Origin of the sequence: Mycolicibacterium stellerae (genome assembly GCF_003719305.1) — a bacterium.
In the GTDB taxonomy this organism is placed as follows: Bacteria; Actinomycetota; Actinomycetes; order Mycobacteriales; family Mycobacteriaceae; genus Mycobacterium; species Mycobacterium stellerae.
Window position 1 is genome coordinate 1 of the sequence record NZ_RARC01000028.1, and the last position, 56,867, is coordinate 56,867.

The 56,867-nt window shown below is 66.3% G+C and carries 50 protein-coding genes, 2 pseudogenes and 1 riboswitch (1 of these 53 running past the window's edge); of the genes and pseudogenes, 26 read left to right on the top strand and 26 right to left on the bottom strand.

Annotation, left to right across the window (positions count from 1 at the left end):
* Positions 1-619: 619 nt before the first annotated feature.
* Both D6M19_RS25915 and D6M19_RS25920 read right to left on the bottom strand, forming a co-directional pair.
* On the bottom strand, positions 620-1,657 hold the full coding sequence (locus tag D6M19_RS25915) for a nucleoside hydrolase (RefSeq protein WP_123028151.1): 1,038 nt from the start codon (positions 1,655-1,657) through the stop codon (positions 620-622).
* A 27-nt stretch (positions 1,658-1,684) separates the two neighbouring features.
* Positions 1,685-3,700, bottom strand: a complete 2,016-nt coding sequence (locus D6M19_RS25920) for an SDR family oxidoreductase (RefSeq protein WP_206428640.1) — start codon at positions 3,698-3,700, stop codon at positions 1,685-1,687.
* Between the two features lie 98 nt (positions 3,701-3,798).
* On the opposite strand from D6M19_RS25920, the gene D6M19_RS25925 reads away from it, so the two are divergent.
* From D6M19_RS25925 to D6M19_RS25945, 5 genes are all read left to right on the top strand, one after another.
* Entirely contained in the window at positions 3,799-4,668 is an 870-nt protein-coding gene (locus tag D6M19_RS25925) for a MaoC/PaaZ C-terminal domain-containing protein (protein WP_123028153.1), read from the top strand.
* Between the two features lie 29 nt (positions 4,669-4,697).
* Positions 4,698-5,579, top strand: coding sequence for a universal stress protein (locus tag D6M19_RS25930; protein ID WP_123028223.1), 882 nt, complete (start codon positions 4,698-4,700; stop codon positions 5,577-5,579).
* Between the two features lie 78 nt (positions 5,580-5,657).
* Complete coding sequence (locus D6M19_RS25935) at positions 5,658-6,551, top strand: universal stress protein (protein WP_123028154.1); 894 nt, start codon at positions 5,658-5,660, stop codon at positions 6,549-6,551.
* A gap of 97 nt (positions 6,552-6,648) precedes the next feature.
* On the top strand, positions 6,649-7,713 hold the full coding sequence (locus D6M19_RS25940) for an NAD(P)-dependent alcohol dehydrogenase (protein ID WP_234835050.1): 1,065 nt from the start codon (positions 6,649-6,651) through the stop codon (positions 7,711-7,713).
* A gap of 33 nt (positions 7,714-7,746) precedes the next feature.
* Positions 7,747-11,040 (top strand): error-prone DNA polymerase, encoded by a 3,294-nt coding sequence (locus tag D6M19_RS25945; RefSeq protein ID WP_123028156.1) that lies wholly within the window; start codon positions 7,747-7,749, stop codon positions 11,038-11,040.
* Here D6M19_RS25945 and D6M19_RS25950 read toward each other — a convergent pair.
* Together D6M19_RS25950 and D6M19_RS25955 are read right to left on the bottom strand one after the other, a co-directional pair.
* Positions 11,033-11,647 carry a class I SAM-dependent methyltransferase gene (locus tag D6M19_RS25950; protein ID WP_123028157.1) on the bottom strand — a complete coding sequence of 205 codons (615 nt, stop codon included), beginning with the start codon at positions 11,645-11,647 and terminating at the stop codon, positions 11,033-11,035. The genes D6M19_RS25945 and D6M19_RS25950 overlap by 8 nt on opposite strands.
* Position 11,648: 1 nt before the next feature.
* Complete coding sequence (locus D6M19_RS25955) at positions 11,649-12,062, bottom strand: TIGR03667 family PPOX class F420-dependent oxidoreductase (RefSeq protein ID WP_123028158.1); 414 nt, start codon at positions 12,060-12,062, stop codon at positions 11,649-11,651.
* 33 nt (positions 12,063-12,095) lie between these two features.
* Between D6M19_RS25955 and D6M19_RS25960 the strand changes: the two genes are divergently transcribed.
* Complete coding sequence (locus D6M19_RS25960) at positions 12,096-12,734, top strand: nitroreductase family protein (protein WP_123028159.1); 639 nt, start codon at positions 12,096-12,098, stop codon at positions 12,732-12,734.
* Here D6M19_RS25960 and D6M19_RS25965 read toward each other — a convergent pair whose 3' ends face one another.
* Both D6M19_RS25965 and D6M19_RS25970 read right to left on the bottom strand, forming a co-directional pair.
* Entirely contained in the window at positions 12,735-13,199 is a 465-nt protein-coding gene (locus D6M19_RS25965) for a tRNA (cytidine(34)-2'-O)-methyltransferase (RefSeq protein WP_123028224.1), read from the bottom strand.
* A 62-nt stretch (positions 13,200-13,261) separates the two neighbouring features.
* Positions 13,262-13,465 carry a CsbD family protein gene (locus D6M19_RS25970; protein WP_234835053.1) on the bottom strand — a complete coding sequence of 68 codons (204 nt, stop codon included), beginning with the start codon at positions 13,463-13,465 and terminating at the stop codon, positions 13,262-13,264.
* 240 nt (positions 13,466-13,705) lie between these two features.
* Between D6M19_RS25970 and D6M19_RS25975 the strand changes: the two genes are divergently transcribed.
* The 5 genes from D6M19_RS25975 to D6M19_RS25995 are packed head-to-tail and all read left to right on the top strand — an operon-like array spanning position 13,706 to position 18,543.
* Positions 13,706-16,606 (top strand): HAMP domain-containing sensor histidine kinase, encoded by a 2,901-nt coding sequence (locus D6M19_RS25975; RefSeq protein ID WP_123028161.1) that lies wholly within the window; start codon positions 13,706-13,708, stop codon positions 16,604-16,606.
* Positions 16,603-17,031: a roadblock/LC7 domain-containing protein gene (locus D6M19_RS25980; protein WP_123028162.1), complete on the top strand. Its 429-nt coding sequence runs from the start codon at positions 16,603-16,605 to the stop codon at positions 17,029-17,031. Before D6M19_RS25975 ends, D6M19_RS25980 begins: the two co-directional genes overlap by 4 nt.
* Before the next feature lie 7 nt (positions 17,032-17,038).
* The gene (locus tag D6M19_RS25985; RefSeq protein WP_123028163.1) at positions 17,039-17,413 is read left to right on the top strand and encodes a DUF742 domain-containing protein; all 375 of its coding nucleotides are present in this window, start codon (positions 17,039-17,041) and stop codon (positions 17,411-17,413) included.
* Positions 17,394-17,975 carry a GTP-binding protein gene (locus D6M19_RS25990; RefSeq protein ID WP_123028164.1) on the top strand — a complete coding sequence of 194 codons (582 nt, stop codon included), beginning with the start codon at positions 17,394-17,396 and terminating at the stop codon, positions 17,973-17,975. Before D6M19_RS25985 ends, D6M19_RS25990 begins: the two co-directional genes overlap by 20 nt.
* Before the next feature lie 4 nt (positions 17,976-17,979).
* Positions 17,980-18,543: a pentapeptide repeat-containing protein gene (locus D6M19_RS25995; protein WP_123028165.1), complete on the top strand. Its 564-nt coding sequence runs from the start codon at positions 17,980-17,982 to the stop codon at positions 18,541-18,543.
* A 14-nt stretch (positions 18,544-18,557) separates the two neighbouring features.
* Here the strand turns inward: D6M19_RS25995 and D6M19_RS26000 are convergent, their stop codons facing one another.
* The 3 genes from D6M19_RS26000 to D6M19_RS26010 all read right to left on the bottom strand — a co-directional run bounded on the left by D6M19_RS26000 (position 18,558) and on the right by D6M19_RS26010 (position 22,933).
* Positions 18,558-18,887 (bottom strand): DUF732 domain-containing protein, encoded by a 330-nt coding sequence (locus D6M19_RS26000; protein WP_123028166.1) that lies wholly within the window; start codon positions 18,885-18,887, stop codon positions 18,558-18,560.
* Positions 18,888-19,047: 160 nt separating this feature from the next.
* On the bottom strand, positions 19,048-21,678 hold the full coding sequence (locus D6M19_RS26005; RefSeq protein ID WP_123028167.1) for an FHA domain-containing protein: 2,631 nt from the start codon (positions 21,676-21,678) through the stop codon (positions 19,048-19,050).
* A 31-nt stretch (positions 21,679-21,709) separates the two neighbouring features.
* Positions 21,710-22,933 (bottom strand): NADH:flavin oxidoreductase, encoded by a 1,224-nt coding sequence (locus D6M19_RS26010; protein ID WP_123028168.1) that lies wholly within the window; start codon positions 22,931-22,933, stop codon positions 21,710-21,712.
* 40 nt (positions 22,934-22,973) lie between these two features.
* Between D6M19_RS26010 and D6M19_RS26015 the strand changes: the two genes are divergently transcribed.
* Genes D6M19_RS26015 through D6M19_RS26030 form a run of 4 tightly spaced genes read left to right on the top strand, consistent with a single transcriptional unit; the run spans position 22,974 to position 26,299 of the window.
* Complete coding sequence (locus tag D6M19_RS26015; protein ID WP_206428641.1) at positions 22,974-23,825, top strand: bifunctional methylenetetrahydrofolate dehydrogenase/methenyltetrahydrofolate cyclohydrolase; 852 nt, start codon at positions 22,974-22,976, stop codon at positions 23,823-23,825.
* Positions 23,822-24,094: a DUF3017 domain-containing protein gene (locus D6M19_RS26020; protein WP_123028170.1), complete on the top strand. Its 273-nt coding sequence runs from the start codon at positions 23,822-23,824 to the stop codon at positions 24,092-24,094. The genes D6M19_RS26015 and D6M19_RS26020 overlap by 4 nt, the downstream gene beginning before the upstream one ends.
* A 55-nt stretch (positions 24,095-24,149) precedes the next feature.
* On the top strand, positions 24,150-24,782 hold the full coding sequence (locus D6M19_RS26025) for a TetR/AcrR family transcriptional regulator (RefSeq protein WP_123028171.1): 633 nt from the start codon (positions 24,150-24,152) through the stop codon (positions 24,780-24,782).
* Positions 24,779-26,299 (top strand): FAD-dependent monooxygenase, encoded by a 1,521-nt coding sequence (locus D6M19_RS26030; RefSeq protein ID WP_123028172.1) that lies wholly within the window; start codon positions 24,779-24,781, stop codon positions 26,297-26,299. Before D6M19_RS26025 ends, D6M19_RS26030 begins: the two co-directional genes overlap by 4 nt.
* A 19-nt stretch (positions 26,300-26,318) precedes the next feature.
* Here D6M19_RS26030 and D6M19_RS26035 read toward each other — a convergent pair whose 3' ends face one another.
* Genes D6M19_RS26035 through D6M19_RS26045 form a run of 3 tightly spaced genes read right to left on the bottom strand, consistent with a single transcriptional unit; the run spans position 26,319 to position 29,571 of the window.
* Positions 26,319-27,074 carry a class I SAM-dependent methyltransferase gene (locus D6M19_RS26035; protein ID WP_123028173.1) on the bottom strand — a complete coding sequence of 252 codons (756 nt, stop codon included), beginning with the start codon at positions 27,072-27,074 and terminating at the stop codon, positions 26,319-26,321.
* Between the two features lie 5 nt (positions 27,075-27,079).
* On the bottom strand, positions 27,080-28,201 hold the full coding sequence (gene metX / locus D6M19_RS26040) for a homoserine O-acetyltransferase MetX (RefSeq protein ID WP_123028174.1): 1,122 nt from the start codon (positions 28,199-28,201) through the stop codon (positions 27,080-27,082).
* Between the two features lie 23 nt (positions 28,202-28,224).
* Positions 28,225-29,571, bottom strand: coding sequence for a bifunctional o-acetylhomoserine/o-acetylserine sulfhydrylase (locus tag D6M19_RS26045; RefSeq protein ID WP_123028175.1), 1,347 nt, complete (start codon positions 29,569-29,571; stop codon positions 28,225-28,227).
* A 43-nt stretch (positions 29,572-29,614) separates the two neighbouring features.
* A riboswitch (SAM riboswitch) is annotated at positions 29,615-29,750 on the bottom strand.
* Positions 29,751-29,919: 169 nt separating this feature from the next.
* On the opposite strand from D6M19_RS26045, the gene D6M19_RS26050 reads away from it, so the two are divergent.
* Complete coding sequence (locus D6M19_RS26050; protein WP_123028176.1) at positions 29,920-32,157, top strand: NADP-dependent isocitrate dehydrogenase; 2,238 nt, start codon at positions 29,920-29,922, stop codon at positions 32,155-32,157.
* A 21-nt stretch (positions 32,158-32,178) separates the two neighbouring features.
* Here the strand turns inward: D6M19_RS26050 and D6M19_RS26055 are convergent, their stop codons facing one another.
* Positions 32,179-33,006, bottom strand: coding sequence for an epoxide hydrolase EphH (locus D6M19_RS26055; RefSeq protein WP_123028177.1), 828 nt, complete (start codon positions 33,004-33,006; stop codon positions 32,179-32,181).
* 78 nt (positions 33,007-33,084) lie between these two features.
* Positions 33,085-33,702 (bottom strand): TIGR03086 family metal-binding protein, encoded by a 618-nt coding sequence (locus tag D6M19_RS26060; RefSeq protein ID WP_123028178.1) that lies wholly within the window; start codon positions 33,700-33,702, stop codon positions 33,085-33,087.
* Between the two features lie 96 nt (positions 33,703-33,798).
* Between D6M19_RS26060 and D6M19_RS26065 the strand changes: the two genes are divergently transcribed.
* From D6M19_RS26065 to yhjD, 3 genes are read left to right on the top strand one after another with little or no spacing between them, the layout of a single operon-like run.
* Positions 33,799-34,194, top strand: coding sequence for a MarR family winged helix-turn-helix transcriptional regulator (locus tag D6M19_RS26065; protein WP_123028225.1), 396 nt, complete (start codon positions 33,799-33,801; stop codon positions 34,192-34,194).
* Positions 34,195-34,219: 25 nt separating this feature from the next.
* Entirely contained in the window at positions 34,220-35,236 is a 1,017-nt protein-coding gene (gene trpS, locus D6M19_RS26070; protein ID WP_123028179.1) for a tryptophan--tRNA ligase, read from the top strand.
* A 19-nt stretch (positions 35,237-35,255) separates the two neighbouring features.
* Positions 35,256-36,281 (top strand): inner membrane protein YhjD, encoded by a 1,026-nt coding sequence (yhjD, locus tag D6M19_RS26075; protein ID WP_123028180.1) that lies wholly within the window; start codon positions 35,256-35,258, stop codon positions 36,279-36,281.
* A gap of 3 nt (positions 36,282-36,284) precedes the next feature.
* Here yhjD and D6M19_RS26080 read toward each other — a convergent pair whose 3' ends face one another.
* The 3 genes from D6M19_RS26080 to D6M19_RS26090 all read right to left on the bottom strand — a co-directional run bounded on the left by D6M19_RS26080 (position 36,285) and on the right by D6M19_RS26090 (position 39,573).
* On the bottom strand, positions 36,285-37,496 hold the full coding sequence (locus tag D6M19_RS26080) for a D-alanyl-D-alanine carboxypeptidase family protein (protein ID WP_123028181.1): 1,212 nt from the start codon (positions 37,494-37,496) through the stop codon (positions 36,285-36,287).
* A gap of 179 nt (positions 37,497-37,675) precedes the next feature.
* Positions 37,676-39,061 carry an aspartate aminotransferase family protein gene (locus D6M19_RS26085; protein ID WP_123028182.1) on the bottom strand — a complete coding sequence of 462 codons (1,386 nt, stop codon included), beginning with the start codon at positions 39,059-39,061 and terminating at the stop codon, positions 37,676-37,678.
* Complete coding sequence (locus D6M19_RS26090; protein ID WP_123028183.1) at positions 39,058-39,573, bottom strand: Lrp/AsnC family transcriptional regulator; 516 nt, start codon at positions 39,571-39,573, stop codon at positions 39,058-39,060. Before D6M19_RS26090 ends, D6M19_RS26085 begins: the two co-directional genes overlap by 4 nt.
* A 122-nt stretch (positions 39,574-39,695) precedes the next feature.
* On the opposite strand from D6M19_RS26090, the gene D6M19_RS26095 reads away from it, so the two are divergent.
* Both D6M19_RS26095 and D6M19_RS26100 read left to right on the top strand, forming a co-directional pair.
* Complete coding sequence (locus tag D6M19_RS26095; RefSeq protein WP_123028184.1) at positions 39,696-41,189, top strand: gamma-aminobutyraldehyde dehydrogenase; 1,494 nt, start codon at positions 39,696-39,698, stop codon at positions 41,187-41,189.
* A gap of 160 nt (positions 41,190-41,349) precedes the next feature.
* Positions 41,350-42,696, top strand: a pseudogene (locus D6M19_RS26100) (amino acid permease); the annotation flags it as partial.
* A gap of 64 nt (positions 42,697-42,760) precedes the next feature.
* Here D6M19_RS26100 and D6M19_RS26105 read toward each other — a convergent pair.
* The 3 genes from D6M19_RS26105 to D6M19_RS26115 form a co-directional block, all read right to left on the bottom strand.
* Complete coding sequence (locus D6M19_RS26105) at positions 42,761-44,110, bottom strand: NAD-dependent succinate-semialdehyde dehydrogenase (protein WP_123028226.1); 1,350 nt, start codon at positions 44,108-44,110, stop codon at positions 42,761-42,763.
* A 153-nt stretch (positions 44,111-44,263) separates the two neighbouring features.
* On the bottom strand, positions 44,264-45,127 hold the full coding sequence (locus D6M19_RS26110; RefSeq protein WP_123028186.1) for a universal stress protein: 864 nt from the start codon (positions 45,125-45,127) through the stop codon (positions 44,264-44,266).
* A gap of 30 nt (positions 45,128-45,157) precedes the next feature.
* Positions 45,158-46,663 (bottom strand): APC family permease, encoded by a 1,506-nt coding sequence (locus D6M19_RS26115; RefSeq protein ID WP_123028187.1) that lies wholly within the window; start codon positions 46,661-46,663, stop codon positions 45,158-45,160.
* Positions 46,664-46,918: 255 nt separating this feature from the next.
* Between D6M19_RS26115 and D6M19_RS26120 the strand changes: the two genes are divergently transcribed.
* A complete protein-coding gene (locus tag D6M19_RS26120; RefSeq protein WP_123028227.1) occupies positions 46,919-47,824 on the top strand; it encodes a sigma-70 family RNA polymerase sigma factor in 906 nt (301 codons plus the stop codon).
* Here the strand turns inward: D6M19_RS26120 and D6M19_RS26125 are convergent.
* Positions 47,793-48,428: pseudogene (locus D6M19_RS26125) on the bottom strand (carboxymuconolactone decarboxylase family protein); the annotation flags it as partial. The gene D6M19_RS26120 and the pseudogene D6M19_RS26125 sit on opposite strands and share 32 nt — an antisense overlap.
* A gap of 130 nt (positions 48,429-48,558) precedes the next feature.
* Between D6M19_RS26125 and D6M19_RS34585 the strand changes: the two are divergent.
* Positions 48,559-48,966: a hypothetical protein gene (locus tag D6M19_RS34585; protein WP_206428642.1), complete on the top strand. Its 408-nt coding sequence runs from the start codon at positions 48,559-48,561 to the stop codon at positions 48,964-48,966.
* 146 nt (positions 48,967-49,112) lie between these two features.
* Here the strand turns inward: D6M19_RS34585 and D6M19_RS26135 are convergent, their stop codons facing one another.
* Genes D6M19_RS26135 through sdhC form a run of 4 tightly spaced genes read right to left on the bottom strand, consistent with a single transcriptional unit; the run spans position 49,113 to position 52,589 of the window.
* Positions 49,113-49,892 (bottom strand): succinate dehydrogenase iron-sulfur subunit, encoded by a 780-nt coding sequence (locus tag D6M19_RS26135; protein WP_123028189.1) that lies wholly within the window; start codon positions 49,890-49,892, stop codon positions 49,113-49,115.
* 34 nt (positions 49,893-49,926) lie between these two features.
* On the bottom strand, positions 49,927-51,681 hold the full coding sequence (gene sdhA, locus D6M19_RS26140) for a succinate dehydrogenase flavoprotein subunit (RefSeq protein ID WP_123028190.1): 1,755 nt from the start codon (positions 51,679-51,681) through the stop codon (positions 49,927-49,929).
* 24 nt (positions 51,682-51,705) lie between these two features.
* Positions 51,706-52,176 (bottom strand): succinate dehydrogenase hydrophobic membrane anchor subunit, encoded by a 471-nt coding sequence (locus tag D6M19_RS26145; protein WP_123028191.1) that lies wholly within the window; start codon positions 52,174-52,176, stop codon positions 51,706-51,708.
* A complete protein-coding gene (gene sdhC / locus D6M19_RS26150) occupies positions 52,173-52,589 on the bottom strand; it encodes a succinate dehydrogenase, cytochrome b556 subunit (RefSeq protein WP_123028192.1) in 417 nt (138 codons plus the stop codon). The genes D6M19_RS26145 and sdhC overlap by 4 nt, the downstream gene beginning before the upstream one ends.
* Positions 52,590-52,768: 179 nt before the next feature.
* On the opposite strand from sdhC, the gene D6M19_RS26155 reads away from it, so the two are divergent.
* From D6M19_RS26155 to D6M19_RS26165, 3 genes are read left to right on the top strand one after another with little or no spacing between them, the layout of a single operon-like run.
* Positions 52,769-53,182 carry a cytidine deaminase gene (locus D6M19_RS26155; protein WP_123028193.1) on the top strand — a complete coding sequence of 138 codons (414 nt, stop codon included), beginning with the start codon at positions 52,769-52,771 and terminating at the stop codon, positions 53,180-53,182.
* Between the two features lie 29 nt (positions 53,183-53,211).
* Entirely contained in the window at positions 53,212-54,510 is a 1,299-nt protein-coding gene (locus tag D6M19_RS26160) for a thymidine phosphorylase (protein WP_123028228.1), read from the top strand.
* Positions 54,507-55,595 (top strand): adenosine deaminase, encoded by a 1,089-nt coding sequence (locus D6M19_RS26165; RefSeq protein WP_123028194.1) that lies wholly within the window; start codon positions 54,507-54,509, stop codon positions 55,593-55,595. The genes D6M19_RS26160 and D6M19_RS26165 overlap by 4 nt, the downstream gene beginning before the upstream one ends.
* 128 nt (positions 55,596-55,723) lie before the next feature.
* On the opposite strand, the gene D6M19_RS26170 is transcribed toward D6M19_RS26165, so the two are convergent.
* A protein-coding gene (locus tag D6M19_RS26170) for a CotH kinase family protein (protein ID WP_123028195.1) crosses the window boundary here: on the bottom strand, positions 55,724-56,867 show its 3' portion. 545 nt of this gene lie beyond the right edge of the window; only the last 1,144 of its 1,689 coding nucleotides appear in the window; the start codon falls outside the window, past its right edge; the stop codon is at positions 55,724-55,726.

Genomic DNA, 56,867 nt, shown 5'->3' on the forward strand with positions numbered 1-56,867 from the left:
CCGTCAGATGTGTATAATCGCCAGCCACCCAACGACCCCACCCTGATGATGCCCCGCCGAAAACGCACCCGCGCAGCCGATCTCGCCGCGGCCATCCAAGCCGAGCGCGACCTAAACAATCGCGACATCCCACCGTTCTGACATGGGTGCTGGTTTGTCAAGGGGCAGGATGAATCGGCGGCCGTGACGGTTGCCGGGGCCGCCGCTTCGTTGACCAGATCGGACTGGTTTGGCGTCGTGTCGACGCTGGGTCAGTCTGAGATGCGCGGGTTGACTACCGCAGGACGGGACTTTGGGCGTGAGCGGGTCGCTTGTCTAGAGTCGAGGGTTAACGCGTTGCAGGACAACGGGTATCCTGATAGAACGGACGCGGATCGCTCGGTCTGACGCTTGCCTTCACCGGTGGTTCCATCTGGATGTTTGTGTCGGTACTCAACCTCTAAAGGCCACAAGGAAGCGATGCGATGCCTCAAACGACGGCTATCCGACGTTGGAGGCGGGCCCGGGAGGACCCGCACACTGACAATTCGGCCAAGTCACTTCCCGGACCCATCAAAAGCCACCCTGCAACTCGCGAACAGCGGCCTCTTGACACAGAGAGGCGCCGTCTAGGGGAGCATCACGCCAGCCCCCGGGCGAATTGGCCGACGCGCGCGATGAACCGGTCGAAGAACGCCGTGGGATCGACGTCAACACCGATGAGCGCATTGGGTTCTCGCCGCCAACGACCAGACCAGTCGGCGATCGTCATGCCGCGGGTCAGTGTGCCGGCCAGCTCGACGTCGACGGTGGCGGGCCGTGTTGTCACGAGCTCCGGATCGAGCGCGACGCCCGCGGCCAACGGATCGTGAAGATGCGCGAGATATCCCTCGCCCTGGTCGTAATGGAACTCGAAGTAGAACCGCATGGCATCCTCGAGCACCCGGATCAACGGATTGGCGGCCGTCGATCGGGTGCCGCGGTCGTCGAGGACGCTCATCGGCGCGGTCCGCGCGTTCGCCTCCGTCGCAAGCCGACCCAGCAGCGCAGGCGTCATCGCGATGTTCTCGGTCAGGTTCAGCCCCAGCACGATCGGCAGATGTCGCGGCGGGTCCAATCCCCATGCGGCAGACCAGACGGCGAAGACCTCCTGCGCGGCCTCGGGATCCACGCTGATGTTCCACTCGGCGACCGGTGTGGTGTTCCCGCGGTACTCGAAGGCGCCGCCCATGATGACCAATCGTCGAAGCAGGGTGGGCAACGCCGGTTCCTGCCGCAGCGCCAGCGCAAGGTTGGTCAGCGGCCCGGTAGCCAACCCGATCAGCTCACCGGGATGTGCGTGCGCGGCCGTGATCCACGCCTGCGCGGCGTCGTGCGCGGTGAGCTGACGATCCGTCGGCGGCAGGGTGGCGTAGCCCAAGCCCTGCGGTCCGTGCGTGTCCTCGGCCGTGCGCAGCGGTGAGCTGACCGGCGTTTCGGATCCCTTGGATACCGGAATGTCCCCGATCCTGCACAGCTCGAGCAGGCCCAGGTTGTTCTGGCAAACCTGTTGCACTCCAACGTTTCCCGCCGTGGACGCGATGCCGACGAGCTCGACGTCGGGGCTGCCGAACAGATAGGCAAGCGCCATCGCGTCGTCGACACCCGTGTCGACGTCTGCGAAGACGGGCTGCGTCACGGCGTCAACCCTACTTCGGCTGGTCGGCTACCAGTGCACGCCGGGCACCAGCCGAACCGCGCGCTTCACCTGGCGCGGCATCCGCACCTTCGCCACCGCCCTTGCCGGCCGCTTCGGCCGTCGCGACGGGCGCTTCGATGCCGGTGCGACGTCCAGCCCGCGGGCCGCCGCCGAATCCGGATACCCCAAATACAGCTGGTGCAGCACGCGGCGGGACAGCTTCGGTGTGAAGTACATGCCGATGTCGGCGAGCGTGCCGATCGGGGTGTCGATCCTCGCGGGCTTCTCCACCAGGCCGCGCACCACCATCGCCGCTGCGTGCTCGGCGGTGATGGGAGGCATTGGGTTGAGCCTGCGTGACGGCGCGATCATCGGCGTCTTCACCAGCGGCATGTGGATGGTGGTGAACGTGATGTGGTCGGAAAGCGTCTCGGTGCCGACCACCTCGGCGAACGCGTCGAGCGCGGCCTTGCTGGGGATATAGGCGCTGTACTTGGGGCTGTTGGCCTGCACCCCGGCACTGGACACGTTCACCACGTGGCCGAAACGGCGCTCGCGCCAATGCGGCAGCAGGGCCAGCACCATGCGAACCGAGCCGAAGTAGTTGACCGCCATGACGCGTTCGTAGTCGTGCAGCCGCTCGGTCGAGGCCGAGATCGACCTTCGGATCGAGCGGCCCGCATTGTTGACGAGGTAGTCGACGTGGTCGAACCGGCCGAGGATGTCCTTCACGGTGTGCTCCACCGACGTGCCGTCGGTGACATCGCACGTGAATGCGTGTGCCTCGCCGCCGGCAGCGCGGATCTCGGCGATCAGGTCGTCGAGCGCTTCGGCGTTGCGGGCAAGTGCGAAAACTGTCGCGCCCCGTTCGGCCACCGCGATCGACGAAGCCCGGCCGATGCCGCTCGACGCCCCGGTGATGATCACGTGCTTGCCGACCAGCGGGCCTGCCGGGTCATCGCGCCTTGCCCGGTCCGGATCGAGATGCTCGGCCCAGTACTGCCACAGCCGCGGCGCATACGACGAAAAGTCGGGGACCGTTATCCCGCTGTCCTGCAACGCTTGTCGGGTGTTATCGGCGGTGAAGGTCGGCATCAGGTCGACGACGTCGAGAATTTCGGCGGGTATCCCCAGCTGCGTCGCCGCCATATTGCGCAGCACCTTGGCGCGACCGGTCGCTCGAAGGAACGGTGTCGCCGCGCCCCGTGGCAGCGAGCCGCGCAGCCGTGGCAGCCCCGCCGCTTTCGAGATGCCGCGATAGATGCCGCGCAGGCCGATGCTGTCGGGGGCGGTGAGATGGAACGTCTGGCCGTCGCGGTCGGGCACATGGATCAGCTCGGCAATGGCGTCGACGACGTAGTCCACGGGAACGATGTTGGAGCGGCCGGTGTCGGGCAACAGCACCGGGGTGAACGACGGCAGCTTGGCCACCTTCGCCAGGATGGGAAAGAAGTAGTACGGGCCGTCGACCTTGTCCATTTCGCCGGTGCGCGAATCACCGACCACCACCGCCGGGCGGTAGATGCGGTAGCGCAGGCCGGGCTCCGAACGCACCAGTAACTCGGCCTCGAACTTGGTCTGGTGGTACGGCGTCGGCAGATCCTGCGCGACGTCGAAATCCTCTTCGATGTACTCGCCGCGATGGGTCCCGGCCACCGCGATCGACGACACGTGGTGCAACGTGGCGCCCAGCCGACGCGCGAGCGCGATCACCGCCCGCGTGCCCTCCACGTTCGCGGCGCGCTGTGCGTCCTCGGCCGCGGTGACGTCGTAGATCGCGGCGCAATGCACCACGTGATCGACGAAGCCCAGCTCGCCGATGGTGTCGTCAGACAGCCCGAGATCATCCGCGGTCAGGTCACCGACCAGCGCCTTGGCCCGATCGCCCCACGCGTGCTCACCTCGGCTGGCGAGCCGCTCGAACCTGGCCAGCGACTCCCGCCGGACAAGGATCCACACCTCGGCTTCGGGGGACCGGTGCAGAATTCGCGACACGACCCGGCGACCAATAAACCCGGTACCGCCGGTAACGACATAGCGCATGCGGGTCATGGTCGTCCGTTGCCCGGCAAACGTCAACGCAGTGTGACGCGGTCGGTTGGGGGCCGATATCGTCTCCAGGCAACCTGAAGGGAGCGTCAATGCCGATCGACCCGAACGCAATAGGTGCGAAAACCGACCCGCAGATCTTCGAATGGACCGACCGAGACACCCTGCTCTACGCGCTCGGCGTCGGTGCGGGCACCGATGACCTCGCGTTCACCACTGAGAACAGCCACGACATCCCGCAGCAGGTGCTGCCGACGTATGCCGTCATCGCCTGCACCGGTTTCGCGGCGGCGGGCAGGATCGGCTCCTTCAACTTTGCGATGCTGCTGCACGGATCCCAGCAGATCCGGCTGTTCGAGCCGCTGCCGGCGGCCGGAAAGCTCAGCGTCGTCGGCGAGGTGGCCGACATCCAGGACAAGGGCGAGGGCCGCAACGCCGTGGTCATGCTCAAAGCGACGGGGACCAACCCCGACACCGGCAAGGTCGTCGCCGAGACGATGGCGACCGCCGTCATCCGCGGCGAGGGCGGCTTCGGCGGGCAACCCGGACAGCGGCCGGTGGCGCCCGAGATTCCCGACCGCGAGCCCGATTCGCGGATCGCACTGCCGACCCGCGAGGATCAGGCCCTGATCTACCGGCTGTCGGGTGACCGCAACCCGCTGCACAGCGATCCGTGGTTCGCGCGCGAGCTGGCCGGCTTCCCCAAGCCGATCCTGCATGGGCTGTGCACCTACGGGGTCGCAGGCCGCGCGCTCGTCGGTGAGCTCGGTGGCGGCGACGCAACGAAGGTCACCGCGATCGCGTCGCGCTTCACCTCACCGGTCTTCCCCGGCGAGACACTCACCACTTCGATCTGGCGCACAGAACCCGGGCACGCGGTGTTCCGCACGGAGGCGGCGAACCCGGACGGCTCCAACGCGCGGCTTGTGCTCGACGACGGCGTCGTCGAATACGCCGACTGAGCCGCAATCGGTGGTACAGGATGTCCACCATGAAGCTGGTCGTTGGATACCTTGCCACTCCCGGAGGCGCAGACGCGGTGGCGCTCGGTGCCCGGCTGGCCCGGACGCTGGGCGCACAGCTGGAGCTGTGCATCGTGCTGCTGCCCGACCGGGCAGCTACGGCGCGCCTGTCGGTCGGTGACTTCAACGACTTGCTCGCCGACCAAGCACAGGAGTGGCTGAGCGATGCGGCGGTGCCAGCCGACGTCGTCGCGCACAGTCATGTCGTCTTCGCCGACTCGTTCGCCGAGGGGCTGCTCCAGGAGGTCGCCCGCCTGGAGGCCGACGCCCTCGTCGTCGGCGGCTCCGGCGGCGGCCTTGCCGGACCCTATTCGTTGGGCTCGGTGGTCAACGAGCTGCTGTACTCGTCGCCGGTTCCGGTTGTCGTGGCGCCCCGAGGGGCGCGGCACTCCGACATCGAGCGGATTCGCGAGGTGACGTGCGCGCTCGGCGAGCGCGCAGGCGCGGACCTGTTGCTGAGCACCGCCGTTCGGTTCAGCAAGGCGGCGGGCACGCCGTTGCGTCTGGCGTCGCTTGTCGCCCTCGATCCGGCGTACGGTCACCTTCGCGGCGATGCGGACGCCGTAAGGGAGAGGGCGCTCGAACATGCCCGACACACACTGCAGACCGCGAAAGATAGCCTGCCCGAAGCCATTCCGGTGACATCGACCATTGTCGACGGGGCCACGGTCGAGGATGCGGTCAGCAAGCTCGACTGGCGCGACGGTGACATGATCATGGTCGGATCGAGCAGGCTCAGCGCACCCAAGCGGCTGTTCCTCGGCTCGACGGCGGCGAAGATGCTTCGGGTTCTCGACGTGCCGATGATGGTCGTTCCGCGAGACCAGCTCGACAGCGACGCCATGCCGTGACTGCAGAGGCGTTTGGTCCGTGCGATAAGTGACCAAAGGCCACTGCCGTCTGGCACCGTGCGGTCATAGCGTGACGTCATGACTGAAGCCATGATCCATCGCGGCATCGTGATTGGTGTCGACGGCTCCGCGGCGTCGAAAGCCGCAATTTCCTGGGCCACGAGCACTGCGGCGATACACAACATGCCACTCACACTTGTGCACGTTGTGGTGCCGGTGGTGCCCACCTCCACGACGTCACCCGAATTCGCCGTCGGGGCTGACTTTTTCAAGTGGCAGGAAGATCAAGCCGTACGCGTTCTCGACGAAGCGCGGGAGACCGTTGCGGCCTCCTCCCATGACGCGTCGCCCCCCATGGTGCACAGCGTCGTCCTGCACGGCGGGGCGGTCGCGACTCTGGTGGACCTGTCCAAGGATGCCGACATGATCGTCGTCGGCTCACGGGGACTGGGTGCGTTCAGCCGGGCCCTCCTCGGGTCGGTCAGTACCGGCCTGGTACATCACGCGCACTGCCCGGTCGCAGTCATCCACGAAGATCCGCCCGCGGTGGCTCCGGATGCGCCCGTGCTGGTTGGGATCGACGGCTCGCCCGCGTCGCTTTCGGCGACCGAGATCGCGTTTGACGAGGCGTCTCGGCGAGGAGTGGACGTAGTGGCGCTGCACGCGTGGCGCGACATCACCACCTCCTACGAGATTCCCGGACTGGACACCGAACAACTCGAGACGGAAGCGCAGCTGGCGCTGTCCGAGCGGCTGGCCGGCTTCGAGGAACGGTATCCCGACGTCAAGGTGCATCGGTTGGTGGTGTGCGATCAGCCGTCTCGCGAGCTGGTCGAGCACGCGAAAAATGCCCAGCTCGTTGTGGTGGGAAGCAAAGGAAGGGGCGGGTTCGCCGGGATGCTGCTTGGCTCGGTCAGCACCGCGATCATCCATGCGGTGAAATCGCCTGCGATCGTCGCACGCCGGCGCTAGCCCGAGCCGAGGGATTACGCGGCAGGAACGGGCGCAAGTCAGGCAGGAATGCGATACCGCAACGGCGCCCAGGTCGGGTTGACTTCAAAAGATGCACATGCGCGCAGCTCGGATGCACGAATACAACGCGCCCTTGCGGCTCGAGGAGATCGAAGTACCCGACATCGGCCGCGACGATGTCCTTATCAAGGTGGCGGCGACAGGCATGTGTCGCAGCGACTGTCAGCTCATCGAGGGCTACTTCACCCAGGGCGCACCGCTGACGGATCCCATCACGCCGGGTCACGAGGTGGCCGGGCGGATCGCCGCCGTCGGCGCCGACGTGCCGCGCACTGCCGGGCTGTCGGAGGGTGATCTCGTGGTGGTCAACCCGAACTGGGGTGACGGAACGTGTCGGCAGTGTCGTGAGGGCAATGAACAGATATGCGGCAACGGGCAGATGGCGGGGTTCGGACCCCCAGGAGGTTTTGCCGAGTACATGCCCGTCCCGTATCGCCACGTCATCGCTGTCCCGGACGGACTCGACCCGAAACCCGAGACGCTTGCACCCCTCACCGATGCAGGGCTCACCCCGTATCGCGGGATGAAGAAGCTGCAGCAGGCGGGAAAGCTCGGCGCGGGCCGAACCGTGGTCGTCAACGGGATTGGTGGCCTCGGCAGCTATGGGGTCCAGTACGCCCGGTTACTGGGTGGCGGTGCGACCGTGGTGGCCTTCGCGCGCAGCGACGAAAAGCTTTCCCTGGCAAAGGAGAACGGCGCACACCACACCGTCAACACGCGCGGCAAGTCCGCCGAAGAGGTGCAGGATGCCCTCGAGGACCTGACGGGTCGGCGTGACGTCGACGCGGTCCTCGACTGCGCAGGAGCCGAGGAGTCGTTGGCGCTCGGGGCCGAGGTTCTGGCCAGAGAGGGCGCGCTCACCTCCGTCGGCCTGATGGGGCAACAAGTGGTCCTACCTCTGCTGCCGTTCACGAATGGAGAAAAGTCCTATTTCGGCTCGTTCTGGGGTAACTACGACGACCTCGCCGAGGTGCTCGCGCTCGCGACCGAGGGACTCATCAAGCACACCATCACGCCGGTCAGCCTGGACGACGTCAACGACAACCTGGACGCGCTTGCCCGCGGGGACATCGTGGGTCGCGCCGTCATCACCTTCGACTAGCGCATCGAACACGTGTTCGACTAGCCTGTTCGGATGGGCTGGCATACCGGGCCGCCGAGCTGGACCGAGATGGAGCGGGTGCTCACGGGCAAACCGCGTCGTGCCGGCTGGCCCATCGACCAGCAGATCGGCGACGGCGGCGACAGCCCGGCCTGGTCCCGCAAGCGTGGAAGCTATCAGCCGCCAGAGTCGCACCGGCGTTCCTCGTCGATCCCCTATGCCGAGTTGCACGCGCATTCGGCGTACAGCTTCCTCGACGGCGCCAGCACGCCGGAGGAACTCGTCGAAGAGGCCGCAAGGCTCGACCTGCGCGCCATCGCCCTGACCGATCACGACGGGCTCTACGGGGTGGTCCGCTTCGCCGAAGCGGCCAGGGAACTCGACGTGCAGACGGTGTTCGGTGCCGAACTGTCCCTCGGCGGCGGCGATCGCACCGAGGAGCCAGACCCCCGCGGGCCGCACCTGCTTGTGCTTGCCCGGGGTCCCGAAGGGTATCGACGGCTGTCGCGCCAGTTGGCGTCGGCGCATCTTGCCGGCGGCGAAAAGGGTGTCCTGCGCTACGACTACGACGCATTGACAGAGGCGGCGGGCGGACGTTGGCAGATTCTGACCGGCTGCCGCAAAGGCCATGTTCGCCAGGCACTTTCCAGCGGAGGACCGGTAGCGGCAGAGAAGGCGCTCGCCGATCTGGTGGACCGGTTCGGCAGCGACCGGGTCAGCATCGAGCTCACCCACCACGGGCATCCTCTCGACGACGAGCGCAACGGCGCACTCGCGGAATTGGCACCCCGGTTCGGTCTCGGCGTCGTCGCCACCACCGCCGCCCATTTCGCCGAGCCGTCCCGAGGGCGGCTGGCGATGGCCATGGGGGCGATCCGGGCCCGCAACTCGATCGACGAAGCGGCGGGCTACCTTGCCCCGCTTGGTGGTTCACACTTGCGCTCGGGGGAGGAGATGGCGCGGGTCTTCGCGCAATTCCCCTTGGCTGTGACCGCCGCTGCGAACCTCGGTGAGCAGTGCGCCTTCGAGCTGGCGCTGATCGCCCCGAAGTTGCCGCCGTTCGATGTGCCCGACGGGCACACCGAGGACAGCTGGCTGCGGCACCTGGTCATGACCGGCGCCGGAAACCGATACGGGCCGCCCGAGCGGGCGCGGCGCGCATACGAACAGATCGAGCACGAGCTGAAAATCATCGAGCAGCTGACCTTCCCCGGTTATTTCCTTGTGGTGCACGACATCACCCGGTTCTGCAGGGAGAACGGCATCCTCGCCCAGGGCAGGGGATCGGCGGCCAACTCGGCGGTCTGCTACGCCCTCGGTGTCACCAACGTCGATCCGGTCGCCAACGAACTGCTGTTCGAGCGGTTTCTGTCCCCGGCAAGAGACGGCCCACCCGATATCGACATCGACATCGAATCGGACCTGCGGGAGAAGGCCATTCAGTACGTCTACGACCGCTACGGCCGCGACTATGCCGCCCAGGTCGCCAACGTCATCACCTACCGCGGCCGCAGCGCGGTGCGCGACATGGCCCGCGCGCTGGGATTCTCGCAAGGCCAGCAGGACGCGTGGAGCAAGCAGATCGGCCAGTGGGGCAACCTCACCGAATCTACCCATGTCGAGGATGTCCCCGAACCGGTCATCGACCTGGCTGTGCAGATCTCGAACCTGCCGCGGCACATGGGCATCCACTCCGGCGGCATGGTGATCTGCGACCGGCCGATTGCCGACGTCTGCCCGGTGGAGTGGGCGCGGATGGAGAACCGCAGCGTGCTGCAGTGGGACAAGGACGACTGCGCGGCAATCGGTTTGGTGAAGTTCGACCTTCTCGGCCTTGGCATGCTCTCTGCCCTGCACTACTGCATCGATCTGGTCGCCGAGCACAAGGGCATCGACGTCGACCTGGCCAAGCTCGACCTCTCCGAACAGGCGGTGTACGAGATGCTGCAGCGCGCCGATTCCGTCGGCGTTTTCCAGGTGGAGTCACGCGCACAGATGGCTACGCTGCCCCGGCTGAAGCCGCGGGTGTTCTATGACCTGGTCGTCGAGGTGGCGCTGATCCGGCCGGGGCCGATCCAAGGCGGATCAGTGCATCCCTACATCAAGCGCAGAAATGGCGAGGAGCGCGTTACCTACGACCACCCGTCGATGGAGGCTGCGCTGCGAAAAACATTGGGTGTTCCGCTGTTTCAGGAGCAGCTCATGCAGCTCGCGGTCGACTGCGCCGGCTTCTCCGCCGCCGAGGCCGACCAGTTGCGCCGTGCGATGGGGTCAAAGCGGTCGACCGAGCGGATGCAAAGGCTGCGTGGCCGATTCTATGACGGTATGCGCGAACGGCACGGCATCACCGGCGACGTGGCCGACCGGATCTACGAGAAGCTGGAGGCATTCGCCAACTTCGGCTTCCCGGAAAGCCATTCGCTGTCCTTTGCCTCGCTGGTGTTCTACTCGTCGTGGTTCAAGCTGCACCACCCCGCCGCGTTCTGCGCCGCGCTGCTGCGGGCGCAGCCGATGGGCTTCTACTCGCCGCAGACGTTGGTGGCCGACGCGCGTCGCCACGGTGTCACCGTGCACGGTCCGGATGTCAACGCCAGCCTCGCGCACGCGACGCTGGAAAAGGTGGGCACCGAGGTGCGGCTGGGTATCGGCAGTGTCCGCCACATCGGCGACGAGCTGGCCGAGAAGATCGCCGAGGAGCGAAAAGCCAACGGGTCATTCGGTTCTCTGCTTGATCTGACCGGCCGGGTACAGCTCTCCGTTCCGCAGACCGAAGCGCTCGCGACGGCGGGTGCGCTTGCCTGCTTCGGCATCACCCGACGCGAAGGACTGTGGGCCGCTGGCGCGGCCGCCACCCAGCGGCCGGACCGGCTGCCTGGTGTCGGGGCGTCGTCACACGTTCCGACCCTGCCGGGGATGACCGAGCTGGAACTGGCGGCCTCCGATGTTTGGGCCACCGGGATCTCGCCGGACAGCTACCCCACCCAATTCCTGCGGGCGGATCTCGACGCGATGGGAGTCGTCACGGCAGACCGGCTGCTGTCGGTGCCCGACGGAACCCGGGTGCTGGTGGCAGGGGCGGTGACACACCGGCAGCGGCCCGCGACGGCGCAGGGCGTGACGTTCATCAACCTCGAGGACGAGACCGGCATGGTCAACATCCTGTGTTCGCAGGGGGTTTGGAAGCGCTACCGCAAGCTGGCGCAGACCGCGTCGGCCATGGTGATCCGTGGTCAGGTGCAGAACGCCACCGGCGCGGTCACCGTCGTCGCCGACCGGCTCGGCAAGCTCGATATGCGGATCGCGTCGCGCAGCCGCGACTTCAGGTAGGGCTCTTGATCCACCTCCACTGCGTCGACCACCAGGCGGTAGCGCCGGGCAGGGAATCGCGCACGGCGCCGACAACGCCCGGCCACCATTCGGCATTGAAATCGTCTCCGGACAGCCAACCCCCGACGCGGATCTTCGGCGCCCACGCCGCGATATCAGCCGAGACGCTGGCGTAGTCGTGGCGCGCGTCGATGTGCACCCAGGCCAGTGACCGGTCGGGAAACAATTGCGAAGCCGCAACCGAGTCGCTGATGAGCAGTTGCACCAGATCGGCTGCGCCGCAGGCGATCACGTTGCGGTGCAGCAGGCCCGCGAAGGTCCCGCCGCCGTACTCGACCGCGGGACCGTGCGCATTGGTGTCTCCCCGGCCCTCGGCACCGCTGCCCCGCGCGGTGTCGACGCCGATGAGCGTTATGTCGAGGCCGCTGTCGCGAACCACCTCGGCCAGCGAGCAGATGCTCTTACCCAGATAGCAGCCCACCTCGGCGAACCGGCTCCCGTCGCCGAAGTGGGCGACCGCCTCCTCCTGGGCGCTGCGCCATTGGAACCAGCCCGGGATGTCCTGCCATCGTCGGACCGGGCGCTCGAAATCGGATTCGGTATGCATGTCAGCCCTCGGTCGGTGTGGTCCACACCTTGTCGATGCTGATCTTCAGCCGGGTGTTGTAGTCACCCATCGCGTCGGCGAGACCGAACTGCGTGGCATCGGCCTGGTACTTCTTCCAGTACGGGCCGTCCTCGCGCGGGTCGGATTCCGTCGCCTCGACCGTCGCCTCGCCGCCGACCACGATGACGCCCCCGCCATTGCCATCGGAGTCCAGGTTCAGGCTCACCCGCGGGTGGCTTGAGATGTGCCTGACCTTGGCGGCATCGGGCATCGAGTAGACGACGATGTCGGTGCCGTCAAAGTAGAACCACACCAGCTTGGGTACCGGCTGACCGGATCTGGCCACCGTGGTCAGCCACCCGGAGTGGTCGGCTTGAAGCCTGCTGGACACTTCTTGTGTGAATTCGACTGCCATAGAAGCGAATGTAATCTCGCTAGTGTTTATCCTATGAACCTCAACTTGAGCGTCGATGACGTCCTGACGACCACCCGCTCGGTGCGCAAGCGGCTCGATCTGGAGAAGCCGGTGCCGCGCGAGGTGCTGATGGAGTGTCTCGACTTGGCGCTGCAGGCGCCGACGGGTTCCAATGCCCAGGGTTGGCAGTGGGTGTTCGTCGACGACCCGGAGAAGAAGAAGGCGCTCGCCGACATCTACCGGCACAACGCCACTCCTTATCTCGACCGGGAGCGACCGACGCGCGGCGATGTCCGCGATGACCAGATCGGCGCCATGACGAGTTCGGCGAAGTACCTCAACGAACACCTTCACGAGGTGCCGGTGATGTTGGTGCCGTGCCTCGAGGGAAGTCCCGACGATGCGGTAGCGGGCAGCGCCGGGTTCTGGGGGTCACTTCTGCCCGCGGTGTGGAGTTTCATGCTTGCGCTGCGCTCGCGCGGCCTCGGGTCGGCGTGGACGACGCTGCATCTGGCCGGAAAGGGCGAGAAGCTGGCCGCCGAGGTCCTCGGCATTCCGTTCGAGGAGTACCGCCAGGGCGGCCTGTTCCCGATCGCCTACACCAAGGGCACCGACTTCAAGCGGGCCAACCGCCTGCCCGCCGAGCAGTTCACGCACTGGAATGGGTGGTGACTAGATCGATCCGGTGAAACCATGCTGGCGCCATGCCTCGTAGACGGCGACCGCCGCGGCGTTGGACAGGTTCAGTGATCGCCTGCCCGCCAGCATCGGAATCCGCACCCGAGAGGTGATGTGCGGGTCGGCCAGTGTCGCGTCATCCAGACCGGTGGGCTCGGGGCCGAACATCAACACGTCGCCGGGTTGGTAGGCGATGTCGGAAAACGACGCCGTCGCGTGCGCTGTGAATGCGTACACCTGCGTCGGCGCGATCGCGTCCCACGCTGTCGCGAGGTCGGTGTGCACGGTCACCGATGCGAGGTCGTGGTAGTCCAGGCCCGCCCGGCGCAGCTTGGGTTCGGACAGCTCGAACCCGAGCGGCTCGACGAGGTGCAGCTCGCAGCCCGTCGCCGCGACCATGCGGATCGCGTTGCCGGTATTGGGTGCGATGCGGGGCGAGAAGAACATCACTTTGAACACAACCCGCCATTTTTCCTGCAAAGCACCCCCGCCGGGACGGGGGTGCTTCGATCGTTCGATTGTCAGGACTTGGTAGCGGCCTTCCGGCGCGTTTCCTGCGCCTTGGCCTTCGCGCGAGCCTTCTCGGCCTCGGCCTCTTTACGGGCTGCCTCAAGCTGATTGGAGGCCTTGTCGACCTGTGCCCGACCCTCTTCCTGAAGATCACTGCGGCTCAGGATCAAACCGATGACCTGCTTGGTGAATCCGATGGCGCCCGAGATTGGCAGTCGTCGCAAGTACCCCCCATTGGCATTTGCTAAGACGTCGACTAAGGGTGTTATGGCAGCACCCCCGAACCTTGGCTGTTCAGTAAGAATTGTGGAAACGCCCGCCTGCTACTGGCATACTCGATCAATTGCCAGGCGATGAACGCCAGCCCGCAAAGGGGCAAAATCAGCAGGAAGCGTTATGAACCTCGCTCATGTAGGAAAAGACCGGCCAGCGGCCGGTAGCGCGGTGGTGCAGCAATGACCACGTTCACCCAGCAAGACCTGGTGGACGGGCTGGTCACCGACGATGATGCCCAGGCGCAGGGTCGACCGAAACGACCCTCCCGATGGTCGCTGAAGAATTGGCCGGTCCGTTGGAAGGTCTTTGCGATTGCTTTGGTGCCGCTAATTCTGGCCGGCGCCTTTGGCGGCTTGCGCATCTACTCCAATGTGGTCGAAGCACGTGATCTGCAACGCGCGGCTGACCGTGCCGAAATGGTGCCGGCAATCGTTAGCTACATGAACGCCCTCAACGGTGCGCTGTTGGCTCCTGCCGCCGGCGGCGACGTGCAAGCCGCGATCGGCGCCTTCGACTCCAGCCGCGCCGCACTTCAGCGTCGGGTCAACGGCACCGCCGATGTGCCGCAGGATGTCCAGAAGGGCGTCAACAGCATGCTCGAGGGCGGGCAGGCGCAGGTGAACAAGATCGGCAACAGCGTCCCCCTGATCGACCGGGTGACCACCTACGTGCCGATCCTGCTGACCGCCGAGGACGCCATCACCGGATTGGTCCGGGTTGACGACCAAACCATCCGCGCCCAGGCGCAGGGCCTCAGCCGCGCTGTCGGCGCCCGCGGGCTGATGATGATGGAGCAGCTCGTCGTCAACGCAGGCGCCGAGCTGCCCGACCCTGAGCTGCGCTCCCGGCTGATCGCCGTGGCAGGCACCGAGCCGTCGACGCTGTTAGGCATGGCCCAGGTGCTGGGCGTCGGCTCGCCGGAAGCCAAGCAGTTGCAGCGCGAGTACATCCACCGCACGGCCCTCATCTCGGACCCCAATGTGCCGATCGTCGGCAATCCCGAACTCCTCGGATCGCTGCAGACCACGGATCGGGTCGCGGCCACCTTGATCGACAAGACGGCGCCCTCGATAACCGGCGCCGTCGCCGACCAGGCTGCGGCGGCGCGCACGGAAGCCATCCGCGATTCGGCGATCGTTCTCGCCGCGATCCTGCTGGCCCTGCTGCTGGTCACGCTGGTGGCCCGGTCGCTGATCCGTCCCTTGCGCACGCTGCGCGACAGCGCCCTTCGGGTGGCGCATGACGACCTGGCGCGCGAAATCGACCGGGTGCGCTCCGGCGAGGAGCCAGGACCCGTCGAGCCGATCCCGGTGCACACCACCGAAGAGGTCGGCCAGGTCGCCCACGCCGTCGACGAACTGCACGAGCAGGCAGTCTTGCTGGCCGGTGAGCAGAGCCGGCTTCAGCTGCAGGTCAGCGACATGTTCGAGACGCTCTCGCGGCGCAGCCGCACGCTGGTCGACCAGCAGCTCTCGCTCATCGACCGGCTGGAGCGCAACGAGGAGGACCCGGATCGGCTGGAGAGCCTGTTCCGGCTCGATCACCTGGCCGCCCGGATGCGCCGAAACGGAGCCAACCTGTTGGTCCTCGCGGGCTCGAAGGTGCCGCGCGAGCAGGCCGAGCCGGTGCCCGTCGCGGCCCTCATCAACGCCGCCGCGTCCGAGGTCGAGGACTACACCCGCGTCGTGACCGCGACGGTGCCCGCCAGCGAGATCATCGGATCGGTCGCGGGTGACCTCGTGCACCTGCTCGCCGAGCTGCTCGACAACGCGCTGCGCTATTCGCCGCCGATCTCGCAGGTGCGGGTGTCGGCCGTGCACACGGGAAACGGCGGGCTGGTCATCGAGGTCAGCGACATCGGGCTCGGAATGACCGAGTCCGATCTGCGAGTGGCCAACACGCGCCTGCAGTCCGGTGGCGAGGTGACGCCCTACACCGCACGACACATGGGTCTGTTCGTGGTCGGCAGGCTGGCCCAGCAGCACGGACTGGTGGTTCGACTGCGCAGCACCATTGCGGGAGAAGCGAACTCGGGCACCACCGCCGGGGTATACGTGCCGTCGGAGCTGCTTCTGCGCGCAGGCATGCGCGACCAGTTCGACACCGGCCAGCAGAGCACCCCAACCGATGTGCATTCGGGGATGGCGACCGCGATGGGCCTCGGTGAGGCCGATAACGACTACAACGAATACAACAACTATGCCGACCACGGCGACGAGGTCGGCGCGGGTCAGCTCAACGGGCACTCCGAACTGCCCGTCACGCTGTTGCCGCAACGCAGCCCCGGTGCCAGCGGCATCTCAGGGTCCCCGGCGGAGGGGGATCTGGCGCCGGTGCCCGAGGCCGAGTACGAGGACGACGACGAGTCGGAGCTCGCCTACGACGACGAGTACGACGACGGGTACGCCGACGAGCCAGTGGTCGCCTACGACGACGAGACCGACCAGGAGGCTGACGACGAGGCGTTGGAGGAGCGGGTCGCAACACCGCTGCGGCAGGCGCCCGTCGACACCTCCGCGTTCTTCGCCTCCCGCGGCCAGGCGTCGGTCAACGGCACCAATGGCGCACACGAGCCTGAACCCGAGCCGGCGCCTCAGGTGTTGCCGCAGATCGCCGAGGAAGCCTCCTCGACGACGTCGGGGGCCGACGATGCGATCTATCAGCGGATGCTCTCGGAGTGGTTGGTCGATCCGTCCGACCTGGCCAACAGCAGTGACCTGAACTGGGAGTCGGTCTGGGATCACGGTTGGTCGGTGGCAGAAGCGGCCGCCGACGCCCCGGTCGAGACGCACACCGAGCACGGGCTGCCGATGCGCGATCCCGGCGCCCGCCTGGTGCCGGGCACGGCGGCGGGCCCGCAGGCGCGTCACGCTGCCAACGAGGTGCACTCCAACGGGGGAGCGCACCGCAGCCATGATGACGATGACGAGGTAGAGTCGGCGGCCGAACTCGGTACCGGAGCGCAAGCGGTACCGGTGCGCGATCCTGAGGCTGTTCGCGCGAGCATGAGCAGCCATTTCGGCGGCGTGCACGCCGCGCGGGCGCACGCCCAGGAGACCAGAGGAACCGATAACGAATGACCTTTCCGGAGGGCAGGAGCGCAAGTTCGACGCAGCGCGATTCGCTCGACTGGCTGGTCTCGAAGTTCGCCCGCGACGTATCCGGTGTCACCCACGCGGTTCTGGTGTCCGCGGACGGTCTGCTGATGGCCGCCAGCGAGCACATGCCGATCGAGCGGGCAGACCAGCTCGCTGCGGTGGCGTCTGGCCTGGCCAGTCTGTCGACCGGTGCGTCGCAACTCTTCAACGGCGGCTACGTGTTGCAGTCCGTCGTCGAGATGGAGAACGGCTACTTGCTGCTGATGCGCGTCGGCGACGGCTCCAACCTCGCGACGCTGGCCACTACCGGATGCGACATCGGCCAGATCGGCTACGAGATGGCGATGCTGGTCGAGCGGGTCGGCAGCGTCGTCCAGTCGCCACGACGAGCACCACAACACTCGTGAGCGACGCGTGGACGATCTCGAGCGTTTCGCCCAAGACGACCAGCCGAGCCTGGTACGGCCATACACGCTGACGGCGGGGCGCACCGACTCGCGCGTCAGCCTTCCGCTGGAGGCCCCGATCGAGGCCGTGGTCTCCGACACGCCGGGGCGATGGCCGGGAAACGATGTGCGGGCGCAGATTTGCGCGATGTGCGGGAACAGCCCGTCGGTCGCCGAGATTGCCGCCCGACTATCGTTACCCGTCGGCGTGGCCCGTGTGCTGATCGGTGACCTCGTGGCCGCAGGTCATCTCCGGGTACGCACCACCTTGACCGATCGGTCGAGCATCGACGAACGGCGTGAACTGATAGGAAGGACCCTCCGTGGCTTACGCGCACTCTGAGGGCCACGAAAAGGCGTCGACGAAGATCGTCATCTCCGGCGGTTTCGGGGTTGGCAAGACCACGTTCGTCGGTGCGGTCTCCGAGATCATGCCGCTGCGCACCGAGGCGATCGTCACCAATGCATCCGCTGGGCTCGACGGCATCGAGCTCACACCGGATAAGCGGACGACGACGGTGGCGATGGACTTCGGCAGGATCACGCTGGATGAGAGCCTTGTGCTTTATCTGTTCGGCACCCCGGGTCAGCGACGGTTCTGGTTCATGTGGGACGACCTGGTCCGCGGTGCGATCGGCGCCATCATCCTGGTGGACTGCCGCCGTCTTCAGGACAGCTTCGCGGCGGTGGACTTCTTCGAGGCCCGGCACATGCCTTTCCTCATCGCGATCAACGAATTCGACGGCGCGCCAAGGCATGCCCCGCACGAGGTGCGCAAGGCGCTGGCGCTGTCCGATGAAATCCCGATCATCACCGTGGACGCAAGGGATCGGCACTCCTCGACGGCGGCGCTGATCGCCGTCACGGAGTACGCGCTGAACGTGCTTCCGTCAGTACCCGGCTGAGCGCGTGACCGAAGCCGAAACCGTTTGGACTGAACGGGAATTCGTCGAGCACGATTTTCGTGACGAGGACCTGAATCGGCTGCGGACCGAACGCGCCGTGTTCACCGAATGCGACTTCAGCGGTGTCGATCTCGGTGAGTCAGAACATGTCGGGTCGGCTTTCCGTAACTGCAAGTTCCGCCGGACAACGTTGTGGCACAGCACGTTTCGTCATTGCAGCTTGCTCGGTTCGGTATTCACCGAATGTCGGCTGCGACCGGTGACGTTCGTCGAGGTGGACTTCACATTGGCGGTGCTCGGCGACTGCGACCTGCGTGGCGTCGACCTGTCGGATTGCCGGCTGAGCGAGACCAGCCTGGTGAAGGCGGATCTGCGCAAGGCGGTGTTACGTCGCGCGGATCTGCGCGGAGCCCGCACGCAGGACGCCCGACTGGAGGAAGCCGACCTGCGGGGCGCGCGCATCGACCCGACGCTGTGGACCACCGCCTCCGTGCGGGGCGCGCGGATCGATATCGAGCAGGCGCTGGCCTTTGCCGCCGCTCACGGGCTCGACGTGCACGGCGAGTAAGACGCCCGGTGGGCTCAGCCAGGAGCCTGCGTGCAGAAGTTTCCGCGCGCGGCCCGCACCACGACGGCGGCCTGATCGGGGTTTGCGCCGTAGAGTGACGCGGTCTGGTCGATTGCGCCCTGGGTGCCCGAACCGGTGTAGAGCAGGCGGCACGCCCCGCGACCCGCCATCAGCAATGTGTCATCGTCGACGGGCCATGCGCCGCGGACCGCGCCGAGGTAGTTGTTGTCCTCGGAGGTCAGCGGGATCGGCCACGCCGATGCCGTCGCGGCGGTCGCGCCCAACAATGCTCCTGCGGCAGCCGCCGCGGCGATCAGGCGAACGCCCTGCTTCCTTGCAGACATAGCTGTCCATCCATTCTTCGATATGCCAAGTCGGCGTCGCGCACGTGAATCGTGGCTACGTAAACCCAGCCTAGCGCGTGTCTGAGGGTGCTCAGTGCACCAATTTCCTACGGCCTCAAACGCGGCTGCACAGAATTAGCCAACCGACAGCGCCAGCAAGCTATTTGCCCTTGAGCCGGATCTTCCATCGGACAAAGCTCAAGTAGCCGACGCAGATACACCCGAGCATGCCGATGTTGAACCACCACGCGCCGGGGGTGTGCCGCCAATGCGAGTCCTGCGGCGTCAGCGGACCCGGTACCAGCCGTAGGAGATCGATCGTCGACGCGGTGCTGGCGAATCCCCACCGGGCAGGCGTGACCCACGACAACTGGTCGAGCCCGATGCGGCCCGTCACCGGGATCATGCCGCCCTGGAACACCAGCTGCGACATGATCGCGATCACCAGCAGCGGCATGATCTGCTCGTTCGATTTGGCCAACGCCGACAGCGCCAGGCCGACCATCGCCGCGGCCACACAGCAGGCCGCCATGTCGGTGAACAATTCGAGGCTCCGGTTGGGGATCACCGCGCCACTGGTGACGGCGCCGGGGCCCCACTTCTTGCCCCAGATGTTGATGCCGGTGACGATGCTCGCCTGCAACACCGCGAACGCGGCGAAGACGAAGACCTTGGCCATCAGGTAGGCGGTGGTGGACAACCCGACGGCCTGCTCGCGCAGGAAGATCGCCCGCTCGCCGATCAGTGCGCGAATTGTCAGCGCCGTGCCCATGAAGATGGCGCCGACGTTGAGCAGCACCAGGATCTGGCCCGGTTCGTTGGGCGCTTCACCGCCCTGTATCGCGGGAACGGGCACGCCGAAGCCGACGTCTCCCGGCACCGAAAGCGAAAGCACGCCCATGATGAACGGCAGAAACGCCAGGAAGATGAAGTAACCGCGGTCGGAGATGATCAGCCTCATCTGGCGCCGCGCGATCGTGGAGAACTGTCGTCGCACGCTGGTGCGCGTCGGGTTGCCGAGATCCGCAGGCGTTTGCGCGGGCGGCTGCGGCGGCGTGGGCCCGGTCGCAGCGATGTATCGCTGGTAGGCCGCGTCCGGGTCGCGCGCGACCCCGCTGAAGATGTCGGCCCAGTTCGTCGTGCCCATCGCGGCGCCGATCTGGCTGGGTGGCCCGCAGAATGCGGTCTTGCCGCCCGGCGCCAGCAGCAACACCTGATCGCACACGTCGAGGTAGGACAGCGAGTGGGTGACGACAAGCACGACGCGGCCCGCGTCTGCGAGCTGGCGCAGCATCGTCATGACCTGCCGGTCCAGCGCGGGGTCAAGGCCTGACGTCGGCTCGTCCAGGATCAACAGCGACGGACCGGTCAGCAGTTCCATTGCCACGGATGCGCGCTTGCGCTGACCACCCGAGAGCTTGTCGACGCGGGTCTTGCGGTGCTGCGTCATCTCGAGTTCCTCGAGCACCTGCGCGACGACCCGCTCGCGGTCCTCTTTGTTGGTGTCCGGCGGCAGCCGCAGCTCGGCCGCGAACATCAGCGCTTGCTCCACGGTCAGCTGGCCGTGCACCACGTCGTCCTGGGGCACCATCCCGATCCGGGACCGCAGCGATGCGTACTCGGCGTGGATGTCGTGGCCCTCGAAGGCCACCGTGCCCTCCGTCGGGTGGGTGTAGCCGGCGACCAACCGCGCGAAGGTGGACTTGCCGGCGCCCGACGGCCCGATCACGGCCGTCAATGTGCCGGGCCGCGCCGTCAGCGAGATGTTGTGCAGCAGCGTCTTGTTGCCCTCGATGGTCCACGTGACGCCGTGCACGTCAAGGCCGCCGGTGCCGCTGGCCGCGGTGGTCTCGGTGCGGCGGACCAGAGTGCCGCCACGGAACACCAGGTCGACGTTGCCGATGGTGACCGTATCGCCCTCGTTCAGCAGGGCGCTTTCGACGCGCGACCCGTTGACGAACGTCCCGTTGATGCTGCGGTTGTCGCGGATCTCGGTGCCCGTGCCGGTCGGCACCAGGGTCGCGTGATGGCGCGACGCCAGCACGTCGGAGATGACGATGTCGTTGTCGGTGTTGCGGCCGATTTTGACCGAGCCCGGCGCGGAGGAGTCCGCGGGACGGCCGGGCCGCAGGATCTTCAGCATGCTCGTCGCGAGGTTGCCCTCGCTGGAGCGCGGTGCGGCCATCGGGCCGATCGCCGTCACCGACTCGAGAGCCGGCTGGGACAGCGGCTGCGCCGCCTGCTGCGATACGACGCTCGGCGGACGGGCGGGCTGCGGCTGGGAGCCGGTGTAGCTCGGCTGCGGGGCGCTCGGGTAGCGCGGCTGCTGGGTAGACGGGTAGGGCGGCTGCTGACCGGTGGTGTACGGCTGCGGTCGGGAGACGGGCGGTTGTTGCGTGGACGGCGGCGGCTGGCTGGGCCAGCTGCCGCTCGGGCGGCCGGTGACCGGGATCGACGTCGTCGGCGGCCTGCCGGTGGCCTGCTGCCTGCCCACCTCGAACGTCAGCGCGGGACCGTCCGGGTTGCCGATGTTGATGTTCTGGCCGTCTTGGATGTCGACGGTCGGCACCCGGCGGCCGTTGACGTACATCCCGTTGAGGCTGCCGTTGTCGATGGCTATCCACCGGCCCTGATCGAACCGCAGCACCAGGTGTGCCCGGGAGATCAGTGGGTGGGCGATGCGGACGTCGGCGCGAAGGTCGCGACCGATGACGACATCGTTTCCAGCGGCGAAGGTGCGTGCTGACCCGTCGTTGCGAACGGTCAGCGCGGGCGGGGCTGGGCGGCTCATCGCGACCAACTCTATAGGTATCGCGTTGTTTCTACGGTGCGGTTAGGGAGGTCGGACGTCGGTCCGGCGACCCGGTCACCACGCAGTGGGTGTGGCTGTAAATGGTGGCCATGCATTTGTTGCAGTGCGTGCACGCCGAAAGCACGCTGTGCGCGTCGCCGTCGTCGCGGATGCGGTTGATCAGGTCGGGCTCGGCGAGCAGCGCCCGTCCCATCGCGACGAAGTCGAACCCCTCGGCCATCGCCAGGTCCATGGTCTCGCGGTTGGTGATGCCGCCGAGCAGGATCAGCGGTGTCGTCAGCTCCGCGCGGAATTTCTTGGCGTCGCGCAGCAGAAACGCCTCCCGATAAGGGTATTCGCGCAGGAACTTCTTGCCGGTCATCCGGATGCCCCACCTCAGCGGCGGCTTGAATGCGCCCGCGAACTCCTTGATCGGGGCATCCCCGCGAAACAGGTACATCGGGTTCACCAGCGAGCTGCCCGCGGTGAGCTCGATGGCGTCCAGTCCGCCGTCCTCCTCCAACCACTTGGCCGTCTGGATGGACTCGTCGAGCGAGATGCCGCCCCGGACTCCGTCGGTCATCGTGAGCTTGGCGGTGACGGCGATCGGGGTGCCTTCCTTCTCCACGGCTCGGCGCACGGCCATCACCATGCCGCGCGCGACCTTGGCGCGGTTCTCCAGAGAGCCGCCGAACTCGTCGTCACGCCTGTTGATCAGCGGGCTGAGGAAGGAGCTCGCAAAATAGTTGTGGCCAAGATGGATCTCGACGGCATCGAATCCCGCCTCGATCGCGAACCGCGCCGCGGCGGCGTGCGCGTCGATGATGTCACGGATGTCGTCGCGACCGGCCTTCTTGGCGAACCGCATCGACAGCGGGTTGAAGAACCGCACGGGTGCGTAGGCGGTCGCCTTCGTCGTGCGGGCGTTGGCGACGGGCCCGGCATGGCCGATCTGCGCGCTGATTGCCGCGCCTTCGGCGTGGATCGCATCGGTCAGCCGGCGCAGGCCTGAGATGGCCTCGGGACGCCACCAGATCACATTGCCCTCGGTGCGCCCACCTTTCGACACCGCAAGGTAGGCGACCGTCGTCATGCCGACCCCGCCTGCGGCGGGCAGCCGGTGATAGGTGATCAGGTCGTCGGTGACGAGCGAGTCGGGGGTGGCCGCCTCGAAGGTGGCCGCCTTGATGATGCGGTTGCGCAGCGTCACCGGGCCGAGCTTGGCCGGGGCGAACACACTGGCTGCAGACTCCATGGCCGCAAGACTGCCATAGCGACATGTCAGACTGGCTGCCGTGGGTGCGATCACTTTGGACGGTAAGGCAACCCGGGACGAGATATTCGTCGACCTCTCCGAACGGGTGGCGGCGCTGACCGCCGCGGGACGGACGCCGGGCCTTGGCACGGTGCTGGTCGGAGACGACCCAGGCTCGCAGGCCTATGTGCGCGGCAAGCACGCCGACTGCGCGAAGGTCGGGATCACGTCGATCCGCCGCGATCTGCCTGCCGACATCAGCCAGGCCGAGCTCGACGAGACCATCGACGAGCTGAACGCCAATCCCGAATGCACCGGCTACATCGTGCAGCTGCCGCTGCCCAAGCACCTCAACGAGAACGCCGCGCTTGAGCGGCTCGACCCCGGCAAGGACGCCGACGGGCTGCATCCGATGAACCTGGGCCGGTTGGTGCTCAATGAGCCGGCACCGCTGCCGTGCACACCGCGCGGCATCGTGCACCTGCTTCGGCGCTATGAGGTGGAGATCGCGGGCGCCGGGGTGGTGGTGATCGGCAGGGGCGTCACGGTGGGCCGACCGCTCGGGCTGTTGCTCACCCGGCGATCCGAGAACGCCACGGTGACGTTGTGCCACACCGCAACTCGACATCTCCCGCAGTTGACCCGGGAGGCCGACATCGTCATCGCCGCCGCAGGCGTGCCGCACATGGTGACGGGCGAGATGGTCCGGCCCGGCGCCGCCGTCGTCGACGTCGGCGTCAGCCGCGACGAGAACGGGAAGCTGGTCGGTGACGTGGCGCCCGACGTGTGGGACGTGGCGGGCCACGTGTCCCCGAACCCCGGCGGTGTCGGCCTGCTGACAAGGGCGTTCCTGTTGGTCAACGTCGTCGAGTTAGCCGAGCGCGTCCGATGAAGCTGTTCCGCGGTCAGTGGCCGATCCTGCTGGTTGGCCTCATCTTCCTGGCCGCGTTCGGCTTGGTGATCGCCGGATACTGGCGTCGCGGCGCTCTGGTGCTCGGTATCGGCGTCGCCGTCGCGGCGGCCCTTCGGCTTGCGCTCTCCGACGATCGCGCGGGTCTGCTGGTGGTTCGCAGCAAGGGCATCGACCTCTTCACCACGACGACGGCCAGCGCGGCCGTTCTCTACATCGCCGCGACGATCGACCCGTTGGGCACCAGCTAGATTCCTGCCTGCCAGGCAAACTTGCCCGCTGTGCAAGTTCCGGTACGGTGGGGGTATGACCGGACTTCGGGAGCGAAAGAAGCTAGACACCCGGCGAGCGCTGAGCGACGCCGCGCTGAAGCTCGCATTCGAAAACGGCCTCGAATCGGTGACGCGGGAGGCCATCGCGGAACTGGCGGGCGTCTCGCTGCGGACCTTCAACAACTACTTCACCGGAAAGTACGAGGCGCTGGCCTACCGCCAGACCGAGCGCCTGCGCCGCAGCATCTCCGTGCTGAGGGAGCGTCCAGCCGACGAGCCGCTGTGGACGTCGATCACCGAAGCCGTGATCGCGCCGCTGGAGGAAGACTTCCGCGACGCAACCGGTGAGGAAAACAAGATCCCGAGCCGCACCGAGCTCGCCGAGGTCCGAAAGCTGTTGATGAGACCCGAGATCCGTGACGCCGCGAACAAGGAGCTGTTCGACGAGTGGATGGCGGTGATCGCGCAGCGGACCGGCACCGACCCGGATCGCGACATCTACCCCCGGCTCGTCAGCGCCGTGGTCCGTGCCGTCGGCGACGCGGCGACGGAGCTCTACGTGAGGGCGGATCCTCCCGTCCCCATCACGACGCTGATCCGCAGCGGTTTCGCCGAGGTGGCCGCCGGTCTACCCGCACCCGTCAAGACCACGAGGAGAAAGAAATGACCGTCGAATCCGCCGACGTCGTCATCGCAGGCGCCGGACCCAACGGCCTGATGCTGGCGTGCGAGCTGGCGCTTGCGGGTGTACGTCCGGTCGTTCTCGACAGGCTGCCTGCACCGAGTGACGAGCCGAAGGCCAACGGCCTTGTCGGACAAGTGATCCGGCAACTCGATATGCGCGGCCTCTACCATGCGTTCGGCGGCGACGAGGGCCCGCCGACGCCGGCGTACGGCTGGATGTTCGCGGGGGTGTCGCTGAACTTCCTCGGCATCGAGAACAACCCGATGTACGCACTGCTCATCCAGCAACCGCGGTTGGTCCGCCTGCTTGAGAAGCGGGCGCGTGATCTCGGGGTCGACGTTCGATGGGGTCACGCGCTGACCGCATTGCACGCGGGCGAGCAGAACGTCGCGCTGACAGTGGCGACCGAGGGGCGGGCCTACCGCATGGACGCCACCTACCTGGTTGGCGCCGACGGCGGTCGCAGCATGGTGCGCAAGTCCGCAGGCATCGGCTTTCCCGGCGCCACGTCGCCGATCGTCAGCAGAATCGCCCACGTCCACCTGCCCGAAGAGCTCCTGGTGGCTGGCCGCGGTTACGAGATTCCGGGTTTCGGCCTTCTGCCGTTCGGCCACAACAGGTTCACCGACGGCACCGTCATCGCTTTTCCGCTCGACCCAACCCGGCCGTTGCTGGGGTCAGTGGAGTACGGCTGGACGGTAGGCAGTGCCGAGGGGCCGATGTCGCTCGACGAGCTCCGCGACAGCCTCCGTCGCATCATCGGCGCCGACGTACCGCTGCAGCCGCCGAAAGGGCCGGGCCCGCACGCGCTGCGCCGCATCGACGGGATAAATTCCCGTCAAGCCGACCGCTACCGCGCAGGCCGGGTGTTACTGGTCGGGGATTCCGCGCACGTGCACTCCCCGATGGGCGGTCCAGGACTGAACCTCGGCATGCAGGACGCCGTCAACCTCGGCTGGAAACTTGCCGGCGTGCTCAACGGTTGGGCGGCTGCGGATCTGCTCGACACCTACGAGTCTGAGCGCTACCCGGTGGGGCAGCGGGTGATGATGCATTCGCAGGCTCAGCTCGCGCTTGCGGCGCCGGGACCCGAAGTCGCCGCGCTACGAGAGCTTTTCGGCGAGCTGGTGGGCAAGCCGGACGTCACAACACACTTGGCCGGGCTGCTTGCCGGCTCCGACGTCCGCTATGACGTCGGTGACGACCATCGGCTGTCCGGCCTGATGGTGCCAGAGCTCGTCCTCGACGACGGCCGCCGGGCCGCCGAGTTGCTGCACGATGCCCGACCGGTGCTTCTCGACCTTTCCGGCGGCGCCGCAGAGGTGGCAGCGGCCGGGTGGGCAGACCGAGTGAGCGTTGTGACGGCCTCGATGGCCGACGGACCGGCCGCATTGCTCATCCGTCCCGACGGCTACGTCGCCTGGGCCGCAGACACATTCGGTGCCGATGACGCGGCAACGCTGCGGGCCGCGCTGACGCGCTGGTTCGGCGACGGCTGACCGCGATGCGTTTGGGCGTTTAGGGGAGGGTCGCGCGAATGCTCACCGTGACGTAGGGCAGCGCCAGCCCGGTGCTGTTGGCAAGCGCGGGATGAGTCGCGAGTAACTCGCGCACCTTTTCCAGCGTCTGGGTGCGCACGTCGGCCGGTGAGGTGATGCAGTAGCTGCGGGATGCGACGAGGTCGATGAGCGCCTGCGGGGTCAGATAGCTCGTCCACTCCACCTGATGGCGTTCGATGTTCTCGAACGGCGCCGACAGCGTGACCCTCTGGCTGTACGGGTCGTCCTCGTGGCCGATGACGCGGCCGAGGTCCTTCACCCATCCCATCCGCTCGTCGCGGGTGTTCCAGAGCAGGCCGAGGCGTCCGCCCGGCCGCAGCACCCTGGCGACCTCGGAGACAGCGCGTACGGGATCGAACCAATGCCAGGCCTGCGCGACGAGCACCGCGTCCACGCTGTCGTCGGGCAGCGGGATGTCCTCTGCGGTGCCGAGCAGCGCGGGCGTGTCGGGCAGGGAATGGCTCAGCAGCTCGAGCATCTCCGGGATCGGGTCCACCGCGACGACGCCGAGTCCCCGCTCGACGAGCCGGGTGGTCAGCTTGCCGGTACCCGCGCCGAGGTCGAGGACATCCCTGGCGTTCCGAGGCAACAGCCAGTCGATGGCCTCGGGTGGATACGACGGCCTGCCGCGTTCGTACGCCGCGGCCTCCGCGCCGAACGACAGGGATCGCTGCTGCGACACCTCTGCTGTCGGCTCTTTGCCCGAGTGGCTCATCGCTGTCACCTGGTGGCCAGCTCCAATGTCTCGCGGATCAGGGCGCCGACTGCTTCGGTCTCGACGAGGAACCCGTCGTGGCCATACATCGAGTCGACAACTTTCAACTCCGCACAACCCGGGAGCAGCCCGGCTAATTCCTGCTGCAGCCGCAGTGGATACAGCCGGTCGGAGGTGATGCCGCCGACGATCACCGGCACGTGGCAGTTGCCGAGCGCCGCCGCGATGCCGCCTCGGCCCCGACCGACGTCGTGGCTGGACAACGACTCGGACAGCGCGACGTAGGTGCCGGCGTCGAACCTGCTCAGCAGCTTGTGACCCTGATGCTCGAGGTAGCTCTGCACCGCGTAGCGGCCGCCGGTCGCGGGATCCTCGTCGCCCTGGCCGTCGTTGCCGAACCGGTCGTCCAGCTCGACCTCGCCGCGGTAGGTCAGGTGGGCGAACCTCCTGGCGATCTCCATGCCGAGGTCCGGCGATCGTCCGGTGCCGTAATAGTCGCCGTTTTGCCAGTTCGGATCGGACTTGATCGCGGCGATCTGGCTGCTCTGCGTGCCGATCTGATCGGCGGTCGCACGGGCGCCGACCGCCAGCACCAGCGCCGACCGGACGTTGTCGGGGTGGGCAACCATCCACTCCAACGCGCGGGCACCGCCCATCGAGCCGCCGACCACCGCGGCGACCTCGTCGATGCCGAGTGCCGCGAGCGCGGCGACGTCGGCCTCCACCTGGTCGCGAATGGAAACCAGCGGAAACCTTGAGCCCCATGGCTTTCCGTCGCGGGCAAGCGAACTCGGACCGGTTGACCCGCGGCAGCCGCCCAACACGTTGGTGGCGACCGCGCACCAGCGGTCGGTGTCGATCGGCGCGCCTGGGCCTGCCACACCGTCCCACCAACCGGCGGTCGGGTGACCAGGACCCGCAGGACCCGTGATGTGCGAATCACCGGTCAGCGCATGCAACACCACCACGACGTTGTCGCGGTTGGGCGAGAGTTCGCCCCACCGCTGGACGGCGATGGAGACATCGTCGACGACGGCGCCGTTCTCGAGCGTCAGCGAGCCGATGTCGACGATCGCGACCTCGCCCTCTGCCGGCAACACGTCGGTGGGCACGTCAAAGATTGTCACGTCATAGTCCTCGGGAGCGTCCGCTAAAACGCCGAGACGGTCGCCGGATCGCTCTCTGCGGCGGCGTGGAACGGCTTCGCGGCCGCGAAACCCTGCTCGAGGTCGGCGATGATGTCGTCGATTCCCTCGATGCCGACCGCCAGCCGCACCAGCCCAGGGGTCACACCCGTCGCCAGCTGCTCCTGCGGGGTCAGCTGCGCGTGAGTGGTCGACGCGGGGTGGATCACCAGCGAGCGCACGTCGCCGATGTTGGCGACGTGGCTGTGCAGCGTCAACGCGTTGACGAACGCCTTACCCGCATCGATGCCGCCAGCCAGTTCGAACGCCAGCACCGCGCCGGTGCCCTTCGGGGCCAGCTTGCGGCCCAGCTCGTACCACGGTGAGCTGGGCAGGCCCGCGTAGTTCACCGAGGTCACGTCCGGGTGGGCGGCGAGAAACTCGGCGACCCGCTTGGCGTTGGCCACGTGGCGTTCGACGCGCAGGCTGAGCGTCTCAAGGCCCTGTGCGACGAGGAAGGCGTTGAACGGCGCCGCCGCCGAACCCATGTCGCGCAGCAGCTGAACCCGGGCCTTGAGCGCGTACGCGGGCGGGCCCAGCTCGGCGAACACCACCCCGTGGTAGCTGGGGTCGGGTGTGGTGAAGCCGGGGAAGTTTCCATTCGTCCAGTCGAAGGTGCCGCCGTCGACGATCACACCTGCGATCGCCGCGCCGTGGCCGCCCAGGTACTTGGTGGCCGAATGCACGACGATGTCGGCGCCGTGGCGCAGCGGCTGGATCAGGTAGGGCGTGGCTACGGTGTTGTCGACGATGAGCGGAACCCCGGCCTCGTGCGCGACCGCCGCGACGTTGGGGATGTCGAGGATGTCGTTCTGCGGGTTGGAGATGGTCTCGCCGAAGAACGCCTTGGTGTTTGGCGCCACGGCCGCCCGCCACGAGTCAAGGTCGTCGGGGTTCTCGACGAAGCTGACGTTGATGCCGAGCTTGGGCAGCGTGTAGTGGAACAGGTTGTAGGTGCCGCCGTACAGCCGGGGGCTGGACACGATGTGGTCACCGGAGTTGGCGAGGTTGAGGATCGCAAACGTCTCCGCGGCCTGGCCCGAGGCGAGGAACAGTGCGGCAACCCCGCCTTCGAGTGCGGCGATGCGCTGCTCGACCACGTCCTGGGTAGGGTTCATGATCCGGGTGTAGATGTTGCCCGGCTCGGCGAGGCCGAAAAGGGCGGCGGCGTGCTCGGTGCTGTTGAACGTGTACGACGTCGTCTGGTAGATCGGCAGCGCCCGCGCGTTGGTGGCGCTGTCGGGGGTCTGCCCGGCGTGGACCTGTTTGGTCTCGAACGACCAGTTTGCCGTCGGGTCTTCTGGCGTGCTCATAGGAAACGGCCTCCATCTATCTACTCTGGGGGCCCGTCCGACGGACCCGCGCTTGCCTTGTAGCCGTCTGCTTTGAAGTGTCTCAGCAGCTACTCAACCTGGTCATCACCCGGGGCACCCCACCGCGGTTGGAGGGTTGCCGGCCAGCGAGCCGGGGCTTGACGCTGACACTCATGACCGACCAGAAGCGTATCGCAAGCCAGGTCATGGCTGCCACTGGGTGATCATGATGCGATTCTGCTGGGGGTTTGCCGGTCCGGGCATGGGGCAAATGTCCCCATCTTGGGCACGCGTAGGTTCGTATCCGACGCGATACTGATAGCCGACACCGACGCCGGGAGACATGACATGAGCGACGAGAAGCCGACGATCATCTACACGCTGACGGACGAGGCGCCGCTGCTGGCGACCTACGCCTTTCTGCCGATCATCCGAACGTTCACCGACCCGGCCGGCATCGAGATCGAGAGCAGCGACATCTCGGTGGCGGCCCGGATCCTCGCCGAGTTCTCCGACCGCCTCACCGAAGAGCAGCGGGTGCCCGACAACCTGGCCACCCTCGGTGCGCTCACGCATGACCCGGCCACCAACATCATCAAGCTGCCGAACATCAGCGCCTCGGTGCCCCAGCTGTTGGCGGCCATCAAGGAGTTGAAGGCCAAGGGCTACGACCTCCCCGACTATCCGGGGGAGCCGAAGAACGACGACGAGAAGGAAATCAAGGAGCGCTACGCCAAGGTTCTCGGCAGCGCCGTCAATCCGGTGCTCCGCGAAGGTAATTCGGACCGCCGCGCACCCAAGGCGGTCAAGGAGTACGCGCGCAAGCATCCGCACAGCATGGGTGAGTGGTCGCAGGCGTCGCGCACGCACGTCGCGACCATGAAGGGTGGCGACTTCTACCACGGCGAGAAGTCGATGACGTTGGACAAAGACCGCAAGGTCAAGATGGTGCTCGAGACCAGGGGCGGCGAGACGATCGTGCTCAAGCCGGAGGTGGTGCTCGACGACGGCGACATCATCGACAGCATGTTCATGAGCAAGCAGGCGCTGTGCGAGTTCTATGAACAGCAGATCGAGGACGCCTACAAGACCGGCGTGATGTTCTCCCTGCACGTCAAGGCGACGATGATGAAGGTCAGCCATCCCATCGTGTTCGGCCACTGCGTGAAGGTCTTCTACAAGGACGCGTTCGCCAAGCACCAGGAGGTGCTCGACGAGCTCGGCGTCAACGTCAACAACGGGATGTCGGATCTCTACGACAAGATCGAGTCGCTGCCCGCGTCACAACGCGAAGAGATCATCCAGGACATCCACGCGGTGCACGAACACCGTCCCGAACTCGCCATGGTCGACTCGGCCCGCGGCATCACGAACTTCCACTCGCCAAGCGACGTGATCGTGGACGCGTCGATGCCCGCGATGATCCGGCTCGGCGGCAAGATGTACGGCGCCGACGGACGGACCAAGGACACCAAGGCGGTGAACCCCGAATCCACCTTCTCCCGCATGTATCAGGAGATGATCAACTGGTGTAAGACCAACGGTCAGTTCGACCCGACGACGATGGGCACCGTTCCGAACGTCGGCCTGATGGCGCAGAAGGCCGAGGAGTACGGCAGCCACGACAAGACGTTCGAAATCCCCTCCGACGGCGTCGCGAACATCGTCGACATCGACACCGGCGAGGTGTTGCTCAGCCAGGACGTCGAGGCCGGTGACATCTGGCGCATGCCGATCGTGAAGGACGCGGCGATCCGGGACTGGGTCAAGCTGGCCGTCAATCGTGGGCGCGTGTCGGGTATGACGGTGTTGTTCTGGCTGGACACCGAACGCCCGCACGAGGTGGAGTTGCGCAAGAAGGTCAAGACCTATTTGAAGGAACACGACACCGAGGGCGTGCACATCCAGATCATGCCGCAGGTGTGGGCCATGCGGTACACGCTGGAGCGGGTGACCCGCGGACAGGACACCATCGCCGCGACCGGAAACATCTTGCGCGACTACCTGACTGACCTCTTCCCGATCTTGGAGTTGGGCACCAGCGCGAAAATGCTGTCGATCGTGCCGCTGATGGCGGGCGGCGGGATGTATGAGACCGGTGCAGGCGGTTCGGCACCCAAGCACGTGCATCAGCTCGTCGAGGAGAACCATCTGCGTTGGGACTCGCTCGGCGAATTCCTTGCTCTCGGCGCCTGTTTCGAAGATCTGGGCGCCAAAACCGAGAACAAGCGGGCCACGCTGTTGGGCACGACGCTCGACGCGGCGATCGGCAAGCTGCTGGAGAACGACAAGGGCCCGTCGCGCCGGACCGGTGAGCTCGACAACAGAGGCAGCCAGTTCTATCTGGCCATGTATTGGGCACAGCAGCTCGCCGAGCAGACCGAGGACTCCGAGCTCGCCGACCACTTCGCCAAACTGGCCAAGACGCTCGCAGAGAACGAAGACACCATCGTCTCCGAACTTGCTGAGGTGCAGGGTGATGCGGTGGACATCGGTGGCTACTACTACCCGGACAAAGAGAAGATCGCGGCAGTGATGCGGCCGAGCAAGACGTTCAACGGTGTCCTGGAGGCCGCGCAGAGCTGACCCGTCAGACGCGCTGCTCGACTAACCTGTCGCGCGTTTCTGATCGAGGTGTGCGTCGACGAAGCCGAGTATCACGTCGGTGACCCGCTGCGGCGCCTCGAACATCGGGATGTGCCCGACGCCTTCGAGATGGGTGATCTTCGTGGACTCCGGCAGGTGGCTGGTGAAGTGCCGGGTGAAGCGCGGGTGTGGCAGGACGCGGTCCTTCTCGCAGATCACCAGGTGGGTGGGTGCGCGCCCCTCTGCGAGTTCCATCAGCCCGGGCAGCAGCAGCGATTTGACCAGGAGTTGGTAGTAGGCCGGGCAGTTCCTGACGTCGTCGACGATGTCGGGCAGGTCGACGTCGTGGAGGGCGTCGGGGTACGCGCTGATCGGAACGAAGGCAAGCTGTTTGGCGAACGGCAGCTTGAGGGCGCGTTCACCGAGCAGCTTCGTCACCAGCCATACCGGGAAGCCGGCGACGAACTTGGCCACGATCTCGAATTTTGCGGGGGTGTAGTGGTGCCAGCCGCCCGCGGGTGCGATGCCGGTCAGCGTGCGGGCGCGGCCGCGGCGCTCCAATTCGAATGCGACCCAGCCGCCGAGTGAGTTGCCGACGATGTGGGCGGTGCCCCAGCCCATGGCGTCCATCCGGCGCTCGACGTCGTCGGCCAACGTCCCGGAGTCCAGGAAGAACGAGCCGGGCGCCCCGCCGTTGTGGCCGGGCATGGTCGGCGCGAACACCTCGTAGCGGCCGGTTTCAGCTATCTGCGGTGCAACGTATTTCCAGACGTTCTGCGACATCATGAAGGGGTGTAGCAACACCATTGGTTCGCCGGTGCCGAGGTGGATCGGATCGCGCTGGCTCATGTTGCCGACAGTAAAGGTGATACCGCCGGTACCGCAAGCTCGGCTGGTCCGCGTCATCGGTCGCCACGCCAGCCTCGATCAGCGCTGAGCCCAGTCCGGCCTTCTGCCGAGATGCCGCAGGATCCGCTCGAAGTCGTCGGCGCCGCCTTGTTCGACGGCGCGGGCGAACGGCGCCCCGGCCATCGTGCGAAACTTGCCATCGGGCACCGCAAGTGCCAACGGCAGCACGGCCGCGACGACATCGGCGGGCAGTTCGTAGGGCACATCCAGCGAAGCGGCGACGTCCCAGCCGTGCACGACGTAGTCGACGAAGTGGAAGCCCATCGCCATCGCGCCGGGGAACACCGCGCCCTCGCCGAACTCCGGCAAAGCGAACGGCGCATCGGCCGTTCCGTCGGCCGCGAACGCGTCCAGCACGTCGTGCGCCGACTCCGAGTAGGCCCGGCCCGGGTCGGCCCGCACCGCCGCAACCACATTCTCGACGCGCCAGACATCAGGATCCGTGCCGAGACCTCTTGCGGCGGCGGCGAATCCGCGGTGCTGGACGGTCATGTGCGCCAGCAGGTCGGCGAGATTCCAGCCCTCGCACGGTGTTGCTCGATCGAGATCGGTCGGCCGGACCGAGTCGACGACGTCGATCGACTTCAGCACGGCGATTCGGTGCAAGGGTAGGAGGTCCGGCGGAGTAATAAGCATAAGCAGATCATAAGCGCATGCGTACGATAGTGCAATGCCTATCATGGCGCGGTGGCAGCGAAGTCGCCGGAATCGCGGCGCCCCGACCTGGCCGCGATGCTTGCGCCGCTCCTGCGCGAGCTCGTCGCCGCCGAGGAGCCCGTTCTCGAAGCGCACGGCCTGACGATGTGGGGATACGTCGTCCTACTGGCGCTGGACAGATCGTCGATGCGTACCCAGGCCGCCCTCGCCGCGGCGATCGGCGCCGACAAGACGCGGATCATTCGCACCCTCGACGACCTCCAGGACGACGGTTACATCGAACGCCGACCCGACCCGGACGACCGCAGAGTGCGGTTACTGGCCATCACCGACGCGGGTCGCCGCGTCAAAAACGCCGTCCAGGACGAGATACAGCGAGGGGAAGAGCGCTGGCTCAGCGAACTCGGCGTCGAAGAGCGGCGGACCTTCTTGCGGGCCCTCGAGCGGCTGACCCCACGCGAATGGGGATGACGAGGGTGGGAAGATCGAACCCATCATGAGCAAGCCAGCCGAGCGCGTCGTCTTCTCCGGCGTGCAACCCACCTCTGACTCCCTGCACCTCGGCAACGCACTGGGCGCAGTCGCGCAGTGGGTCGGCCTGCAGGACGAGTTCGACGCCTACTTCTGCGTCGTCGACCTGCACGCGATCACGATCCCGCAGGACCCCGCTACGCTTCGGCGGCGAACGCTCGCGACTGCCGCACAGTACCTGGCGATGGGGATCGATCCGTTCCGGTCAACCATCTTCGTGCAGAGCCATGTGCCCGCACACACCGAACTCACTTGGGTGCTTGGGTGTTTCACCGGTTTCGGGCAGGCGTCGCGGATGACGCAGTTCAAGGACAAGTCTCAGAAGGAGGGCAGCGACGCCACCACGGTCGGCCTGTTCACCTACCCGGTGCTGATGGCAGCCGACGTGCTGCTCTACGACACCGACCTGGTACCCGTCGGGGAAGACCAGCGCCAGCACCTCGAACTCGCCCGCGACGTGGCGCAGCGCTTCAACTCGCGTTTCCCCGATACCTTCGTCGTCCCCGAGCCGATGATCCCCAAGGCCACCGCCAAGATCTACGACCTAGCCGACCCGACCGCGAAGATGAGCAAATCGGCGGCCACCGACGCCGGGCTGATCAGCCTGCTCGACGACCCTGGCGTCACCGCCAAGAAGATCCGGTCGGCGGTCACCGACAGCGAGCGCGAGATCCGCTACGACCCCGAGGCCAAGCCCGGCGTGTCCAACCTGCTGACGATCCAGTCCGCGGTCACCGGCACCGACGTCGACAAGCTGGTCGAGGGCTACGGCGGCCGCGGTTACGGCGACCTGAAGAAGGACACCGCCGAGGCGGTGGTGGAGTTCGTCACCCCGATCAAGACCAGGGTCGACGAGTTGCTCAGCGACAGCACCGAACTCGAGGGGATCCTCGCCGCGGGCGCCACCCGCGCCAATGAAGTGTCTGCAAAGACGCTGAAGCGGGTATATGAGCGGCTAGGTTTTCTACAGCAACCGCAATAGCGCCTTGACGGAGGTCGGCATGCCTGAACCGGCCAAACCGGGGATTCTGGACCGCTTCCGAACCCGGTACAGCTGGTTCGACCACGTCATGCGCGCCCAGCAGCGCTACCAGGACAGCAAGGGCGACTTCTACGCAGCGGGCATCACGTACTTCACGATCTTCGCGCTGTTTCCGTTGCTGATGGTGGCCTTCTCGATTGCCGGCTTCGTGCTGGCCAGCCAGCCGGACCTTCTCGCCGAGGTGACCGACAAGATCAAGTCGACGGTTTCGGGCGATCTCGGCCAGCAGTTGGTCGAGCTGATGGATTCCGCGATCGAGTCGCGGACGTCGGTCGGCGTCATCGGATTGGCGACGGCAGCGTGGGCCGGGCTGGGTTGGATGGCCAACCTGCGCGAGGCGCTGAGCCAGATGTGGGGACTGCTGCGCCAGGAGCCCCCCGGCTTTCTGCGAACCAAGCTCTCGGATGTGATCGCCATGCTGGGGCTGTTCGGCGCGATCACCGTCACGGTCGTGCTGAGTGCACTCGGCAACTCGGGCTTGATGAAACAAATCGTCGAATGGGCTGGGCTACAGGACCTTCCGGGTATGAGCATTGTCCTGCGAGTCGCATCCATCGTGGTTTCCATTCTGGTCTCGTGGCTGCTGTTCACCTGGATGATCGCTCGGTTGCCCCGCGAGTCGATCACCTTCAGAAGCTCTGCGCGCGCCGGGCTGATGGTCGCGATTGCCTTCGAGGTCTTCAAGCTGGTGGCGTCGATCTATCTCAAGTCCGTGGTGACCGGGCCTGCGGGGGCGACGTTCGGACCCGTGCTGGGCCTGATGGTCTTCGCCTACATCACCGCGCGGTTGATCCTCTTCGCGACCGCGTGGGCGGCCACCGCGGGCGAGAATCCCGAGGCCATGCCGGTAAACCCGCCCCCGGCCGCCCAGATCACCCCGCGGATGCAGGTGCGAGAGGGGCTGGGTCCCGCCGGTGCAGTCGGCGCGGCAGCTATCGGCGCCCTTGGCGCACTTGGGCTTTCGCGACTTGCCCGGCGCCGCTGAACGTCAGTGCTGCGGTCGGCGGTTCATCGATCGTGCGCCCATGATGAGGCAGAACACGATGATGGCGCCGACGAACGCCACGCCTACCCGAACCGGCAGCGCATCGGCGGCCGGAAGCGCGGCGGTGGCCTTCAACGCGGTGTCGTCGGCGGCCTTCTCGGGCGTGGCCACCAACGACGGATCCGGTTCGACGAGCGAGCCGACCTTGGTGCCCGGCGCGGTCGCGAACCCGTAGTCGAGCAAGTGGGCGGCCTGTTCCCACGGCGCTATGGGCTGCCGGGTGCCGCGCATCAGCACCGCGACGAGCCTGCGGCCGTCGTGGTTGGCCGCGCCGACGAACGTCTGTCCCGCGTCGTCGGTGTAGCCCGTCTTGCCGCCCATCGCGCCGGGGTAGTTGTAGAGCAGCTGATTGTCGTTCTCCACCGGGTAGCCGGCGTCGCCGCGGCCGGGGAAGTCGAAGCTGCGGGTCGCCACGATCTCGGCGAATGTCGGGTTCTGCCATGCGTATCGGTAGAACAGGCCGATGTCGTAGGCCGACGTGCTCATGCCGGGGCCGTCGAGGCCCGACGGCGTCGCGACGCGGGTATCGCGGCCGCCGAGCTTGCTCGCCAGATCGTTGAGCTTGGTCAGCGTCGCGTCCATCCCGCCCATCTGCATGGCCAGCGCGTGCGCTGCGTCGTTCCCGGAGTGCATGAGCAGCCCGTGCAGGATGTCGCGGATCGAGTAGTGGCCGCCGTCGCCGATGCCGACCTTCGTGCCCTCTGCGGCCGCGTCGTCGGGGGTGCCGGCCACCACCTTGTGGATCGGCAGATCACGCAGCGCCGCCATGGCCACCAGCACCTTGATGATGCTGGCGGGCCGGTGTCTGCCGTGCGGGTCCTTGGCGGCGATGACGTCGCCCGTGTCGAGGTCGGCGACCAGCCAGGCCTCGGCGGAGATGTCGCCGGGCACCGGCGGCGTGCCCGGTGCGGTGATCACACCGCAGCCGCCGAGGGCGTCACCGCCGACCGGGGCAGAGGGCACCGCCAACGGCTGGGGCGGGTCTCCTGCCGTCGGAACCTCCGACGAGTCGACGGCGGGCGGGGTGCTGACCTGATACGGGCAGGCGTCGGGGGCGGCGTTGGGCTCGGCGTTCGCCAGCGCCGGGCTCGTCATCAGGAAAAGGGCCGCTGCCAGGGCGGTAGCGCGCCGGCCCGCGGTCGTGAAGGTCGCCATCGTAGGCGAAGGTTAGGCGATTCGGCGCCGGTTTCCGGGTAGCCACGCTGTGACTCGTGTGGTTAGAGTTTCAAATGTGACTCACAATTCGCCCAAACCGACATTTGGGCGCAAGAGTGCGAGACGAACGCGCCAGAACGTCGATCTCGGCGCGTCACGGACCCGGCCGTCGCTGGAGCTCAGAGCATCCGGCTGGCTTCGCTGAGCACCCGGTGCAGGATCTCGTAGATCGCGTTGAACTCCTTCGGCCCGCTGATCAGCGGCGGCGCCAGCTGCACGACCGGGTCGCCGCGGTCGTCGGCGCGGCAGTACAGGCCCGCCTCGAACAGCGCGCTGGTTAAGAAGCCCCGCAGTAGGCGTTCGCTCTCGTCCTCGTTGAACGTCTCCTTGGTGGTCTTGTCCTTCACCAACTCGATGCCGTAGAAGAAGCCCTCGCCGCGGACGTCGCCGACGATCGGCAGCTCGTGCAGCTTCTCCAGCGTCGCCCGAAACACGGGTGCGTTTTCCTTGACGTGGTCGTTGATGCCCTCGCGCTCGAAGATGTCGAGGTTGGCCAGCGCGACCGCCGATGACACCGGATGCCCGCCGAACGTGTAGCCGTGCCCGAACGTGGTCTTGCCGTCGTTGAACGGCTCAAACAGCTTGTCGCTGGCAATCATTGCGCCGATCGGCGAGTAGCCCGATGTCAGGCCTTTGGCGCAGGTGATCATGTCGGGCACGTAGCCGAAGTCGTCGCAGGCGAACATCGAGCCGATCCGGCCGTATGCGCAGATCACCTCGTCGGAGACCAACAGCACGTCGTACTCGTCGCAGATCTCGCGGACCCGCTCGAAGTATCCGGGCGGCGGCGGGAAGCACCCGCCCGCGTTTTGCACGGGTTCGAGGAACACCGCGGCGACGGTGTCGGGGCCCTCGAACTCGATGGCCTCGGCGATACGGTTGGCGCAGTACTCGCCGAACGCCTTATTGTCGGTGTCGAACGGCGCGGGTGCGCGGTAGAAGTTGGTGTTCGGCACGCGGAACCCGCCGGGTGTCAGCGGCTCGAACGGCTTCTTGAAGTCGGGCAGGCCAGTGATCGCCAGCGCGCCCTGCGGGGTGCCGTGATAGGCGATCGCCCGCGAGATCACCTTGTACTTGCCCGGCTTGCCGACGAGCTTGAAGTAGTTCTTGGCCAGCTTCCACGCGGACTCGACGGCCTCTCCGCCGCCGGTGGTGAAGAAGACGCGATTCAGGTCTCCCGGAGCGTAATTCGCCAACCGCTCCGACAATTCGATCGCAGGCGGTGTCGCGTAGGACCACAGCGGGAAGAAGGCCAGCGTCTCGGCCTGCTTGGCGGCCGCCTCGGCGAGTTCCTTGCGGCCGTGGCCGACCTGGACCACGAACAGCCCCGACAGCCCGTCGATATAGCTCTTGCCCTTGTCGTCCCAGATCATGACGCCCTCACCGCGGGTGATGATCGGCGGCGTTATGCCGTGGCCGTGCCGTGCGAAGTGACCCCACAGGTGGCGGTTCGCCTTGCCTGCCAGGTCGGTCGATACGTCTGGTGCGATATCAGTAGTAGTCATCTTGTACCCCAATTGTATTGCTGCTTAACGAGTTTCAAGTATACGAGCGTTTCGGTGGATATCACTCCTGGCAACGCTCGAATCTGGGTGTTGAGCAGATCGAGCAGATCGTCGTCGTCTTCGCAGACCACTTCGATGATGGCGTCGAAGGAGCCCGCGGTCAGCACCACATACTCGACCGCGTCGATCGCGGCCAGTTTTTCGGCCACCCTTGTCGTGTCGCCCGTGCAGCGGATGCCGATCATCGCCTGTCGGGCGAAGCCGAGTTGCATCGGATCGGTGACCGCGACGATCTGCATGACGCCCGCGTCGACCATGCGCTGGACTCGCTGCCGCACCGCGGCTTCGGAGAGTCCCACCGCCTTGCCGATGCCCGCATACGAGCGCCGGCCGTCGGCCTGCAGCTTCTCGATGATCGCCTTGGACAGGTCGTCGAGTTGGACGGCTGCGCCAGGACGTGTTTGGACGCGCAGAGAGACGGGTTGGATGCCATCAGCACCCGGGTTGGCCATGCCTGAGATTGTGCACGGAATCCGTCGTCACAAGCAACCAAACCAATGAAATCATGCGCGCAGCGTCCCCGTGGCTACGGGAATGCGTAGCCGACGGGCACACCGTCGGCTAGCGTTGAGCCATGACTGTGACGGTTTCGGCCGGCGTGGCCGGCAGCTGGATCAACGGCGCGGCGGTGGTCACCGGTGGCGCCAATCATCAGGTCATCAACCCCGCCAGCGGCGACGTCGTCGCCGAGCTCGCGCTGGCCACCCCGGCCGACGTCGACACCGCGGTCGCCGCAGCCCGCGCGGCACAGCGCAGCTGGGGAAGCGCTACCCCGGTGGACCGGGCGACGGTCCTGGCCAAGCTGGCGGCGCTGATGTCCGATCACGCCGACGAGCTGGTCGCCGAGGAGGTCAGCCAGACCGGCAAGCCCGCGCGGCTGGCCCGCGAGTTCGACGTCCCAGGCAGCATCGACAACGTCGACTTCTTCGCAGGCGCTGCCCGACACCTCGAGGGCAAGGCCACTGCCGAGTATTCCGGCGACCACACCTCGAGCATCCGGCGGGAGGCGGTCGGAGTGGTCGCGACCATCACCCCGTGGAACTACCCGCTGCAGATGGCGGTGTGGAAGGTGCTGCCCGCGTTGGCCGCGGGCTGCGCCGTGGTCATCAAGCCCGCGGAGCTGACGCCGTTGACCACGCTGACGTTGGCGCGGCTGGCCACCGAGGCCGGCCTGCCCGACGGCGTGTTCAACGTCATCACCGGTGCGGGAGGCGATGTCGGCACCGCGCTGGCGGGCCACCAGGACGTCGACGTGGTGACGTTCACGGGTTCGACGCCGGTGGGCCGCAAGGTGATGGCCGCCGCGGCCGTGCACGGCCACCGCACCCAGCTCGAGCTCGGCGGCAAGGCGCCGTTCGTGGTGTTCGACGATGCCGACCTCGACGCCGCGATCCACGGCGCCGTCGCGGGTTCGCTGATCAACACGGGACAGGACTGCACCGCGGCGACCCGCGCTATCGTCGCGCGCGAGCTCTACGACGACTTCGTCGCCGGTGTGGGCGAGGTGATGAGCAAGATCGTCGTCGGTGACCCCAACGACGACGACACCGACCTGGGGCCGCTCATCTCGATGGCGCACCGCGCCAAGGTCGCGGGAATGGTCGAGCGGGCACCCGGCCAGGGCGGGCGCATCGTCACCGGCGGCAGCGCACCCGACCTCCCGGGATCCTTCTACCGGCCGACACTCATCGCCGATGTCGGCGAGGATTCCGAGATCTATCGCGACGAGATCTTCGGTCCCGTGCTGACCGTGCGGTCGTTCACCGACGACGACGACGCGCTACGGCAGGCCAACGACACCGCGTACGGTCTTGCCGCCTCGGCGTGGACCCGCGACGTCTACCGCGCGCAGCGCGCGTCGCGGGAGATCCACTCCGGCTGCGTGTGGATCAACGACCACATCCCGATCATCAGCGAGATGCCGCACGGTGGCGTCGGCGCATCCGGATTCGGCAAGGACATGAGCGACTACTCCTTCGAGGAGTACCTGACGATCAAGCACGTGATGAGCGATATCACCGGCGTCGCCGAAAAAGACTGGCACCGGATCATCTTCACGAAGCGCTAGTTCAGTCGTCGAACTTTGCACCGCGAGCGTGCACGCTTGCACGCAATTTCGCGGCGTGTCGTGTGCAGACACGCACGCTCGCGGAACGTGTCCCGTGCGTTAGGTGTACCCGCAAAGCGGGTACACGGGCTTGTCTGATCATGATCGACAGGAGTACGCCATGAGCGCGTCGCCGGGACTGAGCAAGGCTCTGAGTCAGCGTCAGCTGAGGATGATCGCGATCGGCGGCGTCATCGGCGCCGGCCTTTTCGTCGGCTCCGGGGTGGTGATGGGCGACACCGGCCCTGCCTCGTTCATCACCTACGCGCTGTCTGGCGTCCTCATCATCATGGTGATGCGAATGCTCGCCGAGATGGCCGTCGCCAACCCGTCGACGGGTTCGTTCGCCGACTACTCGCGCGACGCGCTCGGCCATTGGGCGGGCTTCTCCGTCGGCTGGCTCTACTGGTACTTCTGGGTCATCGTCGTCGGCTTCGAGGCGATCGCGGGCGCGAAGATCGTGCAGTACTGGATCGACATCCCACTGTGGTTGTGCGCGTTGATATTCATGGTTCTGATGACCGCTACCAACCTCTTCTCGGTGAAGTCCTACGGCGAGTTCGAGTTCTGGTTCGCGGGCATCAAGGTCGCCGCGATCGTCGTCTTCATCGGGATCGGCGCCTGCTTCGTGCTCGGCCTATGGCCCAGCAAGTCGGCCGACTTCTCGAACCTGTGGAGTCAGGGCGGTTTCATGCCGTTGGGCGTTGGCGCCATCACGGTCGGCATCGTCACGGTGATCTTCTCGATGGTCGGCCCGGAGATCGCGACGATCGCCGCGGCGGAGTCGTCGGACCCCGAGAAAGCCGTTTCGCGCGCCGCCAACTCGGTGATCTGGAGGATCCTGATCTTCTACGTGCTCTCGGTCTTCCTGCTCGTGACGATCGTGCCGTGGAACAACGAAGACCTGGCCGCATCGCCCTTCGTCGCCGCGTTCAACGAGATGGGGATTCCATACGCCGACGACATCATGAACGCCGTGGTGCTGACGGCGGTGCTCAGCTGCCTCAACTCCGGGATGTACACGGCGTCGCGCATGCTGTTCGTCCTCGCCGCCCGCAACGAGGCACCCGAACGACTGATGCGGCTCACCCCTCGCGGCGTGCCGGCGTACGCCATTCTGTTCTCGTCGATCGTCGGCTTCCTGTGCGTCATCGCGGCGGCCTTCTCCGAGAAGACCATTTTCGCGTTCCTGCTCAACTCCAGCGGCGCGATCATCCTGTTCGTCTACATCCTGATCGCGATATCGCAGATCGTGCTGCGCTACCGCAACCGCGACGGCGAACTGCGAATGAAGATGTGGCTTTTCCCTGCGCTGTCGATCCTCACCACCCTGGCCATGCTTGCGATCCTGGTGCAGATGGCGTTCGACGCCGAACTGCGGTGGCAGCTGGTGCTGAGCCTGCTGTCGTGGGGCGTGGTGTTGGGTCTGTTCTTCCTCAATCAGCGGTTCAACAAGCGCCACAAGATCGATGCGGACGCCGCCGAGGCGAAGGCGCGCGCGCTGATCGCGACGCCGTCGACGAGTGAACCGCTCAACTGATGCGGATCAGCTTCTTGTTGACGAACTCGTCGATGCCGTAGCGGCCGAGTTCGCGGCCGAAACCGGACCGCTTCACGCCGCCGAACGGAAGCTCGACGCCTTCTGCGCCAACGGCGTTGACGAACACCATGCCCGCCTCGATCTGATCGGCCACCCGCTTGGCCTGCTCACTGTCGGTGGTGAAGACGTAGGAACCCAGCCCGAACGGGGTGTCGTTGGCCAGCTTCACCGCCTCGTCCTCTGAACCGACCTTGTAGACGGTCGCCACCGGGCCGAACAACTCTTCTGAGTACGACGGTGAATCCGGCGAGACATTGGTCAGCACACCAGGCGGGAAGTGGGCGCCTTTGCGCTCACCCTCGGAGACCAGGGTCGCGCCGCTGTCGACGGCCCGCTTCACCTGTTCCTCCAGGCGCTCGGCCGCCGCGACCGACGACAGCGGGGCCAGACCGTCGGCCTTCTCGAGCACCTTCTTGGTGAACTTGTCCAGGAACTCGTCGTAGATGCCTTCTGAGACGATGATCCGCTTCGCGGCGTTACACGCCTGCCCGGTGTTCTCGAAGCGACCGTCGATGGCGGCCTCCACGGTGGCGTCCAGGTCGTCGGAGCTCAGCAGGACGAAGGGATCTGAACCGCCGAGCTCGAGGACGACCTTCTTCAGGTTGCGGCCGGCGATCTCCGCGACGGCGGCACCCGCGCGCTCGGAGCCGGTCAGCGAAACGCCTTGTACGCGTGGGTCGGCGATGATGTCGGCGACCTGTTCATTGGTCGCATAGATGTTGACGTACGCGCCTTCGGGGTAGCCGGCGTCGGTGAAGATCTGCTGGATGGCCGCAGCCGACTCCGGGCACTGCGGTGCGTGTTTGAGCAAGATGGTGTTACCCAACGTGAGGTTGGGCCCCGCGAATCGGGCGACCTGGTAGTACGGGTAGTTCCACGGCATGATGCCGAGCAGCACACCGACCGAACTGCGGCGGATCAACGCGGATCCTTCACCTTCGACCAGCTCGATCGGCTCGTCGGCGAGGAACTTTTCGGCGTTGTCGGCGTAGTACTCGTAGATCGACGCGCTGAAGTCGACCTCGCCCTCGGACTGGTCGATCGGCTTACCCATCTCGCGGTTGATGATCTTGGCGAGCTCTTCTTTGCGCTCGGCGTGTAGCTTGCCGACCTTGCGGATCAACTCGGCGCGATCGGCGATCGTCGATCCCCGCGACCACTCGCGGTGCGCCTTGCTGGCCGCGGCGATGGCGGCCTCGATCTGCTGGTCGGTTGCCGTCGGGTACTCCTTCACCGTCTCGCCGGTCGACGGGTCAACCACCGCATACAGTGATGCGCTCATTCCGGTGTGCTCCTTTGTCGCTCGTTCAACATGCGCTGTCGTGCCTTTTTCGCGCCGCTCCTGCTCCTGATCCAACACGAAATCAGTCGCCGAGTGCAACGATCGCGACGAATTCCGGTTGGCCGTGGTCAGGCTGCCGAGAAAACCGCAAAACTAGCCTTCGCCGCGTGGCACCACGATGACGGGGGAGTCCGTGCCTGCGAGGATGCGGGCCGCGGTCGAGCCGAGAAAGATCCGTCGCGGCGCCGCAAACCGGCTGGAGCCCACCACCAAGACGTCGGTGTCGGCCCAGTTCAGTTTCTTCATGGCCGATTCCAGCGTAAGGCCGTCGGCGACGAGCGACTCGATCTCGGGGGCGTCGGGCAACGCGCGCGCGGCCAGCACGAGGTTTTCTTCGGCGGCCGCGATCTGAATTTCGCGGACCTCCCTGGCGCTGTCGGCCTCGGCCAGGTTCTCGGCCGACACCAACGACACCATCCGGATGGGCAGGTTGGCCGCGCTGGCCAGGGTGATGGCGAACGGCAACGGGTTGTCGTCGCCCGGTCGGGTCGGCACGGCTGCGGTGACCGCGGTGACGGTGTCCGGCGGGTCTTCGTGATAGCCGCGAGGCGCCAGCGCGACGGGGATCGGCGAGGCGTGCAGCAGGGCGCCGGTCACCGAGCCGATGACGTGGCCGCCGAAGATGCCGTCGCGGGCGCCGCCGATGACTATCAGATCCGAGCTCTTCTCCTCTGCGAACGCGATCAGCGATTCGGCGAAGGACTCCCCGACGAGCACCGTGGAGTTGGCGTTCACGCCCCGGTCTGCCAGGGCGCCGATCGCCAGCGATACCCACTCCTCGCCGCGGTTGACGAGCAGCCGCTGATACTCGGCACGGCCGGGATGGCCGTCCGGCATCTCCTGACGGACGACGAGGACGACGTCGACCTCGGCATCGAAGGTCCTGGCGAGCGCGCTTGCCAGTGCGACGCCGTCGTCGCCGGTGGGAGTCGCCAGGTATCCGACGGTCAGATGCATTGCTGCTCCTGTGATTTCGTTCGCGACTCGTTAGAAGACATCTGGGACTTTGACTTCGGTGTTGGCGTTGAGCGTCTCGCCGCGGAAGAACCGCTTGGTGCCGAACGCGAAGCAGGCCAACATCAACGGGATGCCGAGCACGAGCATTCCGACGCCGAGTACGAAGACTCCGCCGATCGGACCGAACGCGGTGTAGCCGTAGTCGGGCGCGAGCATGTCCTTGGCGCTGATTCCGAAGGCTAGCGCCATCGCGATGCCGCCCAGTAGCGGAAAGATCCCGCGGAAGAACAGGTTTCGTGCCGAGGAAAGGGTCTTGCGGAAGTACCAGACGCACGCGAACGCGGTGATGCCGTAGTAGAACGCCACCGCAAGCCCCAGCGAGGCGACGGAGTCGGCGAGCGCGTTCTCCGAAAGGAACGACAACACCAGGTAGAAGAACAGTGCCGCGCACCCCATCACGATGGTGCCGAAGGCGGGTGTCATGTAGCGGGGGTGCACGACTGAGAACCGCTTCGGTATCGCCTCGTACACCGCCATCGAAAGGGTTCCGCGTGCGGTCGGCAGAATGGTCGTCTGGGTGGACGACAGCCCCGACACCGAAACCGTCAACAGCAGCAGAGACGCGGCGAGGGTGCCCGCGACCGGCTCACCGAGGACGGTGAGGACATCGTCGGTGTTCATCGCGTTGTTGAGACCGATACCCACCTCGCCGAACCCGGAGAACGACTGGACGGCGTAAGCCACCAACACGTATGTGCAGACCAGGATCAGCGTGGTGATGACGGCGGCGATGCCCGGGGTGCGCCCGGGATCCTTCGTCTCCTCGCCGACGGCAAGACAGGCGTCCCACCCCCAGTAGATGAAGATGCACAGGATGATGGCCTGGGCGATCGAGGAGATATCGAGCCCGCTCGGCCACAGCCACGAGAGCTGCGGCGAGATCGCCTGCGCGCCCGCGGTGCCCGCGAAGACCCGGACCAGCGCGATGATGCTGACGATGATCAGCACGCCGAACTGGACCGCGATCAGCACATTCTGGACCCGCTCGGAGACCACGATGCCGCGGGCGGACAGCAGCGTCATGGCGATGATGAAGAAGGAACCGAGCAGCACCTTGGCCAACAGACTGTCCGCCAGGTCGTCGAGACCGAGGAACTTAAACAGGTAGATCGCGGCGACCTCGGCGACGTTGGCCAGCACGATGATCGCCGAGACGGCGAGGCCCCAGCCGCCGATCCACCCGATCCATGGGCCGAATGCTTTGCTGGCCCAGGTGAATGTGGTGCCACAGTCGGGGGTGTCCTGTGCCAGCTCCTTGTATGCGAAGGCGACGAGCAGCATCGGAATGAAGGCGAGCACGAACATCGACGGCGCCTTTTCGCCGACGGCCAGCACGACGTAGCCAAGCGTGGCGGCGAGGCTGTAGGCCGGTGCAACGGCAGCGAGTCCGATGACCACGTTCCCCACCAGGCCGATGGCGCCTGCCTGCAGGCCCTTGTCTCCGACTAACGGTGCCTCAGGTTCCTTAATTGCCATTGCCGCAATATACGGTCCTGGCACCCTCCTGGCTGGCTAGTGCGAAATTCCTGTTAAATCGCCCTGCCAGCAACCGCGTCACACCGCCTGCCGGGCCCGATCAATGCGCGCAGCCCGCCCTAACGGAAATGCGGTTTCAGTTGTCTGAGCTTCGTTGGACAATGAAATTCGTTTTCACAGCTGCTTCAGGGCGCTGATCTAGTTGTGCGCTTGCCGGCCAACTTCTGTGAATTCCTGGCGATTACGCTGGGCGGTGTGAGCTCCGGGATCGACGAATTCTCCGACCTGCGCACACATCTGGTGGCCGTGGCGTATCGGCTCACGGGCACGTTCGCCGATGCCGAAGACGCCGTCCAGGATTCCTGGCTGCGGTGGAATGGCTTGGGCGCCAAGCGAAGTGAGATCTCTGATCTGCGGGCGTGGCTGACGACCGTGGTCAGCAGGCTGTGCCTGGACCGGCTGCGCTCGGCGGCTCACCGGCGAGAGACGTACCTCGGCGAGTGGCTACCCGAACCGGTGGTCACGGAGTTGGATGGCAACGATCCGCTCGCGCTGGTGGTGGCAGGCGAGGACGCTCGATTCGCCGCGATGGTCGTTCTGGAGCGGTTGACGCCGGATCAGCGGGTGGCGTTCGTCTTGCACGACGGCTTCGCGGTGCCGTTCGGCGAAATCGCCTCGGTGCTCGGGGTCAGCGATGCGACGGCACGGCAGTTGGCTTCTCGTGCGCGGCGGGCGGTCGCGTCGCCTGCGCCCGTGCCCGACGACACCCACAACGAAGTCGCCGGCGCCCTGATGGCGGCCCTCGCCGAGGGTGACATGAATGCCGTTGTGCGCCTGCTACATCCGGAGGTGACGTTCACCGGGGATTCCAATCGCAGGGCGCCGACGGCCGCGCGCGTCATCCACGGACCGGACAAGGTCGCGCGGTTTTTGTTCGGTCTGGCGAATCGCTACGGGCCGAATTTCCTCGCGACCGCTCAGCTGGCTCTTGTCAATGGCCAGCTCGGCAGCTACACCCCTGGCGTGCCCGCCGGCGACGGCTACCCGGAGATGATGCCGCGGGTGACGGCAATTACCGTGCGCGACGGAAAGGTCTGCGCCATATGGGATATCGCGAATCCCGACAAGTTCACTGGTTCGCCTCTCGGGCGTCCTCAGTAGCCCATGGCACCCGGCAGGCGTCGCCGGAGCCGAAGCCCTGCTCGGTGATGCCGAGCGCCGAGTACATCCTGGCCCGCATGTTCTCCACACCGACCTGGTAGGTCAGCTCGATCACGCCGTCGTCGCCGAAGCGTCGGCGTAGGTCGTCGACCTGTTCGTCGGTGATGGTGTGCGGATCGGTCGTCATGGCGTTGGCGTAGCCGATGGCGGCCCGCTCGTCGTCGGTGAAAAGCGGAGAGGTTGCGTAGTTGTCGATGTCCTTGAGTCGCTCGACGTCGAGCCCCTCGAGGCGGATCAGCATCGAGCCGAAGTCGACGCACCACGAGCATCCGACGGTGCGTGCGGTCCAGAACACCGCAAGCTCGCGCACGCTGACGGGGAGCTTCTTGGAACCCGACTGCAGCAGCATCTCGTGCACGGCGTTGGCCATCAACAGCCGCGGGTGGTGCGCGGCGACGGTGAACGGCTCGGGCACCTCGCCGAACCTGCGCTTGGCGAACTTGTACATCAGCCGCGTCAGCAGCGATGCCTGCTGGGGCGGCAGGGGAGCGATACGCGTTTTCTGTGTCATGTCAGTTAGACGAGACGGCCTGCGATTGTGTGACAGCTCCACACGCGAAACTGCGGGAGATCGCCATTTGCGCTCGTTCGGCGATCTGCCCGCAGTTTCGGAGCTAAGCGCGGCTAGCTACGGCTTAGCCACGGCGGCCAGGAATCAGGGGACGCTGACGCAGGTGCTGCCAACGCATGCACCGGCACCGCCCGGCCCCGCTCCGGCGCCCGCACCCGGCACGCCTGCGGTCGCTCCGCCCGGCCCGGCTCCGGCACCCGCGCCGCCTGCACCCGCTTCTGCCCCGCCCGGCCCGGCGCCGGCGCCCGCACCCGGCACGCCTGCGGTCGCCCCGCCCGGTCCGGCACCCGCGCCGGGAGCGCCAGGTGCCGGTGCCTCGGTGCCCGCAGGCGCCGAGGTTGTGACCGTTGTGGTTGCCGTGCTCGAAGTGGTCGACGTTGTCGAGGATGTGCTGCTCTCGTCACTTTTTTCGCCACCGCCACATGCGGTCAGCGTGGTCGCGACCACGGCGGCAGCAATCCCTGCAGTGACGGAGAAACGACGAAAGATCAAGCGGTCATTCATGGTTTAGTCTCGGTTTCTGTGAGTGAGCTACCTAGCAAAAGCTGGGCTACCCACTCGTCTGCAAAACCAATCGCCGTCGCCGAGACTGCGGGCAGATCGCGTTCTGCGCCGTTCCGGCGATCTGTCAGCAGTTTCGAGCACCTAGACGAGCGCCTAGCGCGCGAACATCAGCGCGCGCTTGACCTCCTGGATCGCCTGCGTGACCTGGATCCCGCGCGGGCAGGACTCCGTGCAGTTGAACGTGGTGCGACAGCGCCAGACGCCGTCGACCTCGTTGAGGATGTCGAGGCGCTCGGCGGCGGCCTCATCGCGGCTGTCGAAGATGAACCGGTGCGCGTTGACGATCGCGGCGGGCCCGAAGTAGCTGCCCTCGCTCCAATAGATGGGGCAGCTGGTGGTGCAGCACGCGCACAGGATGCATTTGGTGGTGTCGTCGTAGCGGGCGCGGTCGGTGGGGCTCTGGATCCGCTCGCGGGTCGGCGGATTGCCACTGGCGATCAGGTACGGCTTGACGGCACGGTAGGCGTCGAAGAACGGCTCCATGTTCACCACGAGGTCCTTCTCCACCGGTAGGCCGCGGATCGGTTCGATGGTGATCGTCAACTTCTTGTCCGATTTCTTCGGCAGCATGTCGCGCATCAGCACCTTGCACGCCAGCCGGTTGACGCCGTTGATGCGCATGGCGTCCGAGCCGCACACGCCGTGCGCACACGACCGCCGGAACGTCAGCGTGCCGTCGAGATACCACTTGACGTAGTGCAGCAGGTTCAACATCCGGTCCGACGGCAGGCACGGCACCCGGAAGCTCTGCCAGCCTGCGGCGTCGGGGTTCTCGGGGTTGAAGCGGGCGATCTTGAGCGTCACCATCACCGCGCCGTCGGGGATGGGCGGCAGCTCGGGGTCCCTCGTCTCGACGTCCGGCGCGATCGTCATTCGTCCTCGCTCTTCGCGCAAGCGCGCATCATCGTCAGTACTTCCGTTCCATCGGCTCATACCTGGTCTGCACCACCGGCTTGTAGTCCAGCCGGACGTCGCTGCGCAGATCGTCGCCTTCCTTGTAGGCCATCGTGTGGCGCATGTAATTGGTGTCGTCGCGGTTGGGATAGTCCTCGCGGGCATGGCCGCCGCGGGACTCCTTGCGGTTCAGCGCGCCGACGACGGTGACCTCGGCCAGCTCGAGCAGCATGCCGAGCTCGATCGCTTCCAGCAGGTCACTGTTGAACCGTTTACCCTTGTCGTGCACCGTGATTCGGGAATACCGTTCCTTGAGCGCATGGATGTCGGTTAGCGCCTGCTTCAGCGTCTCCTCGGTCCGAAACACCGCCGCGTTGTTGTCCATCGACTGCTGCAGCGCGCCGCGGATGTCGGCGACGCGCTCGTTGCCGTGCTCGGAGAGGATGTCGCCGATCCAGTTGACCACCATGGATTCCGGGTTCTCCGGCAGATCGACGTGGTCGTGCCCCAGTGCGTAGTTGGCGGCCGCGATTCCTGCGCGACGGCCGAACACGTTGATGTCCAGCAGCGAGTTGGTGCCGAGCCGGTTGGCGCCGTGCACCGAGACACACGCGCATTCGCCCGCGGCGTACAGCCCTGCCACGACGTTGGTGTTGTCACGCAACACCTGGCCGTGCACGGTGGTCGGGATGCCGCCCATCACGTAGTGACAGGTCGGATAAACGGGCACCAGCTCCTTGACCGGGTCGACGCCGAGGTAGGTCCTGGCGAACTCGGTGATGTCGGGCAGCTTGGCCTCGAGAACGTCTGCGCCGAGGTGCCGCACGTCGATGTAGACGTAGTCCTTGTGCGGTCCGGCGCCGCGGCCCTCCAGCACCTCGAGCACCATCGAGCGGGCCACGATGTCGCGCGGGGCGAGGTCGACGATGGTCGGCGCGTAGCGCTCCATGAAGCGCTCGCCCTCACCGTTGAGCAGCCGACCGCCCTCGCCGCGCACCGCCTCGGAAATCAGGATGCCAAGACCGGCGAGACCCGTCGGATGGAATTGGTGAAACTCCATGTCCTCCAACGGGAGTCCCTTGCGGAACACGATGCCCAAGCCGTCGCCGGTGAGCGTGTGTGCGTTGGAGGTCGTCTTGTACATCCGGCCCGACCCACCGGTGGCGAACACGATCGCCTTGGCGCTGAAGACGTGGATGTCGCCGGTGGCCAGTTCGTAGGCGATGACGCCGGTCGCCACCGGCCCGCCGGGAGTTTCGGTCAGGCAGATGTCGAGCGCATAGAACTCGTTGAAGAACTCGACGTCGTGCTTGACGCAGTTCTGGTACAGGGTCTGCAGGATCATGTGGCCCGTGCGATCGGCGGCGTAGCAGGCGCGGCGTACCGGCGCCTTGCCGTGGTCGCGGGTGTGGCCGCCGAACCGACGCTGGTCGATGCGACCTTCCGGGGTGCGGTTGAACGGCATCCCCATCTTCTCGAGGTCGAGCACCGCGTCGATGGCTTCCTTGCACATGATCTCGACGGCGTCCTGGTCGGCGAGGTAGTCGCCGCCCTTGACGGTGTCGAAGGTGTGCCACTCCCAGTTGTCCTCTTCGACATTGGCAAGGGCCGCGCACATGCCGCCCTGTGCTGCGCCGGTGTGACTGCGCGTCGGGTACAGCTTGGTCAGCACCGCGGTGCGGGCCCGCGGACCGGCCTCCACGGCGGCCCGCATGCCTGCGCCGCCTGCGCCGACGATGACGACGTCGTAGCGATGTTCAATGATCATTGGAGCTCATGTTCCTTTGAAACCTCACGAGATGTTCGCGTCGAAGGTGACCAGGACGTAGCTGCCCAGCACCAACGTGAAGCCGGTCGCCAGCAACAACAGCGAATTCAGATAGAACTTTGTGACGTTCTTGCGGGCGTAGTCGCCGATGATGGTGCGCATGCCGTTGGCGCCGTGGATCATCGCCAGCCACAGCAGCGCCATGTCCCAGATCTGCCAGAACGGCGATGCCCAGCGCTGCGCGACGTAGTTGAAGTCGATGCGGTACACCCCGTCGTCCCACATCAGCATGATGAACAGGTGGCCGAGGGCGAGGAAGACGAGCGCCACCCCGGAAAACCGCATGAACAGCCAGGCGTACTTCTCGAAGTAGGGGATACCCCTTGGCCGACGCGGCGCGCGCGGATGGTCCAGCGAGGCTGGACGGTCGTGCTCCTTCTCGGCAACCGGTGCGATCCGGCCTTCGCGGTGGTGGGGCGACCACGGCGCGCTCACAGGAACCGCTCCGCCATGTGCATGCCCAGCACGCCGAGCGCCGGGATCATCACGGCCAGCCAGACCGCGGCCACGCCCCACAGCATCAGCCGCTGGTAGCGCGGGCCCTGCTGCCAGAAGTCGATGAGGATGATCCGGATGCCGTTGAGGGCGTGGTACAGCACCGCGGCAACCAGCCCGATCTCCATCAAGCCCACGATCGGTGACTTGTAGGTGTCGACGACTTCGTTGTAGGCCTGCGGGCTGACCCGGACCAGCGCGGTGTCGAGCACGTGCACGAAAAGGAAGAAGAAGATGGTGGCGCCGGTGATGCGGTGCAGCACCCAGGACCACATTCCCGGGTCGCCGCGATAAAGTGTGCGTCTGCGCGCCGGCTTCTCTCGCGGGGCCGCTATCTCCGTATTCGTACTCATCGGGGCCTCCAACGCTTCCTGTGGTCGGGGCGACTCTAAACCCATTTGTAGTAGCCAAAGCACTACCGTGTTAGCCGTTCGCAGGTGTTTGACCCCGAAATTAGGGTTACCTACATCACGCGCGGAGCCACGGGACGGAGAGTTCGGAATGCATTCAGTGCCCGGCTGGCGGTATTGACGTGACAGCCGATATCGATTGGAAGATGTTGCGGCACAAGGCAACAGAGGCGGCCGGCAAGGCATACGCGCCATATTCGGGTTTGCGGGTCGGCGCTGCGGCGCTGGTCGACGACCACCGAATGGTGGCCGGCTGCAATGTGGAGAATGTCTCATATGGCCTAGGTCTCTGTGCCGAGTGCTCTGTGGTCAGCGCCCTATATTCGGGCGGCGGCGGAAGGCTGGTCGCCCTGTCCTGTGTGACCGCCGACGGCGAGTTGCTGATGCCGTGCGGGCGGTGCAGACAGGTCCTGCTCGAGCACGGCGGCCCGCAGATGCTCATCGACCATCCGCTGGGCCCGCGGCCGTTGGGCGACCTTCTGCCTGACGCATTCGGTCCTGACGACCTTGCTCAAGGGGCGTCGGAAAAGCCGTGACGCAACCCACCTTCGACGCGCATGGCCCGATGTCGCGTCCGTTCGACGCTCCGACGGTCATTCGCACCAAACGTGACGGCGGCGTCCTCTCCGACGCGGCGATCGACTGGGTCATCGACGCCTACACCCACGGACGGGTGGCCGACGAGCAGATGTCGGCTCTGCTGATGGCGATCTTCCTGCGCGGGATGACGGGTCACGAGATCGCGCGCTGGACGGCCGCCATGGTGGACTCGGGCGAGCGGATGGATTTCACCGATCTGCGTCGCGACGGCAAGCCACTTGCCCTGGTGGACAAGCACTCCACCGGCGGGGTCGGCGACAAGATCACCATCCCGCTGGTGCCCGTCGTGATGGCGTGCGGTGGCGCGGTCCCCCAGGCCGCCGGACGTGGGCTTGGGCACACCGGCGGCACCCTCGACAAGCTGGAAGCCATTGCGGGGTTCTCCGCTGAGATCTCGAAAGAGCAGATCCGCCAACAGCTTTGCGAGCTCGGTGCGGCGATCTTCGCGGCGGGCGAGCTGGCGCCGGCCGACCGCAAGATCTACGCGTTGCGTGACGTCACCGGCACCACCGAGTCCCTTCCGCTGATCGCCAGTTCGGTGATGAGCAAGAAGATCGCCGAGGGTACCCGGGCGTTGGTGCTCGACTCCAAGGTCGGCTCGGGGGCGTTCCTCGCGACCGAGGCGGAATCTCGCGAGCTGGCGCACACGATGGTCGAGCTGGGCACCGAACACGGCCTCGTCACCCGCGCACTGCTGACCGATATGAACCGGCCGTTGGGCCGGACCGTCGGCAACGCCGTCGAAGTGCAGGAGTCGCTGGAGGTGTTGGCCGGTGGTGGGCCGCCCGACGTCGTCGAGCTGACGTTGGCGCTGGCCGGCGAGATGCTCGAAGCCGCAGGCTGCGACGGTGTCGACCCAGCCAAGACGCTGCGCGACGGGTCGGCGATGGACCACTTCCGCCGGCTGGTCAGCGCGCAGGGCGGCGACTTATCGCAACCGTTGCAGCTCGGTGTGCACTCCGAGACCATCACCGCCCCGCGCGGTGGCACGATGGGCGATATCGACGCGATGGCGGTGGGACTGACGGTGTGGCGACTGGGTGCGGGTCGTGCGGCTCCCGGTGAGCGTGTTCAGCCCGGCGCGGGTCTGCGCATCCACCGCCGTCCCGGTGAGCCCGTCAGCGCGGGCGAAGCGTTGTTCACCCTCTACACCGACACCCCCGAGCGGTTCGTCGGTGCGATGGCGGAGATGGACGGCGGTTGGAGCGTCGGCGACACGGCCCCCGAAATCGGGCCTCTCATCATCGATCGGATCACGACATGACTTCGCCATTGACTCTGGATTCCGTCCGGCGGGCGCCAAAGGCGCTGCTGCACGACCACCTCGACGGCGGGCTGCGGCCGGCCACCGTCCTCGACCTGGCCCAGCAGACCGGCTATGACGACCTGCCCGCCACCGACGTCGACAGCTTGGCGACGTTTTTCCGCACCGCCGCGCACAGCGGATCGCTCGAGCGCTATCTGGAGCCGTTCGCGCACACGGTCGGGGTGATGCAGACGCCGGAGGCGCTGTACCGGGTGGCTCACGAGTGCGTCGAAGACCTGGCCGCCGACAACGTGGTCTACGCCGAGATCCGGTTCGCCCCCGAACTGCACATCGACCGGGGTCTGTCGCTGGACGCGGTGGTCGACGCGGTGCTGGCCGGCTTCGTCGACGGCGAGAAGGCCGCCAGCAGCGAGGGCCGCACGATCACCGTGCGCTGCCTGGTGACCGCGATGCGCCACCAGGCCAGGTCGCTGGAGATCGCCGAGCTGGCAATCCGATTCCGGGACAAGGGCGTTGTGGGGTTCGACATCGCGGGCGCCGAGGCGGGCTACCCGCCGACGCGGCACCTCGATGCGTTCGAATACATGCGGAACCACAACGGCCACTTCACAATTCACGCTGGCGAGGCATTCGGGTTGCCGTCCATTCACGAAGCCATCGCGTTCTGCGGCGCCGACCGGCTCGGTCACGGCGTGCGCATCGTCGACGACATCACGGTGGCGCCGGACGGCACCGTGCATCTGGGTCGGCTGGCAGCGCTGTTGCGGGACAAGCGGATACCGCTGGAACTGTGCCCGAGCTCCAACGTGCAGACGGGCGCGGTCGACAGCATCGCCGAGCATCCCTTCGACCTTCTGGCCCGGTCCCGCTTCCGTGTCACCGTCAACACCGACAACCGGCTGATGAGCGACACCACGATGAGCCAGGAGATGCTGCGACTGGTCGAGGCGTTCGGCTACGGCTGGAGCGACCTGGCGCGGTTCACCATCAACGCGATGAAGTCGGCGTTCATCCCGTTCGACGAGCGGCTGGCGATCATCGACGAGGTGATCAAACCGCGGTTCGCCGTGCTGATCGGCTGACTTCTCCGCGCGTGGGCCCCGCGAAGCTGCGCGAGCAGACGCAAAAGTACCCTTTCCGTGCGCTTTTCGGGTACATCTGCGTCTGCTCGCGACATTCGTAGATGGATGGCGCGGGAACCGGGCCCCGGTCAGTAGAAATACAGGTTGGAACCGGGCAGTTCCTGGTGGACTCGCGGCCTACCCGATGGGGTGAGGTCATTGCCGAACTTCGCCATCTCGTTGGTTCGCACGCTGACCAAGTTGAAGTAGCCGGTGAAGGCGAAGCGGCCAGGCGGGTTGGTGGGATCAGTGTCGGGCACCGGCACGGGCACGACCCTGAACTCTTCGGCGTGCTGTTCGTTACGCGGCGCGCACGTGTAGAGAAACTTGTGTCCGGCAGGCGTGACCAGCGTGGCGCTGGCGTGCAGGGCGCGGTTGACACCCTGATTGGTCAACGACTTTCCGGTCCCCAGGTCGTTGAGGACCCACAGATCCGTGGGGTGGTTGTTGTCGAACAGTTGCTGGTGGTACACCTCGAAGTTCACCGGCGCGGGTTCGCCCGATGGGATCGACTCGGTGTTGCTGGCGTGCAGACAGTGACTGGTGTCGTGCTTGAGGATGTAGACGGGTTCGGTCGGCGCGGGTAGACCGGTGAAGATGAAGGCGGCAGACTCGGCAAGTCGTAGTTGCTGCCGAACCGTGTCGATCTCCTGTACTGCGTTGGGTACGCCGAATCCTGCTACCAGCGCCTGCATCTGATCGATCAGCGGTTTGAGCACGGTCTGCTGACTCTCGCGGCTGAACAACGTCTCCCGGTACGCCCTGATCTGGTCCATCAATTGTTTGCGGCGTGCCTCGTCGTTGCGGACCAGCTGCGCGACAATCCCCATCCGGCCCAGCCGGAAGAACTCGCGAGGTTTGAGGATCTGGTCGATACCCCACGGGATCATCTTGAACTTGATGTTGCCCACGCCCGGCGAGGCGACTGCGGTCACGTCGTTATAGAGATAGGTGTTGTTGGTGTTGTTGGCGTAGCCGTCCCAGTGTTTGAGAAGAAACTCCATCGCGTAGACCTTGAGAAACTGTTCCATATCGAGCATTTGGTCTGCACCGGCCAGCCCGTTGGTCTTGATGTGCCTGCATGCGAATTTCAGGTCGTCCTTGTCTTCGAACTCAGAAAGGGATTCGACCCCGATGAAGGGAAGTCTTTCTTCGCGGAGGTCATCGGTATGCTCGATCTCGTACAGATTTCCGTCCATGTTGCCGTTGAAGTTGCGTTCGATGTAGCGCTTC

Bases quoted from the DNA above. Each gene is read 5' to 3' on its own strand.
- D6M19_RS25920 (WP_206428640.1), bottom strand. From the start codon at position 3,700: ATGCGCTATGTCGTTACCGGCGGTACCGGGTTTATTGGTCGCCGGGTC.
- D6M19_RS25925 (WP_123028153.1), top strand. From the start codon at position 3,799: ATGCCGATCGACCCGAACGCAATAGGTGCGAAAACCGACCCGCAGATC.
- D6M19_RS25930 (WP_123028223.1), top strand. From the start codon at position 4,698: ATGAAGCTGGTCGTTGGATACCTTGCCACTCCCGGAGGCGCAGACGCG.
- D6M19_RS25935 (WP_123028154.1), top strand. From the start codon at position 5,658: ATGACTGAAGCCATGATCCATCGCGGCATCGTGATTGGTGTCGACGGC.
- D6M19_RS25940 (WP_234835050.1), top strand. From the start codon at position 6,649: ATGCGCGCAGCTCGGATGCACGAATACAACGCGCCCTTGCGGCTCGAG.
- D6M19_RS25945 (WP_123028156.1), top strand. From the start codon at position 7,747: ATGGGCTGGCATACCGGGCCGCCGAGCTGGACCGAGATGGAGCGGGTG.
- D6M19_RS25950 (WP_123028157.1), bottom strand. From the start codon at position 11,647: ATGCATACCGAATCCGATTTCGAGCGCCCGGTCCGACGATGGCAGGAC.
- D6M19_RS25955 (WP_123028158.1), bottom strand. From the start codon at position 12,062: ATGGCAGTCGAATTCACACAAGAAGTGTCCAGCAGGCTTCAAGCCGAC.
- D6M19_RS25960 (WP_123028159.1), top strand. From the start codon at position 12,096: ATGAACCTCAACTTGAGCGTCGATGACGTCCTGACGACCACCCGCTCG.
- D6M19_RS25975 (WP_123028161.1), top strand. From the start codon at position 13,706: ATGACCACGTTCACCCAGCAAGACCTGGTGGACGGGCTGGTCACCGAC.
- D6M19_RS25980 (WP_123028162.1), top strand. From the start codon at position 16,603: ATGACCTTTCCGGAGGGCAGGAGCGCAAGTTCGACGCAGCGCGATTCG.
- D6M19_RS26000 (WP_123028166.1), bottom strand. From the start codon at position 18,887: ATGTCTGCAAGGAAGCAGGGCGTTCGCCTGATCGCCGCGGCGGCTGCC.
- D6M19_RS26005 (WP_123028167.1), bottom strand. From the start codon at position 21,678: ATGAGCCGCCCAGCCCCGCCCGCGCTGACCGTTCGCAACGACGGGTCA.
- D6M19_RS26010 (WP_123028168.1), bottom strand. From the start codon at position 22,933: ATGGAGTCTGCAGCCAGTGTGTTCGCCCCGGCCAAGCTCGGCCCGGTG.
- D6M19_RS26020 (WP_123028170.1), top strand. From the start codon at position 23,822: ATGAAGCTGTTCCGCGGTCAGTGGCCGATCCTGCTGGTTGGCCTCATC.
- D6M19_RS26025 (WP_123028171.1), top strand. From the start codon at position 24,150: ATGACCGGACTTCGGGAGCGAAAGAAGCTAGACACCCGGCGAGCGCTG.
- D6M19_RS26030 (WP_123028172.1), top strand. From the start codon at position 24,779: ATGACCGTCGAATCCGCCGACGTCGTCATCGCAGGCGCCGGACCCAAC.
- D6M19_RS26035 (WP_123028173.1), bottom strand. From the start codon at position 27,074: ATGAGCCACTCGGGCAAAGAGCCGACAGCAGAGGTGTCGCAGCAGCGA.
- D6M19_RS26045 (WP_123028175.1), bottom strand. From the start codon at position 29,571: ATGAGCACGCCAGAAGACCCGACGGCAAACTGGTCGTTCGAGACCAAA.
- D6M19_RS26050 (WP_123028176.1), top strand. From the start codon at position 29,920: ATGAGCGACGAGAAGCCGACGATCATCTACACGCTGACGGACGAGGCG.
- D6M19_RS26055 (WP_123028177.1), bottom strand. From the start codon at position 33,006: ATGAGCCAGCGCGATCCGATCCACCTCGGCACCGGCGAACCAATGGTG.
- D6M19_RS26060 (WP_123028178.1), bottom strand. From the start codon at position 33,702: ATGCTTATTACTCCGCCGGACCTCCTACCCTTGCACCGAATCGCCGTG.
- D6M19_RS26065 (WP_123028225.1), top strand. From the start codon at position 33,799: ATGCTTGCGCCGCTCCTGCGCGAGCTCGTCGCCGCCGAGGAGCCCGTT.
- trpS (WP_123028179.1), top strand. From the start codon at position 34,220: ATGAGCAAGCCAGCCGAGCGCGTCGTCTTCTCCGGCGTGCAACCCACC.
- yhjD (WP_123028180.1), top strand. From the start codon at position 35,256: ATGCCTGAACCGGCCAAACCGGGGATTCTGGACCGCTTCCGAACCCGG.
- D6M19_RS26080 (WP_123028181.1), bottom strand. From the start codon at position 37,496: ATGGCGACCTTCACGACCGCGGGCCGGCGCGCTACCGCCCTGGCAGCG.
- D6M19_RS26085 (WP_123028182.1), bottom strand. From the start codon at position 39,061: ATGACTACTACTGATATCGCACCAGACGTATCGACCGACCTGGCAGGC.
- D6M19_RS26090 (WP_123028183.1), bottom strand. From the start codon at position 39,573: ATGGCCAACCCGGGTGCTGATGGCATCCAACCCGTCTCTCTGCGCGTC.
- D6M19_RS26095 (WP_123028184.1), top strand. From the start codon at position 39,696: ATGACTGTGACGGTTTCGGCCGGCGTGGCCGGCAGCTGGATCAACGGC.
- D6M19_RS26105 (WP_123028226.1), bottom strand. From the start codon at position 44,110: ATGAGCGCATCACTGTATGCGGTGGTTGACCCGTCGACCGGCGAGACG.
- D6M19_RS26110 (WP_123028186.1), bottom strand. From the start codon at position 45,127: ATGCATCTGACCGTCGGATACCTGGCGACTCCCACCGGCGACGACGGC.
- D6M19_RS26115 (WP_123028187.1), bottom strand. From the start codon at position 46,663: ATGGCAATTAAGGAACCTGAGGCACCGTTAGTCGGAGACAAGGGCCTG.
- D6M19_RS26135 (WP_123028189.1), bottom strand. From the start codon at position 49,892: ATGACGATCGCGCCGGACGTCGAGACGAGGGACCCCGAGCTGCCGCCC.
- sdhA (WP_123028190.1), bottom strand. From the start codon at position 51,681: ATGATCATTGAACATCGCTACGACGTCGTCATCGTCGGCGCAGGCGGC.
- sdhC (WP_123028192.1), bottom strand. From the start codon at position 52,589: ATGAGTACGAATACGGAGATAGCGGCCCCGCGAGAGAAGCCGGCGCGC.
- D6M19_RS26160 (WP_123028228.1), top strand. From the start codon at position 53,212: ATGTCGCGTCCGTTCGACGCTCCGACGGTCATTCGCACCAAACGTGAC.
- D6M19_RS26165 (WP_123028194.1), top strand. From the start codon at position 54,507: ATGACTTCGCCATTGACTCTGGATTCCGTCCGGCGGGCGCCAAAGGCG.